Consider the following 54,967-nt stretch of genomic DNA (forward strand, 5'->3'; position numbering starts at 1 on the left):
CAACAAGAAGTAGAGATACTTCGAACAGCGTGGAAATGCCCGTCGCCTACCCAGGCGGCGGGCTTTTCTGTTACCCGGCACCCAACTGGCTGGCAGTAGATGTCGTTTTGGGCGCTCAAAACGGCATCTACTGCCATCTAGATGCGGGGGCCGCGGATGCGGGCGAAGCCTTTCCAGAGGCCATACACAGCACCGCCGAAGGTTGCCGCCTTGAGGCCCAGCGTGGCAGCGCGGCGGCCGGACCGGAAATCATAGACAGGCCAGTTCCGGTCACGGGCGTGGCGGCGGAGCTTGGCGTCCGGGTTGATGGCCACAGGGTGTCCCACCAGTGACAGCAGCGGGACGTCATTGTAGGAATCGCTGTATGCCCAGCAGCGCTTGAGGTCCAGATCCTCTTGGTCCGCGATGGCCTGGACGGCCACGGCTTTGGCCGAGCCGTGCAGGATGTCGCCAACCAGGCGCCCGGTGTACATGCCGTCCGACACTTCGCCCACCGTGCCCAGGGCTCCGGTCAAGCCCAGCCGGGTGGAGATCACCGTTGCCACTTCGATGGGCGTGGCCGTCACCAGCCATACGCGGCGGCCCACCCGGAGGTGCTGCTCCGCCAGCGCCTTGGCGCCAGGCCAGATCCGTGACGCGATCATCTCGTCATAGACTTCCTCGCCGAGGGCCTTGATGTCGTCAACGGTGATTCCGGCGGCCAGCGTCAGGGCCGAATCGCGCACCGCATGGACGTCGTCGATGTTTTCCCCGCGCGTCACGAACTTGAACTGCTTCCACGCGAACCCGGCGGCCTGGGCCAAGGTGAAAGCCCCCCGCTGGTGCATCTTCCGGGCTACGTGGAAGAGGCTGGCCCCGCGCATCAGCGTATTATCCACGTCGAAAAACGCCGCTTCACCGGGCTGCGGCGCAGCAACCGGCCGCGTGACGACGGCGACGTATTTCTCCTCGGGCATGGACTTGAGTCTAGTCAATCCACCCCCGGGCCGCCGTCGGCGTCACCCGGACGGCGCGAACGGCGATACCGTTAAGCCATGGCTACCCCCCGCGTCGTCCTGGTCACCAAAGCTGACTGCCACCTTTGCGAGGAGGCGCGCGACGCCGTCGGCCGGGTCACTGCCTCGCTGGGGCTTACCTGGAGCGAAGAGCGGGTGGACAACCAGCCGGAATTGCGGGAGCGCTACGCCGAGGAAATCCCGGTGGTCCTGGTGGACGGGGTGCAGCGCGACTTCTGGAAGATCGACGAGGCCCGGCTGGAACGCGTCCTGCAGCGCGCCATGGCCAATTAGGGGGATGTGAGTGACGTCCTTGGATTCAACGTCCCAGCCTGTCCCGGGCCTTCCGGATGCCACGGGCGCACCGGCAAAGCAGATTCCTCCTGCCGCCGTGGCCCGGCTGACGCTGTACCTCCGTGCCCTGAACACCATGCTGTCCGAAGGAGTTGAGCGCGTCTCCTCCGAATCCCTGGCGGAAGCCTCCGGCGTCAGTTCTTCCACGCTGCGCAAGGACCTGTCCCATGTGGGGTCCTACGGCACCAGGGGCGTGGGCTACGAGGTCCAGTACCTCAGCCGCCACATCGCGGCAGCCCTGGGACTGACGCATGACTGGAAAGTGGCCATTGTGGGAGCCGGAAACCTGGGCAAGGCGCTGGCACGCTACGGCGGTTTCGAATCGCGGGGCTTCGACGTGGTCGCCATCTTCGACGCTGACCAGATGGTAGTGGGCAGTGAGGTGGGATGGCTGCGGGTGAGCGACGTGGCCGACCTTGAAACAGTCCTGCACCGCACCGGGGCCAACATGGTGGTGCTGGCGCTGCCGGCCGCGGTGGCCCAGGGTGTCTGCGACCGGGTGGTGGCGGCGGGCGTGCACAGCGTGCTCAGCTTCGCCCCCGTGATGCTGCAGGTTCCGGAGGGGGTCAACCTCCGTAAGGTGGACATGGCCACGGAACTGCAAATCCTGGCCTATCACGCCCAGCGCGCGCAGACGCCGGGTCAGACAGCCTAGAGGCCAGCATTAAAAGCGGCGGCCCGGGATGCTGGACATCCCGGGCCGCCGATGCGCTGGACAGCTGGAGGTTACCGGCCGTAAGGGTTGCCGAAGCCGCCGGAATACGGGTTGGTGAAGGGCTGCTGCTTCCGGAAGTACGGGGCAGCGGCGGGGAGGTAGAGCAGGACGATGGCGGCGATCCCAAGGACGGTACCCAGCGTTCCGAACGTGGGAACTCCGAACAGGCCGAGTACGGACAGCGCTGCAAACACCGTTCCGAGGATGCGGGCCCAGTTCTTGCCCTTGCGGATGAAGAAGGCCACCAGCAGGTAGAGGGCGGCGCCGATGATGGCGAAAACCACCAACGTGCCGGCGATGACGCTCTTGATGTCGTCGTAGGTGACCCCCGCCCCGCTGGCCTGGACCTGCTGTTCAAAGGCCTGCCGGAACTGGGGGTCATCCAGCTGGGTAAGGCCGGTGAGCATGGCGATGACAAAAATTACGGCGGAGGCGATCAGCAGCCAGAAGGAGATGTTCACCAACTGGGGGATGCCGTTGCTGCCGGCCGGCTGCGGCTGCTCTGAAGGGTACTGGGCGTAAGGGGACTGGCCATAAGGCGACTGGCCGTACTGGGGTGGGTTCTGGCTGTAGCCCGGGGCCTGCGGTGCATTCTGGCCATACTGGGAACCGTACTGCGGAGCGTTCTGCCCGTACTGTGGCGCTGCGGGCGGCTGGGATCCGTACTGGGGCTGGTTCTGACCGTACTGGGGAGCGTTCTGGCCATATTGCGGCGCGTTCTGGCCGTAGCGGGGCTGCTGCGGTCCAGGCTGCTGGCTGCCGGACTGCTCACTGCCTGGCTGGCCATTGCCGGAGTGGGGGTCTTGGGGCGCGGGAGGCGGGACGGGAGGAGTACTCATTGGCGTTCCTTCTGCAGGTCGGGATCCGGGTAGGGCTGCCGGGAATCGGTCCTCAGCCTTCCCCCCAGCATGGCTTAAGACCACCGTACCCCCGGCGGACTGCCTTGCGGGTGATTCAGGCGGGATCAACGCCCGCGGCCGGGAGGTAAACCCGAGCGTTGGGAGCCCTTTGTTAAACACGGCACCCCGGTACAAGGCCGGACTGGCCTGGTACCGGGGTGTCCGTGAACGGGGAGACTTATGCTGCGGGGGCGATGAAGGCCAGTTCCAGGTTGATGGCAACCTTGTCGCTGACCAGCACGCCGCCGGCCTCGAGGACGGCGTTCCAGGTCAGGCCGAAGTCCTTGCGGCTGATGGTGGTTTCGGCGGTGAGGCCGGCGCGGGTGTTGCCGAACGGATCGACGGCCACACCGTGGAGCTCGGTCTCGAGGGCGACGGGACGGGTGACGCCCTTGATGGTGAGGTCGCCCTGGAGCTCGTAGGCGTCGCCCTTGGCGACGATCGCGTTGGAAACGAAGGAGATTTCCGGGAACTGCTCGACGTCGAAGAAGTCTTCGCCGCGGACGTGGCCGTCGCGGTTAACGTCGCCGGAGTCGAAGCTGGCGGTCTTGATGGTGGCGTTGACCTTGGAGTCGGCCACGTTTTCGGCAAGGTCCAGGGTGGCCTCGGCTTCCTTGAACTGGCCACGGACCTTGCTGATGCCCGCGTGGCGGACGGTGAAGCCGATCTCGCTGTGGGAGTTGTCCAGGGTCCAGGTGCCGGTGGTGACGTCTGCGGGAAGTGCCATGATGTTGCTCCTTGGTGTGAATGCTGCTGCTGTGATCGTGCGGTTGAACCTTCATCGGTTGAAGTCTCAACTAACTTGGTGCATCCAGTATAAACATGCGTTTGCATGTTTTGTTCCCGCTTTCGGAACATTTCTTCAGAAACTTGGGTTCTACTCTTTGTAGAAAGCGCGCACGGAAGATTTCGGATCGCACGCCATCTTTGAGAAACTGGTAAACATGCCCCAAGCCACTGTCCATCTGCTCCGCCACGGCGAGGTCCACAATCCCGACGGCGTTCTCTATGGACGGCTCCCGGAATTCCACCTCTCCGAACTCGGGCAGGAGATGGCCCGGGTGCTTGCCGAACACTTTCGCGAGCGCGCCGGGCGCGGCGCCCGGATCACCTACCTGGCCGCCTCTCCGCTGGACCGTGCGCAGGAAACTGCACGGCCGACGTCGGAAGCGCTGCACCTGCAGATCCACACCGACGGGCGCATCATCGAAGCGGAAAACTACTTCGAGGGCATGAAGGTCACCAAAGCCGAACTCCGCCGGCCAAGGCACTGGCCGCACCTGGTCAACCCGCTCCGTCCGTCATGGGGCGAACCGTACAAGCAGCAGGCAGCGCGGGTGGCGGCCGCCGTGCAGGACGCCCGCTTGCGGGCAATCGAACTGGCCGCCGGCGACTTCGGCGCCACAGGCCCGGAGGCCATTCTGGTCAGCCACCAGCTCCCAATCTGGGCGGCACGGCTGAGCGCGGAGGGCCGGCCGCTGTGGCATGACCCGCGGAAGCGCGAGTGCACCCTCACGTCCGTTACGTCCCTGGTGTTCGACGACGACGGCTCGCTTTTGCGGGTCGAGTACAGCGAGCCGGCGGCGTCCCTTCTTCCCGGTGCCGCCAGCACCCCTGGAGCCTAGCAGTGAGCAACAACAATCTTCCTTCGCGCCGCAGCATGCTCGCAGCAGGCGGCATGGCCCTGACTGCGCTGACCCTGGGCCTCTCCGGCTGCGCCCAGGAGGACGCGCTGGCCAAGCAGGCCAAGGCGGGCGACAACAAGAATTACGTTGCCGGCGATGGGTCCGTGACCGAGTTCGCCGTCGGGGACCGCAAGGAAGCCGTGCAGATCCAGGGTGCACTCTTCAACGGCGCCGCAGTAACCGCGGCCGACTTCCAGGGCAAAGTCAGCGTGCTGAACTTCTGGTTCGCCGCCTGCGCCCCGTGCCGCGTGGAAGCGCCGCTCCTTGAAGAGCTGCACCAGGAGTTCAAGGACCAGGGCGTGCAGTTCTTCGGCGTCAACCTACGGGACGAGAAGCCCACGGCCGAGGCTTTCGAGAAGACCTTCAACCTGACCTACCCCAGCTTTGACGACAAGGACGGCGGCGTCCTGCTGTCCGTGTCCGGCCTGGTGCCGCCGGGCGCCGTGCCCACCACCCTGGTGCTGGACAAGCAAGGGCGCGTGGCCTCCCGCGTTCTTGGCGAAATCGAGAAGGGCACCCTGAAGGCCCTCATCACCGCCACCGTGGCGGAATAGGGACGGCCCGGGACCGTGAACAGCCCCTTCGCCGAAGCCATCCTCAGCGGCTCGCTCCTGCTGGCCATTCCGGTGGCACTGCTTGCCGGACTGGTGTCCTTCCTTTCGCCCTGTGTCCTTCCCCTGGTGCCCGGCTACCTCGGCTACGTGACAGGCCTGAGCGGCGTGGACCTGCAGAAGCAGAAACGCGGCCGGATGCTGGCAGGCATCGGGCTGTTCGTCCTGGGGTTCTCCGTGATCTTCGTCCTGCTGGGCGGCGCGTTCGGCCAGCTGGGGACCCTGATCACGGGCAGCCAGAACGCCTGGATCACCCAGCTCCTGGGGGTCCTGGTCATTATCATGGGCGTCGTCTTCATGGGCGGCTTCAGCTGGCTGCAGCGCGATGCGAAGATCCATGCCAAGCCGCCGGCCGGGCTGTGGGGTGCTCCGCTGCTGGGCCTGACCTTCGGCCTGGGCTGGGCCCCGTGCATCGGTCCCACCTACTCGGCCGTGCAGCTGCTGAGCCTCTCCGGCGGATCCTCTGCCGCCAAGGGGGCCTTCCTTGCCTTTGTGTACAGCCTGGGACTGGGTATCCCGTTCCTGCTGATCGCGCTGGCCCTGCGCCGGGGGATGGGCGTCATGGCGTTCTTCCGCAAACACCGCGTGGCAATCCAGCGCACCGGCGGCGGGATCCTGGTGGTGCTCGGGATCCTGATGGCCACCGGGGTGTGGGGTGCCTGGGTGACCGGGCTGCAGTACTGGTTCCAAACCGACGTGAAGTTGCCGATCTGATGAGCGAGCGTGTGAACGTAAAGAAGAAGCAATCCGCCCCTGTCGCAGAGGCGAAAGCCCAGGCCGCCCTTCCGGCCCTGGGGCCCAGGGGCATGCTGCGGTGGGCCTGGACCCAGCTGACCAGCATGCGCACCGCGCTGTTCCTGCTGCTGCTCCTCGCCGTCGCCGCCGTCCCCGGATCGCTCTTCCCGCAGCGGCCCGCCAACCCGGCAGTGGTGACCCAGTACATCAAGGACCACCCGGATTACGGCAAGCTGTTGGACTCCCTGCAGCTCTACGACGTCTACTCCTCGGCGTGGTTCTCGGCCATCTACCTTTTGCTCTTCATCTCCCTGATCGGCTGCGTGGTGCCGCGCGCCATCGCCCATTACAAGGCCATGCGCTCCCAGCCGCCGCGGACCCCCCAGCGCCTGTCCCGGCTGCCGGAATACGGCACCCTGGTGATCCCCGCCGGAGCCGCCATCCCGGCGTCGGAAGCCATCAACGGTGCGGCTGGGCTGCTGCGCAAGCGCGGCTACCGGGTGGAGGTCAGGGATGCCGACGGCGCCCTTCCGTCCCTGGGTGCCGAACGCGGCTTCATGAAGGAAGTGGGCAACCTGGTCTTCCACACCTCGCTCATCGGCGTGCTGGTATCCGTGGCCGCCGGTGGCCTGTTCGGGTACAGCGGCCAGCGCATCCTGGTGGAAGGCGACACGTTCGTGAACACCCTGGTGGGCTACGACCAGTTCAACCCGGGCACCAACTTCCAGTCCACCCAGCTCCAGCCCTACTCGCTGCAGCTGGACAAGTTCAACATCACGTTCGACCGCGAATCCAGGGGCAAGTTCGGCCAGCCCATCGACTTCGCCGCCACCGTGACCACCAAGGAAAACCCGGATGCTCCGCCCAAGCAGGAGATCCTGAAGGTCAACGATCCCGTAAGCCTGGGCGGCACCAGCATCTACCTCACCGGCAACGGCTACGCGCCGGTGGTGACCATCCGCGACGGGGCGGGCAACGTGGCAATGCAGGGCCCGGTGGTGGCCAAGCTGCAGGGCGACAACTACTACTCCTCCGTGGTGATCAAGGTTCCGGACGCCCAGCCGGACCAGCTGGGCTTCGTGGGCTTCTTCCTCCCCACTGCGTTCGTGACGGACAAGAACGTCTCCTTCAGCGCCGACCCTGAGCTGTTCAACCCGCAGCTGACCTTGAACTCCTATTACGGCGACTTGGGCTTGAACAAGGGTGCACCCCAGAATGTCTTCGAACTCGACGTCAAGAACCTGACTCCGCTGAACGCCAGGAACCTGGCAGCCGGCGGCATCACGCTGGCACCCGGCTCCACCTACACGCTGCCGGACGGCAAGGGCAGCATCAGCTTTGACGGGGTGAAGCGGTACATCGGCGTGGACATCCACCACAACCCCGGGCAGCTGTACGCCCTGATCTTCGCCTTGCTGGCCGTGGCCGGCCTGATCCTCTCGCTCTATGTGAACCGTCGGCGCGTCTGGGTCCGCACGGGCACCGCGATTGACGGCCGCACCATGGTGGAGTACGGCCTCCTTGCCCGCGGCGAAGACCACCGCCTGGCCGGCGAGGCGGCGGCGCTGCGGAAACTCTTCGCCGCAGAGTGGAAGCTGCCTGACGACGCGGCGCCCGAAGACGCCGCTTCCGAAAATGCTGCCCCGTCCCAGCAAACTCCCAGCCGGACAAGCGATAATGTCGCAGGCTCCGCCGGTAAAGCCGAGGGCTCCGCCGAAAACGCCACAGGCTCCGTCACCACCCCAGCAGGCCCCACCGGGCCCGAAAAGGACCAGTAATGCCATTTGGAATCAACGAAACCATGGGCCAGTACAGCGAACTCTTCATGCTGCTGGCGGCGGGCACCTACACAGTGGCCTTCATTGCCTTCGCCTGGGACCTGGCTAAAAGCAGCAAGGCCCTTCGCGCCGTCGATCTCAAGGCCGCCCAGGCCGGGACGGCCACCAAGGTTCCCGTAGCAGCCGGCGTTGCCGCGGGCTCTGCCGGGGGCCGGCTGAGCGGACCCGCCGACCGTGCCGAGCGCCCGTCGTCGTCCGCTGGCAGGGCCGGCGGGGCAGGAACCGGCGGCGTGGCAACGGCCGACGGCGACATGAAGTACGCCAACGAGCGCCGGGTTCCGGCCCGGGTCGCCGTGGCCCTGACCACCCTTGCCGTCCTCATCCACGGCGCCGGCGTGGTCACCAGGGCTTTGGGCGCCGGGCGGGTGCCCTGGGGCAACATGTACGAATTCCTCACCACGGGTGCGTTCCTGGTGGCGGCCGTCTTCCTGCTTTCCCTGATCCGCCGCGACCTGCGCTTCCTGGGCACCTTCGTGGTGGGCCTGGTGATCATCATGCTGGTGGCTGCCTCGGTGGCCTTCTGGACCCCCGTGGGCCACCTGGTCCCGGCCCTGCAGAGCTACTGGCTGGTTATCCACGTTTCCATTGCCGTCCTTTCCTCGGCATTGTTCACCTTGACGTTCGCGATGTCCGCCCTGCAGCTGGTGCAGTCCCACCGGCAGAGGACCGTTGCTGCCGGCGGGGCCGACAAGCTCGGCTTCATGCGCCTGGTGCCGTCGGCGCTGAGCCTGGAGAACCTGTCCTACCGCATCAACGCCATTGCGTTCATCGGCTGGACCTTCACCCTGATGTTCGGCGCGATCTGGGCGGAAAAGGCCTGGGGCCGGTTCTGGGGCTGGGACACCAAAGAGGTCTGGACCTTCGTGATCTGGGTTGTCTATGCCGGATACCTCCACGCACGCGCCACCCGCGGCTGGACCGGAACACGCGCGGCGTGGCTGTCGATCGTGGGCTACCTTTGCGTGATCTTCAACTTCACCATCGTGAACCAGTTCTTCAACGGGCTCCACTCCTACTCCGGCCTCTAAAAGCGCCGTTCCCGGGCCGCGGACCCGAAATCCAACCGCATCGCGGCAACTGATCGCCAAATAACCATTCGATGTAGCAACAGGGCTGTCCCAGGGTCCCCCGGAAATGCTACGTTGGTGAGGTTCACTGTGATGAAGCTTGCATGTGGACCACCAGCCTTCCGAGGTAACCATGAGCTACGCTCTCGCCGTAGACGTCGGGACCAGCTTCACGGCAGCCGCCGTTGTTCGCTTTCACCAAGGTCCTTCCGCTGTGCCTGAGTGCCTGCCCCTGGGCGCGCGGGGAACATCCGTTCCCTCCGTGGTGTACTTCCCGGAGGAAGGCACTGTGCTGGTGGGCGAAGCTGCCGAACGCCGCGGACTGGACTCGCCGGAACGCGTGGTGCGGGAATTCAAACGCCGGATCGGTGATGACGTCCCCATCATCCTTGGCACCCTGGCGCTGCAGCCGGAGGACGTCTTCGCCACCATGGCCCGCTGGGTTGCAGACCGGGCTGCCGAACGCGAGGGGGGCCCGGCGTCGGCCGTCTTCCTGACCCACCCCGCCGCGTGGGGCAACCACCGCCTGTCCGTGATCCGCGACGCCCTCGCTGCGCACGGCCTGGAAAACGTCACCCTCCTTCCCGAACCGGAGGCCGCTGCACTGCACTACGCGTCCCAGGTGCGGGTGGAGGAAGGCAGCACCATCGCCGTATACGACCTCGGCGGCGGCACCTTTGACACCGCCGTCCTGAGGAAATCCGGGAGCAGCCGCTTCGAACTGCTGGGCCGTCCGGAGGGCATCGAAGACCTGGGCGGCGCCGACTTTGACGCCGCGGTGTTCAGCTATGTTGCCGGGCACACCGGCACTGCCCTGGCAGAGCTCGACCCCACCGATCCAGCGGTCCTTGGGTCCCTCACCCGGCTCCGGCGCGAATGCGTGGAGGCCAAGGAAGCCCTGTCGGTGGACAGCGAGGCAAGCATTCCGGTCCTCCTTCCCGGCGTCCAGCAACAGGTCCGCCTGGTCCGTTCCGAGTTCGAGGCCTTGATCGAAGAGCCCGTGCGGGAAACGGTGGACGCGCTGGAGCACTCCCTGGCCCAGCTCCACCTGGAGCCGGCAGACCTGTCCACGGTGCTGCTGATCGGAGGATCATCCCGGATTCCACTGGTGGCACAGGTGGTGTCGGAGGAGCTGGACCGGCCCATTGCAGTGGACGCGGACCCGAAGTCCTCCATTTGCCTGGGGGCAGCTATGGCGGCGCTTCTTGCCCACACCGCGGCCGCCTTGGCAGAGGCTGAAGCGGCAGAAACTGAACCGGCCGCCGGAGAGCCGCCCCCCGCCGTCGTGCCCTCCGAAGTGCCTCCCGCTCCGGCCGGGCCGGCGCTGCCCAGTTGGTCGCGTAAATATACGACGGCGGCGGCAGCATCAGCGGGACCAGGCCCCGTCCGCGGTGCAAGGCTTGGCGGACGGGGGGCGCACGCCCCGAAACCCACCGTCCGCGTCACGGCTGTCGCCGCCGCGGCAGCCCTCCTGACGGTCCTCACGGCCACTGCGGCCCAGAGTCCCGACGGCTTCGGAAGCCTGACCGCCATTTTCGTACCGCAGGCTGGAGCGAGTACCGAGGGCGGTTCCACCGCCGCCGCTGGGGCGGCCGGGGCGGAAGCGCCGGGCGGAGGGGGAGCAGCCGCCCTTGGCGCGCCCCAGCCGCTCGCGGGCGTCGAGGCCAGTTCTAAAAAGCCGATTGGGCAAGAGCCCGGACTCGATGTGTCTGCCTCACCCACCAGCAGCGAAGCCGCACCCGCACCGGGCGGGCCGGCTGCGGGCGGACCTGCCGCAGCCGGTGGCGCCCCTGCTGCGGATCCGCCCTCCGAATCGGGCGGGAGCACGCCCGGGACGGGCATTGTTCCCGACTCCGCCACCCTTGGCCCCGCGACGCCGCCGAGTGCTACGCAACCCGCCCCCGCGGACCCTGCCCCCACCGGCACCGCCTCCCCGGGTTCCAGCCCGCCGACGGCCACGGCTCCGGACACCAGCTCCCCGACAGCCACGTCGCCCAGCACGTCCTCGCCCGGCACGACTGTTTCCCCGACGCGTGATTCCGGCACCCCTCCCGCCGACCCCGGCACGTCGTCCCCCGCTACCGGGGGAGCGACCCCCACCATACTGCCCACGACCTCTGCCCCGGCCCCCACGGATGGTCAGCTCGTTTCCCCCACAGCTGACCTCATGCCCACACCGACTGTTGCACCTTCACCCTCACCGGAGGAGGCCGCCGCAACTTCGCCTGAGACTGCGGTGGCAACGGCCCTGACCACCTCTCCGGGGGCCTGACATGGACGGACACCTTCAGCGGGCGGAGCGCCCCATACCCCTGCACACCACACCGGACCATCAGGGTAATCCGCCCCACGCCGCAGAGCTGATGGCCAAGCAATTGAAGGGTGCAAACGCTGCTGTCCGGGAACTGCTGCTGGCACTCTCGGTGGGCTTCGCCCTGCCGGGACCGCTTCCGGCCGGCCTCCAGAACAAGTTCATCAGTGGAACCGTGGAGGACCTTGACTCCCTGGTGGACCGCGCGGAGGCTGCGGGACTGCTGAGGCCGGACGGCACAGTGGTAGGGACTGCCCAGCACGCGCTCCTGAGCGCCGCGCCCACGGCCAAGGTCCAGGCGCTCCAGCGTGAGCTCGTGACCGTCTTCTCGTCTGCGGGACAACCGCTGGGCAACCTCGCCCGCGAGCTGGCCCGGGGCGGCCTCGCTGATCCCCGGGTGGCCGCGGAACTGGAGCAAGCGGCGGACGCCGTACTGGAGAATGACCCCAGGCTTGCGTCGCAACTCTACGAGGAAGCCCTCCTGGCCGGTGCCGACCCGCTGGCCACGGCGGCAAGGCGTGCCCAGGCCGCAGCCGGTGACGGGGACCTCGATGCCGCGGCCAGGATCATCGATGCACTCCTGGTGAGCCAGGATCCGCCGGATGTGCGCCGCGGAGCCGATGTTGCCGCCTCTGTCTGGGCGCAGCGGGGAATGCTGGCCCGGGGAGGGGACGTCTACAGCTGGCTTGGTCCGGGACGGGTGGGCCCCTCCGCCCCGCTTGCCGCCGTCGCCATGATTGGCGCCGGTGACCGGGCTGCTGCGGAGTCGTTTTTCCAGCCCGATGCTCCTGCAGCCTCGCCCACGCTGCTTGCGGCTGCCCTGGTCCAGACCGGCCAGGGAATCCTTGCCTCGCTGGGGGATAAGCCGCAGCAGGGCATCTCCATCCTGATCCACGCATCAGACATGCTGAACGCTGCCGGCACAGCCCTGCCGCTGCCGGAGACGCCGGCCGCACTGGCAGCACTGCTGGCACTGCACAGCGGCGAGCCGCACCTGGCGGAAACCGTCTGCAGGGCGGCAGCCGCAGCCGGGCAGGGCGGCGATGCGGCCCAGCCCAGGCTCCTGCTGCTCCAAGCCTGGGCAGCGATGATGCAGGACAAACTCGAGGACGCCCGCCTGGCGGCCACGGAGGCGGCCAAAGCAAATCATTGGCCGCTGGTCCCGCGCGACGAGTTCATGTGCGCGGCCCTCGAAGTGGGGATTGCCCGCCGGAACGGCGACGTGCCGGAGCTGCTCAGGGCATGGGAACGGGCACGTGAAGCCATGCTCCACACCTCGGTGGACCTCTACAACCTGCTGCCGTGGGGGGAACTGCTGATTGCCGCGGCCCGGCTGCGGGAGACGCGCCGTGTGGCGCAGTACCTGGAAGACGCCTGGAAGCTGCTGGGCCGCCTGGGAAGTCCAGCCCTGTGGGCCGTCCCCCTGCACTGGTCCGGCGTCCAGGCTGCGTTGCTGAATGAGAGTCCCGCCGATCTTGCCCCACACGCAACGGCACTGGCACGGGCCTCTGCCCACAGCCAGCTTGCCGCAGTCCTCGCCACGGCGGGCAAAGCCTGGGTCTCGGTACTGGCTGGCCGGTTCCGAACCGCCGATGTGGAGGGTGCGGCCCGGCTGCTCGGTGCAGTGGGCATGCCCTGGGAGGGCGCACGGCTCGCCGGGCACGCTGCCGCGCGCGCTGATGAGCGGCGGGACATGATGCGGCTGCTGGCCTGTGCACGGGACCTCCATCCTCAAAGCAGTGCCGCCGGAACATCCGGGGCGGCGGAGGCACAGGCAGGAAGCGGTGCCGACGCCGGCAAAGGGAACCAGCCGGACGCCTCCGGCTTGAGCGAGCGCGAAAAGGAAGTGGCCAGGCTGGTGCTTGAGGGCAAGACCTACCGGGAGATCGGCGAGGCCATCTACATCTCGCCCAGGACCGCAGAGCACCACATTGCCAGGATCCGGCGGCGGCTGGGAGCGGAAAACCGTTCCGACCTGCTGGCCCGTCTGCGCCTGGCCCTGGGGGTGGAGCATTCCCAGCAGCTGAATCCGCAGCAGGAATAACCCCTAAATCCCCTAGGCATCGGGATGCCAGTGCCCCGGAACAGCACCTGCGGGTAGGGGGAAGGCGCCCGTTGCCCTGTACCCGGCGGCGAACCTAGGTTTGAAGCACTCGGATACGTGCACCGGATGATCCACGACTCAAACAAGATGTGAGGACCAAGCATATGCCAACACTCGCGAACGACCTTGTTCAGTTCCTCATGCAACTCTTCGGCAACCGGGAAGCGGTCCAGGAGTTCCTGGATGATCCGGAGCGGGCGCTGGAGGAACACGGCCTGGCCAACGTGTGCTCGGCTGACGTTGACGCCGCCATGCCGGTTGTCCTCGACTACGCTCCGATCACCGTCAATGCCACATCCTTCGCCCGGGAGCACACCACCGGCGGCAACAGTGTGTGGGCCGGGCAGGCCACCACGCTGGGCGGCCACGCCGGAAGCGCATCAGCCATCCATGCAGGAGGAGCGGCTGCAGGGGAGGAAAGCGGCGCCTACGACCATGACGACCACGCGCACGCGGTACAACAGCTCCACCACGTGGTGAACCGCTTCTCCTACACCACCAACACCACCCTGCTGGATGATCGCGACACCATCACGGACCAGTCCGTCAACCAGAACATCTGGGCGCACGGGGACGTGGAGCAATGGTTCGACAATGACGCCGCCGTGGCGGCCGGCGACCGTGCCGTTGCCGCCGGCCATGACGCCGCTGTCAGGGACTCCAACAACATCAGGGACTCCTACAACACCGACCACTCCACCGATAACTCCACGGACAGCTCCATCCATGCCGGCGGTGATGTCAGCATTGGCAACGAGGAAACGGCGATCTCCGACTCCTTCAACACCGACGTCGGCCTGGACGTGGACGATTCCTTCAACGACAACTCCGACCATTCCGACCACACGGATCTTTCGGACCACTCCATCAGCACCGACGTGGACCTCGACGTCCGGGACTCTTTCAACGACAATTCGGACAACTCGACCCACAACTCCATGGAGGTGGACGACTCCTTCAACCAGGACAGCTCCACCACTACCGCGGTGGATGTCCACGTGGACGACTCCTTTCAGGACAACTCAGCCACAAGCATTGTTGAGGACAACCTGGTGGTGGCGGACAACCAGCTCGATTTCACGGAGGACAACTCCACGCACACGGATGTGGACCTGGATAACCACACCACCATCGACGGTTCGGTGGTTGACGACTCCACCGTCCTGTAACACGCTGTTCCCGGGAGGGCGAACCGCCGGGCAGGAGGCAGCCACCTCCTGCCGGGCTCTTCCGGTATCGCCGGGTGCAGGACTTCCGGCAATGGAACAGGGCACGGGAAAAGATCATTCAGGCACTGGGGCAGGGGGAGATGCTGTGGCAGATGCGGGACCGGCAAGGCTGGCGGGGCCCATGACGGCGGGACAGCTGGTAAAGCTCGTCGAGCAGGGCCTGGAACTGGTGGGCGCCGGGGACCGGGCGGACCTGCGCAAAAGGCTGCACCAGGCCATGGTCCGCCTCCAGGACCCCAGCATCAGGGTCATCGTGGTGGGGGAGTTCAAGCAGGGGAAGAGCAAGCTCATCAATGCCCTGGTGAACGCGCCGGTGTGCCCGGTTGATGACGATATCGCCACATCGCTGCCCACCATCGTCCGCTACGGGGAGCCTGCCTCGGCGGCTGTATTGGTCCCCGCGACGGACAGTCCCGCCGGGAACGCCGCCGCGAACGCCGGCGGAAACGCTGCGGTCGACGGCGGGGACGGCAGCATCGAGCGCAGGCCCGTAGAGCTGTCAGACCTGCCGGCCCTTGTCTCCGAGCAGGGCAACCCGGGAAACAGCCGGAAATTCGCGGCTGCGGAAGTCTGCCTGCCCCGGCGGATCCTTAGCGGGGGACTGACCATCATCGACTCTCCTGGCGTGGGCGGGATGGGCTCCACCCACACCCTGACCACCCTGACCGCCCTCCCTACCGCGGATGCCATGCTGCTGGTCTCGGACGCCTCCCAGGAATACACGGAACCGGAACTGCGGTTCCTGCGCCAGGCCATGCGCATCACCCCCAGCGTTGCCGCGGTCCTCTCCAAGACCGACCTCTACCCGGACTGGCGGCGCGTTGAAGAGCTCGACAGGGCCCACCTGGTCACGGTGGCCCCGGACATCCCGCTGTTCCCATTGTCCGCGGACCTCCGCCTTGAGGCCGCACGGCTCCAGGACACCGAGCTCAACACCGAGTCCGGCTTCCCGGACCTGGTGGCGCACCTGCGCAACGAAGTGGTGGGCAAGGCGCAGCGCATCCAGCGGCGCTCCGTCAGCCAGGACCTGCTCTCCGTCACCGAAAACCTGCGTCTGTCCCTGCAGTCCGAGCTTGAGGCGTTGGAGAACCCGGGTGGCACGCCGCAGATGCTCGCAGCCCTGGAACAGGCCAAGACGGAGGCGGACGAGCTGCGGAAGCGGTCCGCCCGCTGGCAGCTGACGCTTAGCGACGGCATCAACGACCTCATCGCCGATATGGAATACGACCTCCGCGACCGCCTACGCCGGATCCAGAAGGAAGCCGAGACCGCCATCGACCAGGGCGATCCCGGTCCTGTCTGGACGCAGTTTTCCCAGTGGCTCGAGGAGTGCGTTGCCGCGGCGGTGTCGGACACTTTCGTCTGGACCAGCGAGCGGTCGCAATGGCTGGCAGCGCAGGTTGCCGAACACTTCGCCGCCGACGAGGTGTCGCTGCCCGTCCTGCACGTCTCCGACTCCGGTGACGCCCTGGACCCGGTGGACCAGATGCCGGAACTGGATTCCGGCCGCGTGAACCCGATCCAAAAAGTCCTCATCGGCATGCGTGGATCCTATGGCGGCGTCCTGATGTTCGGCCTCCTGACGGGAATTTTCGGGATGGCCCTGATCAATCCGCTCTCGGTTGGCGCCGGGCTGCTGCTGGGGCGCAAGGCCTACCGGGAGGACAAGGAAACGCGGCTGAAGCGCCGGCAGGGCGAGGCGAAGGCCCTGGTCAGGCGGCAGCTGGACGATGTGACGTTCCAGGTGGGAAAGCAGTTGAAGGACAGGCTGCGCCTGGTGCAGCGCACCATCCGGGACCACTTCACCGAGATCGCCGATGAATACCACCGCTCGCTGTCCGATTCCGTGGCAGCAGCCCAGAAGGCAGCCAACTCGTATGCCCAGGAGAAGGAAGGACGCATCCGGGACATCAAAGCCGAGCTCAGGAAGGTGGACGCGCTGCACCGGGCCGCGGAAGCGGTATCCGCAGAGGCTGCCGCCGCCGGGACCCGCACTGCGGCAGGGGTGTGATGACGGCATCCACCACAGCCGGAGCCGCTGCGCTGATCCGCGAAGCGCTGGAGGTCTATGCGGATGACCCGCAGGCCGTCCAGGCGCTGCAGGGTTACGCACAGCGCTTGGCTGAGCCCCTGAGGATTGCCGTGGCCGGCATGGTGAAAGCAGGGAAATCCACCCTCCTCAACGCCATCATCGGCGAGGAAATCGCGCCCACGGACACCGGTGAATGCACGCGCATTGTCACCTGGTACCGGCACGGACGCACTCCCCGCATTACCCTCCACCCCACGGAAGGCGAGCCCCGGAACCTTCCGCTGAAGCGTGTGGACGGGCGCCTGGTCTTCGTCCTGGACGGCGTGCGGGCGGACGACGTGGAACGGCTCGACGTCGAATGGCCGTCACCGGCGCTGCAGGCCATGACGCTGATCGACACCCCCGGCATCGCGTCCCTTTCGCAGGAGGTGTCCGCACGGTCCGTCCGGTTCCTGACCCCGGAGGAATCGCCGTCGGAAGCTGATGCCGTCATCTACCTCATGCGCCACCTGCACGCATCCGACGTCCGGTTCCTGGAGTCCTTCCGCGATACCGAGGCCGGACGCTCGGGAACCGTCAACGCCATCGCGGTCCTGTCCCGGGCCGATGAGGTGGGAGCCGGGCGCATCGACTCCCTGCTGTCCGCCGCCACCATCGCGGAACGGTACAGCCGGGACCCCAACCTGCGGAAGCTGGCACTGGGCGTCGTCCCGGTGGCAGGGCTCCTGGCCCAAAGCGCCCGTACCCTGCGGCAGGCGGACTTCGAAGCCCTCCAGCTGCTGGCCAGCCTGGACCGGCCCGCGCGGGAACGGATGATGCTTTCGGCCGACAGGTTCCGCCGCGCCGCGGAACCGGAGGGACTGACGGAAGAAGCACGGGCATCATTACTCGAGCGGTATGGTCTCTTCGGCATCCGGCTGGCCATGGTGCTGGTCCGCAACGGGTTCGGGGAGCCAACTCCCCTGGCCCATGAACTTGCCAGGCGCAGCGGTCTGGACCCACTGCTGGAGCTGCTGGAGTGCCAGTTCCAAGCGAGGGCAGAGGCACTGAAGGCCAGGACGGCGCTCGCAGCCGTGGACAACCTCCTGGCCAGCCGGCCGCGGCAGGGGACCGGGCTTTTGGCAGCGTCCCTGGAGCGGCTGCAGGCCAACGCGCACGAATTCCGTGAGCTCCGGCTGCTGGCGGCACTGCGGACCACGGGGGTGGAACTGGCTCCGAAACTGGCAGCGGAAGCTGAACGGCTCATCGGCGGGCAGGGCGCCGCGGCATCCCAGCGGCTGGGGGTGCCGGCCGGCTCGGGTCCGGAGGTATTGGCGGCCCAGGCCCGCCAGGTGCTGGCCCGCTGGCGTACCGTTGCTGAAAGCCCGCTGACTGCAAGGTCCGCTGTGGAAGCCTGCAGAGTGGTGATCCGCAGCTGCGAGGGCGTGCTGGCCGAATGCACCGGCAGGGCCCGGCAGCCGCAGTCGGCATAGTAAGTGTGGCGGCAGTCAGCCCCGGCGGCGCTCCCGCTTCAGCCAGGCTCCGGCGGAGGGCAGGAACAGGAGCACGAGCCCGGCGAAGGCCAGGAGAAGTTCTGCGCCCCACAACATCACGACGTAGCTGCCCGCGGCGCCGCTGGGAACCAGGAACGCGGACGCCAGGAGCATGACCGGCACGTGGGTGGCCAGCAGCGGCACCAGCGCCCACCGGGCCCAGGTCCGGCGGCCCCACACCGCGGCCAGGACAGCCGCCTCAAGCACGGTCACCAGCAGCAGGGCACCGATGCTGCCCCAGAACACCACGTTCGCTGCGGTTCCCACGGACCCGGCATCGCTGCCCGCTGCCATGTCCGCCACCACCCCGCGAAGCCGCTGCAGGTTGGAGTCGCGGGCTACGAAGGACCCCAGCAGGACTGCCAGCCCGGCGACGAAGCTGAAGAGCCAGAGTGAGCGGGCGGTGCGGACGGTCCGGGGCACCGGAGTCGTGACCGGGATGGGTGGTGGTGCGGAATAGGACAGGCCGGGCCTCGGTGGGGGAGCGGACAGGCGCCGCTCTTCTCCTCCGGATGGGGACGCCATAGGCCTATTTCAGCCCGTCGGCATCGTGTTCGTCCGTACCGCGCTGGCCCTTCCCGCCGTCTTCCTTCGCCTTGGACTCCAGTTCGTCACGGAGTTTCTTGAGGCGCTCGGCCTCGGCCTGGTTGCGGCGCCGCGACTCCAGGTTGCGGAGGAAATCCGGGTCATCATCCGGAGCGGTGGGGTGCGGGTAGGAGGGCCGCGGCTGTGCGGTCCCACGCGGCCGGCCGATCAGCAGCCACAGGACGGCGCCGAGGACCGGGAGGACGATCTGGACGATGATCCAGGCGGGTTTCGAAATGCCCCGGGTCAGGCGGCCCTCAGTGCGGATCACGTCCACCAGGCCATACACAAAGATGACGAGGACTGCCACGGCCAATGCCACACGGAAGAGCATGCCATTAAGTCTATCGTCAGGAGGCGCAGGGGCCGCTGGCCCAGGCGGCTAAACTTGAATAGTGGCCTTTTTGAAATATTCCCTGATCCGCCTGGCAATCTTCGTGCCCCTGTTTGTCCTGTTCGCACTCCTTCAGGTCGGGGTGCTGATGTCGGTGATCTGCTCCGCGCTCATTGCCTTTGCCATCAGCTACCTGTTCTTCCAGAAGCAGCGTGACGCCGCTTCCGCAGCCCTGCAGCACCGCTTCTCCGGAAAGGCCAAGCCGCTGCGCTCCGCCGGTGAGGTCCAGGACGCCAACGCCGAGGACGCTCTGCTGGACGCCAACCCGGACATCACCATCAACAACGCCAAGGGCAGCAAGAACAGCTAGAACCCGTGGCTGAGGATCAGCCCCAGTGCGAACAGCACGCTGTAGCCCAGGTTGATCAGGCCGGTCTGCTTCAGCACCGGGATCAGGCTCTTGCGCTTGCGGCCGTTGATCATCAGCCAGGCCGGCATCAGGCAGGCCGGGATGAGCAGCAGCACGATCAGGATCCACGGCCGGCCCGGCGCCAGGATCACTACCAGCAGGATGGCCACGGCCAGCATCAGGACGTAGCTTTCGCGCGCGTGCTTGTCCCCAAGGCGCACGGCCAGGGTTTTCTTGCCGGCCTGCATGTCGGTGGGAATGTCCCGGACGTTGTTGGCCATGAGCAGCGCGGTGGCGATGAGCCCGGTGCCGATGGCGCCGATGACCGCGGACAGGCTGATATGCCCTGCCTGGGTGTACGTGGTACCCAGGGTGGCAACCAGGCCGAAGAAGACGAACACGAACAGGTCGCCCAGGCCCATGTAGCCATAGGGGTTCTTGCCGCCCGTGTAGCCCCACGCGGCCAGGACGCAGCCCAGGCCCACCAGGATCAGCCACCATGCCTGGGTGAGTAACACCAGGACCAGGCCGAACACCATGGCCAGTGCGAAGGTGCCGAAGGCGGCCCACTTGACGTGTTCGGGCTTGGCGGCACCGGAGCCCACCAGCCGCAGCGGGCCCACCCGGTCATCGTCGGTCCCGCGGATGCCGTCCGAGTAGTCGTTGGCGAAGTTCACGCCTACCTGGAGCAGGAGCGCCACCAGCGCCGCGAGGATGGCGTTGGGCAGGAGGAACGAGTCCATCTCATAGGCGGCGGCGGTGCCGATCAGCACCGGCGCGATCGCTGCCGGCAGCGTCCGGAGTCGGGCGCCTTGGATCCATTGGGCGGCTGTTGCCACGGTTAGTACCTCGTGTTGTTTCGATGAGACGGCTGGATGGAACGTGCGCACCCGCCGCGGTGGTGCAGGTCCACTCTACTTTCCCCCATGCAGGGTGCTGAGTTCGGAGGTCATGGCGAGCCGGTCCGGTTTTCCGTTGGGAAGCATCCGAAGGGCCGGTGCGGTGAGGACGGTTTTGGGGGCCAGCGCCCCCAGTTGCCGCTGCCAGTGCTGTTGAAGTACGACGGCGGGGTCCCCGGCTTCCTGCCCTTGGCCGCCGTCACCGGCGGCACCTTTGCCCGCGGCACCTTCCGGTGCCAGCGCCACGTAGGCCGCCACGGCCTGGCCCCATTCCGCTGAAGGGACGCCGGCCACGAAAGCCGCTGCGACGGCGTCGGACTTTTCCAGCTGCTCCTGCACGTGGCCGGCCGAGACCTTGACGCCGCCGGTGATGATGACGTCGTCCGCCCGGCCCAGCACGGTGAGCCGGCCGTCGTCGTCAATCGTGCCGAGGTCGCTGGTGCGGTACCAGCGAACCCCGTCCTCCTCGAAGAATGTTCCGGTCTCCTCGTCCGGGGCCTCAATGTACCCGGCAGCCACGGTGTCCCCGCCCAGCAGGATCCGGCCGTCCTCCGCCACCCGCGCCGAGACGCCTTCCAGGGGGTAGCCGTCGTACACGCACCCGCCGGACGTCTCCGCGGAACCGTACGTGGTGACCACCCGTACTCCGGCGTCGCGGGCGGCGGCCAGCAGTGCCGGGGACGCAGGGGCGCCGCCCAGCAGGACGGCGTTGAAGCGGCGGAGCACGGCGAGCGTGTCCGGGGAAGGATCAACCAGGAGCCGCTGGAGCTGGGTGGGAACCAGGGAGGTGAAGCGGATCTTGTCCGTCAGTTCCAGTGCCGCAGCGGTGAAGGCCTCCGGGGTGAAGCCCCCGGACATGTCCATGACCCAGGGCCGCGTACCCGCGAACAGCGAGCGGACCAGCACCTGGATGCCGGCCACGAACTGCACGGGCAGCGCCAGCAGCCACTGGCCCTCGCCCTTGAGCCGCAGCGCGGTGGCCATCGAGGATGCTGCCAGGGACTCCACGGTCAGCAGGGTTGCCTTGGGCGTGCCGCTGGAACCGGAGGTGCGGACCACGGCGACGGCGTCGTCGCAGCCCGGGGTCTCCACGTGGCCCACCACCAGTTGGCCGTCCGTCCCAATGGACAGTTCGACGGCGGGGCCCTCGCCGTGGAGGGCGGCCGCAAGGGCTTTCAGGGCCGGTTCGATGTTGAGCGGGCCGCCGTGGGCCGTGCTGGGTGAGGCTTCGCTGTTCATGGCCGTCCTGCCTTAGAAGTAGTGCGGGAAGCGTGACCAGTCGGGGTCGCGTTTTTGCAGGAAGGCCTCCTTGCCCTCCACAGCCTCGTCCGTCATATAGGCCAGCCGGGTGGCTTCGCCCGCGAACACCTGCTGGCCGGCCAGGCCGTCGTCGGCCAGGTTGAACGCGAACTTCAGCATGCGGATGGCCTGCGGGGACTGCCGGGCGATGTCCGCGGCGTACTCGAGCGCCACCTCCTCCAGGCGTTCGTGGGCAACGGCCTCGTTCACCGCACCCATGCGGACCATGTCTTCAGCGGAATATTCGCGGGCCAGGAAGAAAATCTCGCGGGCGGTCTTCTGGCCCACCTGCCGGGCCAGGAGCGCCGAGCCGTAGCCGGCGTCGAAGCTTCCCACCGTGGCGTCCGTCTGCTTGAACTTTCCGTGCTGCCGCGAGGCGATGGTGAGGTCTGAGACCACGTGCAGGGAATGCCCGCCGCCCGCTGCCCAGCCGTTAACGACGGCGATGACCACCTTGGGCATGGTGCGCATGAGCCGCTGGACTTCCAGGATGTGCAGCCTGCCGGCCCGGGCGGGGTCGATGGTTTCCTGGGTCTCGCCGTCGGCATATCTGTAGCCGTCCCGGCCACGGATCCGCTGGTCGCCGCCGGAACAGAAGGAGTGGCCGCCGTCCTTAGGGGAGGGGCCGTTGCCGGTCAGCAGGACGGTGGCGACGTCGGGGGTCATCCGGGCGTGGTCCATGGCCCGGTAGAGCTCATCCACGGTGCCCGGCCGGAACGCATTGCGGACCTCCGGGCGGTTGAATGCAATCCGGACGGTGGGCAGGTCACGTACCCAGCCGCCGTCGGAATCCCGCTCCACCTGCCGGTGGTAGGTGATGTCCTGGAAGTCCTCGAAGCCGGAGACCACCCGCCAGCGCGTGGGATCGAAGACATCGGACACCGGGGCGGGGATCTGGTTGCTCACCGTCCAAGTCTAGTAATCGGCGTCAGCTGATGCAGAACTCGTTGCCCTCGGGGTCCGCCATGGTGTGCCAGGAATGCGGGCCCTGCCGCGCGGACCAGAGGAAGGAGGCGCCCCGGGCCTCGAGTTCGCTGCGGACCTCGTCCTTGTCCCGGCCGTCCAGCCGGACGTCCCAGTGCACCCGGTTCTTCACCGTTTTGCCTTCGGGCGCGGTCTGGAACAGGATGCGCCGCTCGGGGGCCTTGGACTCTATCTCTTCCGGTGGCCTGATGGCGGCACCGTCCTTCCACACCAGGTTGCCCCGGTGGGTCATGGTCTGGCCCTCGGTGGCGTACCCCTGCTCGATCATGGAGCGGATGAAGCCCGCGTCCTGGGGTTCCACCGCCCACTGCAGGGTTTCGGCCCACCAGTCGGCGAGTTCATGCGGGCTGGCGGAATCGACAACGATCTGGATGTTCAGTCCCATCCGTCCACGGTAAAGGCGGCAAGGGAATTGCGGAAGGTCCGGTGCGGGGACTCAGGCCTGGACGTTCTGCATCTGGCCGAAGAGCTCCGGCGGGATGGCGTAGACGAGGATGACGGCCAACAGGTTCTTCGCGGCGTGCACGAAGTAGGAGAACATGACGTTCTTCCCGGTCCACATGTAGACGAACACCAAGGTGGCGCCCATAGCCAGGTAGGGGAGCAGCGCGGTAAGGGTGACCGCTTCCTGTCCCACGATGTGCAGCGCGGCGAACAGCACCACGGACAGGGCGCAGCAGATCCAGATGTTCACGCGCCTGGACATCTTGCCGATGAGCAGGTGCCGGAAGATGTACTCCTCCACGAACGGACCCACCACCACCAGCAGCGGCACCATGAGCCAAGCGGGGACCTGCTGCATCAGCGCCTGCAGCCCGGCCTGGTTCTGCGAGGTTTCCACCTGCCCGTTCGCCGCCACCACCACCGCGGTGAGGATCATCATGGCAATGACCGCTGCCGGCACCATCAGCAGGGTGAACCAGGGCCGCGCTGCCAGGACTTTGAGGTCCCGGACCACCACTTTGCGGGCGGCCAGGAACGCCAGTATTCCCACCGAGGCATAGAACAGCAGGTTCACGGCATAGGAAGCTGCTGCCGGGGACGGGGCCACCTGCCGCAGCAGCGGGGCCAGCATATCCCCAGCCACAGCGAACAGCCCGGCAATCGCAACATAGAGGCACAGCGTGGCCAGGTCCATCGGGGAGAAACGATACAGCTGGGGCTGCGGAGCGGGCGGTAAGCGGTGGGCTGTTGCCATGCCCCCAAGCCTATCGCCGGGCGCTGGGATGTAGTGCGGGTCACGTACCACTCCGGACCGTCTTGTAAGATGGTCAGGTCGCGTGAAGCTTCGGCAGTTCGACCGATCCACCCTCACATCTGTGGTTGCCAGGCCTAAAGGCCGAATTTTGTGAGCTTGATCATACGAAGACCGGATGCGGCCAACCCCCAACCCACAAGGAACAGTTGTGCCTCAAAGTACCCCCACAGACCTAAAGAACAGCACGGCGCCATCCCCCGCCGTCGACCCCTCCCTCAGCGCCGAGGGCTACAGCAAGACCCTGGGCCGCCGCCACGTCACCATGATCGCCATGGGCGGCGCAATCGGCGTCGGCCTCTTCATGGGGGCAGGCGGCCGCCTCGCCTCCACCGGTCCGGCCCTGATCTTTTCCTACGCCATTGCCGGCGTCATTGCCTACCTCCTGATGCGGGCCCTGGGCGAGCTCATCATGTACCGCCAGACCTCCGGCTCGTTCGTCAGCTACGCCGGCGAGATGTTCGGCAAGAAGGGCGCCTTCCTGTCCGGGTGGATGTACTTCATTAACTGGGCCATGACCGGCATCGCCGAGCTCATCGCGATCGGCCTGTACTTCCAGTTCTTCTTCCCCAACGTTCCCGTGGAACTGTCCGCCATCGCAGCGCTGGTGCTGCTGGTGGCCGTGAACCTGTTCAGCGTCAAGGCGTTCGGTGAGTTCGAATTCTGGGCCTCCTGCCTGAAGGTGGCCGCGATCCTTATCTTCCTGGCCGTCGGTACCTTCATGGTGGTCACCAACGCCAGGGTGGGCGGCGGCCACGCCTCCGTCAACAACCTCTTCGCAGCAGACGGCGGTATGTTCCCCAAGGGCGCCCTGGTGATGATCCTGGTCCTGAACGCCGTGATCTTTGCCTACAACGCCATCGAACTGGTGGGCATCACGGCCGGTGAAATGCAGGACCCGGAACGCGAAGTGCCCAAGGCGATCCGCGCCGTCGTGGTCCGCATCGTGGTGTTCTACGTCGGTTCCGTGACCCTGCTCGCCATGCTGCTGCCCTCGGACCAGTACAAGGCCGGCACCTCCCCGTTCGTCACCGTCTTCGGCCAGATGGGCCTGGGCTGGATGGGCGACGTCATGAACATGATCGTGATCACCGCCGCCCTGTCCTCCTGCAATTCGGGCCTCTACTCCATTGGGCGCATCTTCCGCACCATGGCCAACAATGGACACGCTCCGCAGTGGCTCACCCGCATGTCCACGCGCCATGTGCCGTACGCAGCGATCCTGGCCATCGGCGGCGTCTACCTGGTGGGCATCCTCCTCAACATCTGGCTTGGCGGCTCGCACGCGTTCGACCTCGCCCTGAACACCGCCTCCATAGGCGTGATCTTCACCTGGGGCTCCATTTTCGCCAGCCAGATCGCGCTGCGGAAGAAGAAGGGCAACGTCTCCAGCCTGCCGATGCCGGGTTCGCCCTGGACCAGCTGGGCCGGCCTCATCGCCCTGCTCATCATCACCGTGCTGATCGGCTTCGACACCATGACCAGCAAGGACGGTGAAGTGTTCTACCTGGGCCTCTGGACGCTGGCCACCATTCCGTTCTTTGCCGTGGTCCTCTGGCTGGGCTGGCAAAGGGTCAAGAACAACCAGCCCAAGAGCGAGCTCTTCAGCTAGGTTCCTCGACGAACGTCCGACGGCGGGCCGCCCCTTGAGTGGGCGGCCCGCCGTCGGCGTTTCCGGGGATGGGTCAGTCCTTCAAGTACCTGTCAGTCCTTCAGATACCTGGCGAAGTGGTCCTCGATGCGCTGCCAGGCCTCGGGGGCGGACGCCGGGTCCGGCCCCACGCCCATGACCCGCATCAGCGGCCTGAGGAGAACCGGTCCCAGCTCTGCATCATTGAGGAAGGCGTGGCCGGCGCGGGGAAATTCCTTGACGCTGTGCTCGATGCCCAAGTGGTCGAGGGCTGATTCGAGCCGGGCCGCGGCTCCCTTCAGGGACTTGTCCGCACCGCCGAAGTTGGCCACGATAGGGCAGGCACCGCGGAGTGCGTCTTCCAGGTCCTGCTGCTGCTTCCCTGGGAGCCGGCCGTAGTTGACGGAGGCGGCATCGAATCCGTCCCGTGCCACCAGCAGCGCGAATCCGCCGCCCATGCAGAAGCCGATCACCCCGGTTTTGCCGTTGCCCAGTTCAGACTCCGCCAGCCAGGTGCGGGCCGTGGCGATGTCAACGAAGGGCCGCCCCGTGCGGGCGGCCATGGCACGCATGGTTGCCACCAGGCAACGCCGCGGGCCGCCGTCGCTGTATAGATCCAGCGCCAGGGTGAGGTACCCCGCGCGGGCCAGCCGGTCCGCGTGGCGCCGGGTCTGGTCATCCAGGCCGAAAGCCTCGTGGATCATCACGATGCCGGGAAAAGGCCCCTGCCCTTCGGGCACGGCAAGATAGCCGTGCAGGGAAGGGGATCCGCCGGCAGCGGTGCTCGCAGCGCTGAGGTCTACGTTCGTCATGGCCCAAGGCTAACCGGCAGCCTCCGGGATGTCGCGCGTTTGTGCCCCGGGGTATTCGACGGCGGGAGGCCGGGTGGTGCGCGCGGCGCTGCCGGGGCAGACTGGGCCTGTGAACGAACCGTGGGTGCTGCATGTGGACCTGGACCAGTTCATCGCCGCCGTCGAAGTGCTGCGCCGTCCCGAGCTTGCGGGCAGGCCGGTGATCGTGGGCGGCCGTGGCGACCCCACCGAGCGTGCAGTCGTGTCCACCGCGTCCTACGAGGCGCGGGCCTACGGCGTGGGCTCCGGAATGCCGCTGCGCATTGCGGCGCGGAAAGTGCCCGATGCGGTCATCCTGCCGGTGGACCACGAGGCCTACCTGGAAGCATCCGAAAAGGTGATGGCGGTCCTGCGCGCCCAGCCGGGAACCACCGTCCAGGTGCTCGGCTGGGACGAGGCATTCGTCGGCCTTGAGACGGCCGATCCCGAAGCCTTCGCCCGCCGGCTGCAGGAGGAAGTCCTGGCGGAAACCCAGCTGCACTGCAGCGTCGGCATCGGGGACACCCTGGTCCGTGCCAAGGTCGCGACAACGTTCGGCAAACCCGCCGGCGTCTTTCGGCTCACGCAAGGGAATTGGCTCGAGGTTATGGGGGAGCGGCCCACCATCGATCTCTGGGGCGTGGGACAGGCAGTGTCCCGCCGTCTCTCCACCCTCGGTATCACGACCGTTGCTGACCTGGCAGCGGCCAACCCTGGGGACCTGGTTCCCGAATTCGGTCCAAAAATGGGGCCCTGGTACGCGCAGTTGGGGCGGGGAGACGGCTCCCGGGTGGTTGACGACACCCCATGGGTGGCGCGAGGGCACAGCCGCGAGACTACCTTCCAGCGGGATCTGACGGATAGGGCACCGATTGAGGATGCCGTCCGGGAGTTGGCGGCGCACGTCATGGAGGACGTCGCTTCCGAAGGCAGGCCCGTGATCGGCCTGACGCTGAAGGTGCGGTACGCCCCGTTCACCACCAGGACCTACGCTCGGAAGATCCCCGAGACATCCGATCCCGAGGTGGTGCTGGCACAGGTGCTTGACCTGGCCTCGAAGATCGAACCTGGGCAAGCTGTCCGGCTGCTGGGTGTCCGTGCCGAGATGACCATGCCCGAAGATTCCCGGAAGGGGCACACGCCGACCCGCAGCGGCTGGTGAGATTTCCCCCATCGATTGCTCCGTACTTGTCGTTCTGACGCCTCAAAACGGCAGGTACTCAGCAGTCGATGGTGGGTGGACAGCGAAACGGCGGCGGATCCGATGGATCCGCCGCCGTTTGGGGCTGTTGCAGCACGCCGTTCGCTGCGGCTGCACCAGCAAGGACTAGTCGCGCTTGAACTCGTCCTTCACGCTTTCGCCCACCTTCTTGGCGTCTGCCTTGACCTGGTCGGCCTGGCCTTCTGCCTTCAGGCGGTCGTTGTCGGTCGCGTTGCCTGCAGCTTCCTTGGCCTTGCCGCCGAGGTCCTCTGCCGCGTTACTGATCTTGTCTCCGAGGCCCATGGTTCCGGCCTCCTCTCGTTTCCGTCGATCAACCGTGCCCTTTCACAATAAACAAAGCTTGCTTACTGTTTCAAGCCCTCCTGTGTGGTGTTCCTTGTCGGGGGCCGGCGCTAGGCTCGGGGCTATGGATAAAGCACGTGGCACGGCGCCGGCCAAGGTCGCTGCACCCCGGCTCTCCGCGGTTGAGCTGCCGGACCTTGAAGACCTGCCGGACCCGTCGTTGGGCCGCGGGGGCCGGTACGAGAACGTACGGTTCAACCGCACCACCCTGGACGGTCTTGACCTGGGGGAAGCTGTATTCGCCGAGTGCCGGTTCGATGCCGCATCTTTCAACGAGGCCCAGCTCCGCGGTGCCTCGTTTCGCGACTGCATCCTGGCGGAGGCCTACGCGCCGGTCTTCCAGGGCGCCCGCAGTACCTGGCGCGACGTGGAGCTCCGCAACCCGCGCCTGGGCTCCGCGGAATTGTATGAAAGCGGCTGGCAGTCAGTCAGGATCGACGGCGGCAAGCTGGACTTCCTCAACCTCCGCGGCGCCAAGCTCAATGACGTGCTGATCAGCGGCTGCATCATCAACGAACTGGACCTCGGGGGTGCCGGCGCAACCCGCGTGCGGCTGGAAGACTGCACTGTTGGATCGCTGGACGTGGCAGGAGCCAGGTTGAAGGACTTCGACATCCGGGGCACGCAGTTCCGCAGGATCAGCGGCCTGGGCAGCATGTCCGGACTTGTCATTGATGAGTACCAGCTAGGCCTCCTGGCGCCGCTGATCGCCGCGCACCTGGGAGTGAAGGTCCTGTAACCGGATGCGCACCAAGAGCCTTGCCGTGTACCATTTACAGAACGAACGGTCGGTAAGTGGAAGATTCCGCTGTGCCGGCCGCCGATGACAGTGCTGTTTATCGCGTGAAGGGTGTTTCCATGGCTGCAACTGCAGGTCCGCAGGCTTTCCTTGTTGGCGGCGTCCGAACGCCCGTGGGCAGGTACGGAGGTGCCTTGTCCTCCGTGCGGCCGGATGATCTCGCCGCCCTGGTGGTCCGCGAGGCCGTGGAACGTGCCGGCCTGGATCCTGAAAGCATCGACGAGGTGATCCTGGGCAACGCGAACGGCGCGGGCGAGGAAAACCGGAACGTGGCCCGGATGGCCACCCTGCTGGCCGGGCTGCCGCTGCACATTCCGGGAATTACGGTCAACCGGCTCTGCGCGTCGGGACTCAGCGCCATCATCCAGGCCAGCCACATGATCAAGGCCGGAGCCGCGGACATCGTGATCGCCGGCGGCGTGGAGTCCATGAGCCGCGCACCCTGGGTGCAGGAAAAGCCCACCGCCGCGTTCGCCAAGCCGGGCCAGATCTTCGACACCTCCATCGGCTGGCGTTTCACTAACCCGCACTTCCAGCACGGCGGCCTGTCCCGGGACGGGAAGATGACGTACTCCATGCCGGAGACGGCGGAGGAAGTGGCCCGTGTGGACGGCATCACCCGCGAAGACGCTGACGCGTTCGCCGTCCGTTCCCATCAGCTGGCCCTGGACGCGATCGAGGCGGGCCGGTTCAAGGACGAGATCGTCCCCGTCACGGTCAAGACCCGCAAGTCAGAGACCGTGGTGGACACGGACGAGGGCCCGCGGGCCGGTACCAGCATGGACGTTCTCGCCCGGCTGAAGCCGGTGGCGCACGGCGGTTCCGTGGTGACGGCCGGGAACTCCTCGTCCCTGAATGATGGCGCGTCGGCCATCATCATTGCCTCGGAAGCAGCCATTGAGCGGCTGGGCCTGACGCCCCGTGCCCGCATCATTGACGGCGCTTCTGCCGGCTGCGAGCCCGAGATCATGGGCATCGGCCCGGTCCCCGCCACGCAGAAGGTGCTCAAGCGGAGCGGCCTGAGCGTCGGTGACCTGTCCGCCGTCGAACTTAATGAAGCCTTTGCCACGCAGTCACTGGCCTGCATCCGCCGGCTTGGACTCGAGCCGGAGATCGTGAACCGCGACGGCGGCGCCATCGCTTTGGGGCACCCGCTCGGTTCCAGCGGGTCACGGCTCGCCATCACCCTGCTGGGGCGGATGGAACGCGAAGACGCAAAGATCGGCCTGGCCACCATGTGCGTGGGCGTTGGGCAGGGCACCGCGATGCTGCTGGAGAAAATCTGATGACCGCCACGGTGGACCTCACGGCAGAGAACTTCTCCGCGCTCCTCGTGGAGGAGCGTGAGGACCGGGTGGTGGTGCTGCTCAACCGGCCCCAGGTGAAGAACGCGATCGACCAGCAGATGGTGGACGAACTCCACACTGTCTGCGCGGCACTGGAACAAAACCCCAAGGTGCTGATCATCGCCGGCGTGGACGGGGTCTTCGCCTCCGGTGCCGACATTGCCCAGCTGCGCGAACGCCGCCGTGACGATGCCCTGCAGGGCATCAACTCCACCATCTTCGTCCGGATCGCCAAGCTGCCCATGCCGGTCATCGCCGCACTGGACGGCTACTGCCTGGGCGGCGGCGCCGAACTCGCCTACGCCGCGGACTTCCGCATCGGCACCCCCAACGTGCGGATCGGCAACCCGGAAACGGGGCTGGGAATCCTGGCCGCAGCCGGCGCCAGCTGGCGGCTCAGGGAACTGGTGGGCGAGCCGCTGGCCAAGCAGATCCTGCTGGCCGGGCTGGTCCTTGGCGCAGACGAAGCCAAAGCGGCCAACCTCATCACCGAAATCCACGATCCCGCCGAGCTCCTGGACGCCGCCCACAGCCTGGCCAACAGGATCGGGCGGCAGGACCCGCTGGCCGTCCGCATCACCAAATCCGTTTTCCACGCCCCCGCAGAAGCGCACCCGCTGATCGACCAGCTGGCGCAGGGCATCCTCTTCGAGTCGCAAGCCAAATTCGACCGGATGCAGGCGTTCCTGGACCGCAATGCAGCGAAGAAGGCAAACACCGCCTCCGCACACCCCGCCGACGGAAAGTAGACCATGAGCAACCCGAAAGTTCCCGCCAACCTTCCCCCTCTCGTGGGGGTGCTGGGCGGCGGCCGCATGGGCGCCGGCATCGCCCACGCCTTCCTGATCAAGGGCGCCAATGTGCTGGTGGTGGAGCGCGACGACGTCTCCGCCGAAGCTGCCCAGGAACGGGTGGAGTCGGCCGCGTTGAAGAGCATCGAACGCGGGGCGGTGGATGCCAACTTCGAGGAACTGGTGACCCGCCTGACCGTCAGCACCGACTACGACGCCTTTGCGGACCGGCAGTTGGTGGTGGAAGCGGTCCCTGAAGACTGGGACCTCAAAGTCACGGCATTGAGGGGCATCGAGGAACGGCTGGGGCAGGACGCCTACATCGCATCCAACACCTCCTCGCTGTCCGTCAGCGGACTCGCCCGTGAACTGAAGCGCCCGGAAAACTTCGTGGGCCTGCACTTCTTCAACCCCGTGCCTGCATCCACGCTCATCGAGGTGGTGCTGGGGGAGCGCACGTCTCCCGAACTTGCTGCCGCCGCCAAATCCTGGGTGGAGGCACTCGGGAAGACCGCCGTCGTCGTCAACGATGCCCCGGGGTTCGCGTCCTCACGCCTGGGCGTGGCCATCGCACTGGAGGCCATGCGGATGGTGGAGGAAGGAGTGGCGTCCGCCGAGGACATCGACAACGCCATGGTCCTGGGCTACAAACACCCCACCGGACCACTCAAAACCACTGACATCGTGGGCCTCGACGTCCGCCTGGGCATCGCCGAGTACCTCCATTCCACCCTCGGCGAGCGGTTCGCGCCGCCGCAGATCCTTAGGGACAAGGTGGCGCGGGGGGAACTCGGACGCAAAACCGGGAAGGGCTTCTTCGACTGGCCCAGCTAGGCTGTCCGCCTTCGGGAATGGGGGCTAGTCGAAAATGCCCACGATGTAGCCGATGAAGTACAGGAGGCACAGCAGGACCACGACGCCAATGATGCCGATCCACAGGAACTGGGTGCCTTTCCTGGTGCCGTGCTCTTCGTGGCCTTGCGGGCCTGCGGTGGAGGCTTCTCCCGGCGGGGTTTCACCCGGGGGAACTCCGCCGCCGGGCTCCAGGCCGGTGATCTTGTCGTCCTCGGGATCCGGGTTGGGTCCTGACACAATAACTCCCTCGCTCGACGTCGTGGTGCTTGCCCCAGCGTAACCCGCCCTGCCGGCGGGCCTAGGCTGGTGCAGTGACTTTCCTTGAACCCCTTACCCTGACCGGCCGCTATGTAATCCTGGAGCCGCTCGCGGAAGAGCACCACGACGGGCTGCTGGACGCGGCTAGGGACGGCGAGCTGTGGAAGCTCTGGTACACGTCCGTGCCCGCGCCCGACGCCATGGCGGCCGAGATCAGGCGCCGGCTCGCCCTGCAGGAGCAGGGGTCGATGCTGCCCTTCACCACCCGGCTGATTGATCCCGGCACGGGCCGCCCGGGCCGCATCATCGGTATGACCACGTACATGAACATCGATGCCGCCACGCCCCGCGTGGAAATCGGCTCCACGTGGAACGCGGCCTCCGTGCAGGGGACAGGGACCAACCCCGACTCCAAGCTCCTGCTGCTCCGGCATGCCTTCGAGGTGCTGGGCTGCCCAGCCGTGGAGTTCCGCACGCACTGGCTGAACCACCAGTCGCGGGAGGCCATCGCACGGCTGGGAGCCAAGCAGGACGGGGTGCTCCGCAGCCATTCACGGACCAGCGACGGGAACCTGCGGGACACCGCGGTGTTCTCCATCCTGGAGCACGAGTGGCTGGCAGTCCGCGCCGGGCTTGAGTACCGGCTGGACCGGCGGGGTTACGGAACGGAGTAAACGCCCGATCCGCTGAGTGCCTTGAAGTAGGCCTGGTAGCCCGCAGCGTTTGGGTGGAAGCCATCAGGCGCGGTGCCAAGGTTGATCCACGGCTGTGGCGACAAGGCGCCGTGGCCGAGGAAGACGGTCCGCACATCGACGTATTGCACTTTGGGGTCCCCGGCAGCGGCGGCATCGGCCTCCTTCGCCGCGGCGTCGATCGTGTCGTCCAGCCGGTCCGCCAAGTTGGTGGCCGTGTAGATGAACTGCGCAGCCGGGTCGGTCATCCCTGCCGGGATTGGGTCCAGGAGGTAGGGATAGCCGGTCACCACAATCTTGGCGTTTGGCGCTGCGGCCCGCACGCTCTGGATCATCGTAACCAGATCGCTTTTCAGCTGGCCGCTCTGAAGCTGTATTCCGATTGCTCGAGGGCGCCGCCACATTTCGGAGCCGGTGGGAGCTGCGCCAGGACGACTCCGCAATAGTTGATGATGTCCCCGAAGCCGATGTTGTTGCCGCCTGCCGTGATGGTCACCAGTTCCGTACTCTTATTCAGCTGGCGCAGTTGGGTGTTCACGACGTCCCATGTGGTCTTGCCGCTGCAGGCAGCATTGACTACCAGTTTGACGGCCTTGTCCTCGGCGGCGAGTTCGGAATAGCTGTTGTCGCTGCGGTAGCAAGCATCCTGATACGCCCCTGCCCCTTGGCCGGCGGCATAGGAATCTCCGAGGGCTATGTATTTGATCTTGTCCGCGGCCTGCGCAGGGCGGCCGTTAAACCAGCGGTGATTGCCAAGGCGGCGAGCCCTGCTGCGAGACCCGACTGCCGCCGTCGTACTGAATTCTTCATCTTTTTGTCCCCTGAAATGACGTGCTGCCCCCGGATTGAGGGCAGCAGAGAGTAAGGCTACGCGGCAACCCGGCGGAGGACTTGGGCCGGGCAGCCCTTCCTTCGGCAACGTTTCTCCGTTATGTGACCCGGGCTCGCAGGTGTGTGGTTAGCTGTGCGGATGAGCAAGCAGGGCAAGTCCGTGGAGTGGGATGGCGCTGTCAACGCATGGCACGTCTCCGGCGGAATCTACCGGATGGGGCGGCGCGAGTGGCTGACCGAAGCAGGGTGGAAGCAGGCGTTCGACGACGGCGTCCGCACCGTCGTTGATCTCCGCAACCCAGGCGAGGGCCGGCGCCGCGACAGCGATCCTGATGTGCCTGCCGCAGCCCGGGCGGACATCGATGTGGTGCAGGCACCCACGGAGGAACCGGGGGATGCGCGGTTTACCGCCGTCACAGGTCCCTACCTGAACGATCCTGCACACTATGCCGATAATGCGCGGCTTTTCCCGGAGAGACTGGTGGGCGTCTTCCGGGCCATTGCCCTTGCCGCGGCCAAGGGGGATGTGGTGCTGCACTGCGCCGCCGGGCGGGACCGCAGCGGACTGGTGGCTGCCATGGTCCAGGACCTGGCGGGTGACTCCGATGAGGCCATCGCCGAGGGCTACCGGCGGGCAGCCCGCGGGATCAACGAGCGCTACCGCACCCATGGGCCGCCGCACAGCCGGGAACGCTACCTGACCGAGCCGGAGCTCGAGCCCCTGCTGGAGCAGCGAGGCCTCGCGGTAGTCGCATTTGTCCGGGCCCTCGACACGCGTGGCTATCTCCTGGCCAACGGGCTGCAAACAGCCGAACTGGATGCTGTGCTGGCCCTCTCCGGAACGCATGCGCCTACACTGGGACCAGTGTGACGTATGTGACGTGAGGGACTACTGCCTCCGTTGCGTGGACCGGCAGAGAGACGGCTATGAGCGGAACGGCAGCACCAGGGAACCAATTACTTGCCGCGGGAGTGATGGCTGGCATCGTTCTTGCGTTGGGCGTTGGTGCTGTGCCCACCGCGGCCTTCGCCGGGGGCCCCGAGCCAGGCAGCAGGTTGGCAGATCCTTATCCTTCGCCGGCTCCTTCCGTCGAAGGGCTCGCCGAAGCCGTGCTCCGTGACCTGGGCATGACGCTGGCGGAATTCAACGCGGCGGGCGAACTGGGGCGGCAGGCCATGCAGGCCCTGGACTCCCTCCAGGTGCTCCCGGGCTACGAAGGACTCAGCATTGGAAACGGAAAGATCCAGGTGCGGGGCACAGGTTCTGCCCTGCAGGCCCGGGTGGACGAACTGAACAAGACCGGCGGCGGCACATTCGTGCTCGTTGCACCCCCGGCACTCGAGGCCTCAGTCCCAGCGCCGGCACCCGATGCGCCGTCCGCCCCACCCCAATCCAAGGTCGCTCCAACAGCTGAGCCAGCCCCGGGCCGGCAAGTCGCAGTGAGCGCCGCCCAACTCTTCCAGGCGTACTTGCGGGACGTCGGAACAGCAGACCTGCAGGCTGTGGTCTCCGAGGCTGGACAATTCGTGATCCGCACAGGCGGAGTCGCCGCGGCACAGTCAGCATCTGAAGGAGCTGCAGCGGCAGGCACCGCACACCAAAGCGGCGCCGCAAGTCCCGGCAAGATTTCGCCATCGGAATTCGTCGCGAAGTACGCGAACGTCGTGCTCGACGGCGCTGCCCCCCTTAAGCCGGAAGCAGACGTGCCGGGCGGGGTTGGCTACAGGTCGGACCAGGGGTATACCTGTTCGACCGGCTTTTCCGCCTTTGACCCGGCGGGGCTGCCCGCTGTCCTGACTGCCGGACACTGCGCGGAAGACGGTACTGCCACAACCGTTGACCTGCTGCTCGGGGGAGTGCCTTCCGGGCGGCTGGGAACCTTCCAGTTCAGCCAGTTCGGCGGTCCAGGTAACTCTCCGGTGCTCGATCCAACAACCCCCACCGGTCCCGACTACACAGCAGTCACCGATCCCGGGAATGTGGGCACCGACATAGCCGTCATCGGGGCGATCGGGCAGGACCTGGACCCTCTACCGGCCACCAGTACCCACGGGAACCCGTTACAGCCCGGCCCGGACGTCAAGATCATCGGAACGGCTGCCCCGGTGCCCGGGATGCCCGTCTGCCGCTCGGGGTGGAGGACGGGGTGGTCTTGCGGCCACGTCAGTGCCGTGGGGATCTTCCTGGTGGGCGGCCCCACGTACGTCGATGACCCTGCCGATCCCGGGCACAATGACATCCGCGCGTTCAACGGGTTCCTCTCCTACGATGTCCAGTCCGCGGGCGGTGACTCAGGTGGCCCGTGGATCAGTGGCAACTTCGCGGTGGGCATCCATTCCGCCGGCGAATCGGGCGGGGCGGTAAACATTGCCGTGGCTGCTACGCTCCAGGACTCCCTGAAGGTACTTCACGGCTATCAGCTGGAACTTTTCCTGAACAAGCCTGCCATCACGGCACCCGCGTCCGGAGCCGCCTACCAGCCGGGCCAGGTCATCAGCGGCCAGGTTCCCGCGGCTCCCGCATCTGCCGTTGCCGCCGGATCCACGGTCCGGGTCACGCTCCAGGGAAAGGACCCGTTCGAGGTGCCCGTGGACTCGGCCGGCAAATGGAGCTTTACGGCTCCGCAGGGCACGGAAACGCTCCGCTTCACCGCAGAAACGGTAAACGGGTTCAGCCGGTCCGGTGCCAACAGCTTTGAGTATGCGTCGGCAGCGGCACCGCCCGCCCCGCCGGCAAGCCCGGCACCCACTGAGCCGCCGGCAAGCCCGGCACCATTGACGCCCGCGCCGAGCGGGCCTGCCCTGACTGATCCTGCCCTGACTGACCCAGCCCCCGCGGATCCGCCGCCTGCCCAGCCTGCGGAAACTCCCGCCGTCGTACCTCCGCCGGCAACCAGCCCGGCTACCGCCGCTCCTCCTGCGGACCTTGCCAACACGGGTGGAAGCGGTGATCCCGCCAGTGGCGGCCTGGCGTACACCGGGTCAGCCGGGTTGCTTCCCGCGGCTGCTGCCGCCGCGGGCGCCCTTGCTGTCGGGATTGTGCTGACGGTGCTTGTCCGCAGGCGGAAGCGGCGGGCTTCACGGTAGCCGCCACGCGCCGGGTCGCCGTTAGGGGACCCGGCCCGTGGCGACGCCGCGAGGATGATGCGCAGCACCTGCCTCAGCGGCGGCCCCCGCACCTCTCCTTGCCGTCAACCACCTGGACCGCCACGTCCAGCGTGCCGTCGGCCAGGCTTCCCCAGGCATAGACGATGGTGTTCTTGCCACCTTCGACGGTGATATCAGCCGGGCCAATCACGGGGTCGGTGGTCCCTGCCGCTGCCACCGAAGCTGAAACCGTGCCGGCCTTCAGCTTCAGGGTTGCCTCGTCCGGGTTGCTGAGGCCTTCAATTACGGCGGTTCCGCCGGCCAGTACGTCCACCGCGGGCGCTGCGGCGACGTGCCGGACCGTGAGCTTGCCCTTCGTGTCATTTCCGGGAGCCTTGGTGTCGTTCGTGAAAAGGGACGCGGTAGGGGCTCCGTCCGCGTCAAGGTGCGCCACTGCCGTGTAGTTGCGTCCCTCGTCGAGCTGCACGTCGACCGGGCCGATCACCGGGTTTTCGGCGCTGGTGGCGTCCGATGCGGTGATGGCGATCTGGTAATCGCCGGCGGCCAGTTCCAGTGGTCCGGCCAGGGTCCCGGGCGTGAAGTCATCAAGGGTGAGCTCGCCATTCACCCATACATCCACGGTCAGGCCGGGAACGCCGTGCAGGACGGACAGCAGGGCGGGGTCGTCATCGTGGTGCCAGTTGCCGGCCTGGGCGGGAGCGGCGAAGGCCAGTGAAGCAGCAAGGGAAAGTGCTCCAGCGGCGTAGGCTATTTTGCGCATGTCGAACTCCTTGGGGGATGCCCGGTATCCGGGCTGGTGATGCTGACATGCTTATTACCTCTGCAGTGCCGCCCATGGATGCACCGCCCGGGAATTTTTTTCGTTAGTTCTTCCGCTTCATCAGCAGGTTGGTGATGCGCAGGGTGCACAGCCGCTGGCCTGCCTCGTTGGTGATCAGCACCTCGTGCGTGGCCAGCGTGCCGCCCAGGTGGATGGGGGTGGCCGTGATGGTCACCTGGCCCTCGCGCGCGGAGCGGTGGTGCGTGGCGGAAACGTCAACGCCCACCGCCGTCTTGCCCATGGTGCTCGCGTGGATGACGGCCGCCCAGGACCCCACCGCCTCACCCACAGCCAGTGAGGCGCCGCCGTGCAGCAGCCCGAACGACTGCCGGTTGCCCTCCACGGGCATGGTGGCCACCACGCGCTCCACGGACTCCTCCAAGATTTTCACGCCCATCTTCTCGTCCAGCTCCCCGAGGGTGATTTTCCAGAGCTCGTGCTGGCTGGCGGAAGCGTCCTGGGGTGACGGGGCGTTCATGCGTTCTCCTTTGGGTGGCCAATTCGGTCCTGGCCTTCTAGTGTGCAGCACGGCACTTCATGTATGGTGAATATATTACCGAACGGACGGTCAGTAATGGCCGCCTTGTTTGCCTGCCCCCTTGTTGGAAGGACCGTCAACGATGACCACCACAGCCACAGCTCCCCAGGCCACGGTCGACACCGTGGAGACAGTGCCCAGCTTCGTCATGGACGCATGGTGGACGCCCGACGCCGGCTCCTCGGCTTCCGCGGTCCCCGTCCGGGATGCGAGCACGGGGGAGATCCTGGCCAAGGTGAGCACGGAAGGCCTGGATCTTGCCGCCGTCGTGGAGTACGGCCGCACCACCGGCCAGGCTGAGCTGGGCCGGCTGACGTTCCACCAGCGCGCCCTCAAGCTCAAGGAGCTGGCGCAGTACCTGAACGCGCGCCGCGAGCACTTCTACAACTTCTCATTCCAGACCGGCGCCACCAAGATCGATTCCATGGTGGACATCGACGGCGGCATCGGCGTCCTGTTCACCTTCGGCTCCAAGGGCCGGCGTGAGCTGCCCAACTCCCAGGTGGTGGTGGACGGCCCCATGGAGGTGCTGTCCAAGGACGGCTCCTTCGCGGGCGAACACATCTACACCCGCATCCCCGGCGTTGCCGTGCAGATCAACGCCTTCAACTTCCCCGTCTGGGGCATGCTCGAGAAGTTCGCCCCCGCCTTCTTGGCCGGCGTCCCCACCATCGTCAAGCCGGCCACCCCCACTGGCTATGTTGCCGCCGCCGTGGTCAAGGCCATCGTTGAGTCCAACATCCTGCCCAAGGGTTCGCTGCAGCTCATCTCCGGTTCCGTCCGCGGGCTCCTGGATGTACTCGATTACCGCGACCTGGTGGCGTTCACCGGGTCCGCCTCCACGGCCAAGTCCTTGAAGTCCCACCCGAACGTGGTGGAGGGCGGCGTCCGGTTCACGTCTGAGACCGACTCCCTGAACGCTGCCATCCTTGGCCCCGACGCCGTGGAGGGGACCCCGGAATTCGACGCCTTCGTCAAGTCCGTGGTCACCGAGATGACTGTCAAGGCAGGCCAGAAATGCACCGCCATCCGGCGCGCCATCGTGCCGCAGGAACTGGTGCCTGCCGTGTCGGCAGCCATCGGCAAGCGCATCGCCGAGCGCGTGGTCCTGGGCGACCCCCGCGGCGAAGGCGTCACCATGGGCGCCCTTGCGTCGGTGGAACAGCTGGAGGACGTCCGCGCAGCCGTCCAGTCAATGCTCGACGCCGGCGGTGAGCTAGCGTACGGAACGCTCGAATCGCCGTCGGTCACCTCCGCCGACGGAACCACCGGGGTAGTGGACGGTGGGGCCTTCATGGCTCCCGTCGTCCTGAACTGGGACAACCCGGAAGCGGAAGCCATCCACTCGCTGGAGGCGTTCGGGCCGGTATCCTCCGTTATCGGCTACAAGGACCTGGCCGACGCCGTCCGCCTGGCCGCCCGCGGCGGAGGTTCGCTGGTGGCCTCAGTGTGCACCAACGATCCCGAGGCGGCCCGCGAACTGGTCACCGGCATCGCGGCCCACCACGGCCGCGTCTTGATGCTGAACCGCGAGGACGCCCGGTCCTCCACCGGCCACGGCTCACCCGTTCCCCACCTGGTCCACGGCGGCCCCGGACGCGCGGGCGGCGGCGAGGAACTGGGCGGGATCCGGTCCGTGCTGCACCACATGCAGCGGACCGCCATCCAGGGCTCCCCGAACATGCTGACCGCGGTCACCGGTGTGTGGCACACCGGGGCTGACCGCAACTTCACCGTGGAGACCGAGGGCGCGCATCCGTTCCGGAAGCACCTGTCCACCCTGCGGATCGGCGACGCCGTCCGTTCCGACCTGCGGCAGGTCACCCTGGAGGACATCAGCGCGTTCGCCCACTCCACCGGGGACACGTTCTACGCCCACACCAACCAGGAAGCAGCCGAAGCCAACCCGTTCTTCCCGGGCATCGTGGCGCACGGCTACCTGCTGCTGAGCTGGGCTGCCGGACTCTTCGTGGAGCCTGCGCCGGGCCCAGTCCTGGCCAACTACGGCCTGGAGAACGCACGCTTCCTCACCCCGGTTGCCGCCGGCGATTCCATCCGGGTGACCCTCACCGCCAAGAAGATCACCCCGCGTGAAACCGACGAATACGGTGAGGTGGCCTGGGACGCCGTGCTCACCAACCAGAACGACGAAATCGTGGCAACGTACGACGTCCTCACCCTGGTCGAAAAGTAACCACCAACGCCCCATCACTTACCGCCGGTTCTTCCCAAACGCCCCATCACTTCTTTGAGGAAAGTGATCGGGTGTTTGGGTTTGGTGGGCGGGAAGTGATGGGGCGTTTGGGTTTGGGAGGCGGGAAGTGATGGGGCGTTTGGACCGGTTCTTTTTACTGCTGCCGGGCGTAAGATTCTGCCCGTAGGAGGTGGCCCCAATGACCCTGAAAATGAACACAGCCACAACCATCCTTCCGGTCGACGATGCGGCCCGCGCCCGCAGCTTCTACACCGAAAAACTCGGACTGCCGCACCGCGGAATGACCGATGACGGAAGCGAATTGCTGGGCGCCGACGGCGGTCCCATGCTGCAGCTGATGCCGGTCTCGGACGGCAGGCACTCGGACCATACCGCGCTGAGTTTTGAGGTCGCGGATATAGAGGCGGCAGTCCGTGACATGGAGGCAAGGGGCGTCATGTTCCAGGACTACGACCTGCCCACCCTGAAGACAGAGAACCATATCTGCACCACGGAATCGGAAAAGTGCGCATGGTTCATGGACACCGAGCACAACATCCTGTGCATCCACCAAAACCTGGGCGGCGCGCTCGAGTACCAGGTCTAGGCGCGGTGGGTGCAAACCACGTGAGCACAAACTAAAGCAGCAGGGGTACCCCGGTCGGATCGGGGTATCCCTGCTGCCTCAGTTCAAGGAGAGTCAGCTTTCGGCGCCGCCGTGCAGGGCGTCGTCGCTGCTGTCATCCTCGGGGCCGGTTCCGCGGCCGTCTTCGCTGCGGTCGGAGAGGTCCATGTTGCCGCGGGCCTCATCCATGGTGGGCCCGCCTCGCGGGACGCTGTAGGTGTCGGGGCGGATGCCGTGCGACTGTTCCTCGATCAGGGCCTGCTCCTCGCTGAAGCGGATCACGTTGGCCTCGTCGCCGGCGTCGCCGGGAATGTCCTCACGGAGCTTTGACGGATCCGGAACGATGAATCCTGCGTCCGGTTCTTCCTTGGGGTGACTCATGTTTCTTCCTTCCTATCGGGTGGTTGTGGCGGCGGGGCGGTCGGTGAGGTCCACCTTGATATCCAGGGTCTGGTCGCCCCGCTTGACCTTGAAGCCTACGGTGTCGCCGGGGTTGCGCTTGCGCAGTTCCGCCAGGAGCTTCTCCGGCGTGGTGAGCTCCACCCCCTCCATGGACGCCAGGACGTCGCCGGGGCGGATTCCTGCCTTCCCCGCCGGACCGTCAGCGTCTGCGGCGAGGACCACGACTCCGGATCCTGCCTCGATGCCCAGTTGGGCGGCGATCTGGGCCGTCAGTTCGCCCGGGGTAAGGCCCAGGTAGGCGTGCTTGGCGGTGCCGTTGGCCAACAGTTCCTCCGCCACGTCCACGGCGGTGGCGGCGGGGATGGCGAAGCCAAGGGAGACCGCGCCGGCTGACGGCGGGATGTACGCCTCGCTGATCCCGATTACCTCGCCGCGCATGTTGATCACGGCGCCGCCGGAGTTGCCGGGGCTGATGGGGGCGTCCGTCTGGATAAGGTCCACCAGCGAGAGGCTGTTAGAAGCGGAGCCCGGGATGGAGCGGTGCAGCCCGGAAATGATGCCCGCGGTGGCCGTGTTCTCGAATCCGAGCGGGGAGCCCAGGACCAGCGCGCCCTCGCCTACCTTGGGCAGGGTGCTTTGGTAGGTGGGCTTGGGCAGGCCCGTGCGCTTGGCCTGGACCAGCGCGAGGTCGGTCACGGGATCGCTTGCCTTGACAGTCCCTTCGACGCGCTGCCCGTCCGCGAACCCCACCTCCACGGTAGTGGCGCCGCGGATCACATGCTCATTGGTGAGGATCAGGCCGTCCGCGGAGTACACCACGCCGCTGCCCAGGCCGCCCTCGGTGAAGATGGTGACCACGGAAGGTGAAAGGTTCTCCACGAGTTGCGGCAGGTTGCCGGCTGCGGTTCCGGAATCGGAGCCACCGCCGGCGCTTGGCGCTGCTGAGCCGGGAGCTCCGGAGGCAGCAGCCGACGGCGATGCCTCGCCAGGGGAGGCGCTGCTGGAGGCTGGGGGACTTGGCGTACCCGTGCAGCCGCTGAGTGCCAGGGCTGCGGCAACGAGGCCGCCCGTCAGAACTGTCCGGAGGCGGCATGAACACCGTGGACCGATGGCCTGGCTCATTCAGGACCTCCCTGCGGACGATGGCTTTCTACCACCGTAGCCGGGGAGCCCGCAAAATACCAAGCACCCTTATTAGTTGGCTGCGGACCGGTGCATCCGGGCCTACACGTCCGCGTGGAGGCCGTCGAACGCCATGGTGATGACGTCGTCGGCCAGCCGTTTCGGGGACAGGGAACCGCCAGGCTTGTACCATTCCACGATCGAGTTGATCATGCCGAACAGGAGCCTCGTGACGGTGCGGGGATCGATGTCCTGGCGGAGCGAGCCTTCATCGCGGGCGGCGGAAATCAGCGCGGCTACCTTATGGTCGAAGGTCCGGCGGCGTTCCAGCGCGTCCCGCTCAATCTCCGTATTGCCCCGCAGCCGCAGCAGCAGGGTGACGAAAGGCAAGCGGTCCACCAGCACCGCCACCGTTTGCCGGAGGACGAACTCCAGCCGGGCATCGGCGGCCCCGGAGGTGGCCTCCGGCTGCTCCAGGATGGCCTCAAGGCCGCCCAGCGCGTGATCAAGGGCAAGCTTGAGCAGGTCGCCTTTGGACGGCACGTGGTGGTAGATGGCGGACTTGGAGATGCCCAGGTTGTCCGCCAGGATCCCCATGGATGTGGCGTCGTAGCCGTGGCGGTTGAAGACGTCGACGGCGATGCGCAGCACGGACTGCTGGTCGTAGCCGGGGCGGCCGCGCTTAGCTGTTCCGTTGGCTGCTGCGCCGGCGGGGCTGGATGTTTCAGTGGTGCTGGGCATAGTGGCTAGTTTCTCACGAACGGTCGGTCGGTCCGGGAGCTCCGGGCCGGCCGGGCGGCAACCCGGCCGGCGTCGGCTATGCCCGGCAACATCTTTCGCTACGCCTTCGGCCGCATGTCGTAGATGCGGCGCAGCTTGCCGTTGGAGCGCTCCAGCGAGCCCGGGTCCACCACGTTCACGGTGCACGAAGAACCCACGTGGATCTTGATCTGCTCCTTCAAGGTGCGTGCCGCCGTCGTGCTCTGCTCAACGGTGACCGTGTCCCGGCGCTCGATGCGCACGGTCAGCTGGTCCATCCGCTGGCCTTCCGGGCGGGTCAGTTCGAGCTGGAAATGCGGGCTGAGTTCGGGGATCCGGAGGGCGATTTCCTCGATCTGGGACGGGAACAGGTTCACGCCCCGCAGGATGATCATGTCGTCGCTGCGGCCGGTGATGCGGCCCATCCGGCGGTGTGCCGGACGTGCCGAGCCGGGCAGCAGGCGGGTGAGGTCCTTGGTGCGGTAGCGGATGATCGGCAGCGCTTCCTTGGTGAGCGAGGTGAAGACCAGTTCGCCGTGCTCGCCGTCCCGCAGGACGTTTTCCTTGCCGGGGGCCGGGTTGAAGGGGTCGATGATTTCGGGGCGGAAGTGGTCCTCCCAGATGTGGCTGCCGTCCTGGGTTTCCACGGCCTCACCGGCGACGCCCGGGCCCATGACCTCGGACAGGCCGTAGATGTCGCATGCCTTGATGTTCATCATCACTTCGAGTTCGTGGCGCATCTCCTGGGTCCACGGCTCGGCGCCGAGGACGGCGAACTTCAGCGAGGTGGAGGCGGGGTCGATGCCCATGTGCGCCATGGCGTCGGCGATGGTGAGCAGGTAGGTGGGGGTGGCCAGGATGGCGTCTGGCTTGAAGTCCTGGATCAGCTGGATCTGGCGTTCGGTCTGGCCGCCGGACATGGGGATGACGGTGCAGCCCAAGGCTTCTGCGCCGGCGTGCGCGCCGAGGCCGCCGGTGAACAGGCCGTAGCCGTAGGCGTTGTGGACCTTCATGCCGGGGCGGATGCCGGAGGCGCGGAAGCTGCGGGCCACGAGCTTGGCCCAGTCGGCGAGGTCCTGCTTGGTGTAGCCGACGACGGTGGGCCGGCCCGTGGTGCCCGAGCTGGCGTGGATCCGGGCTACTTCGCTCTGCGGCACCGCGAACATGCCGAACGGGTATTCCTCGCGCAGGTCGTCCTTGGTGGTGAAGGGGAAGTTGCCCAGGTCCTCGAGTTCACGCAGGTCGTTGGGATGGATGCCGGCCTCGTCGAACTTGCGCTTGTACAGGGGGACCCGGTCGTAGGCGTACTGGACCGTGTGCTGCAGGCGGCTGAGCTGGAGGGCTTCGAGCTCGTCGCGCGAGATGGTTTCCTCGCGGTCCAGGACGGCGTCGGTGCCGGCGCCTGCGGACTCCTGGGTGGAAACGGCAGCGGCGGGGGTTTCGGGGGCATGCAGGGTCATGGTTTTCCTACTTCTTGGGGATGGTGCGGCTGCGTCCGCGGAACTCGGCGATGAGCTCGCCCGGGGAATTGGGCTGTTTTTCGGAAGCCGGGGTACCGGCATCCGCGGCGAAAATCTGGATGTCGTACAGGCCGCTGCGGCCGGCACTGGAGCGGCGGTCCGCCACTGCCGTGAGTACCTGGCCCCGGAAGGCGGGCTTGAGGAAGTTGATGTCGACGCCGGAGGCGACGGTGATGGTGCTTTCCTCGCCGGGTGCAGGGTGGATGGGGTTGCACGCCAGGGCGAAAGCAGTGTCGCCGAAGGCGAAGATCATTCCGCCGTGGGCCATGCCGAAGCCGTTGAGCATTTCCTGCCGGAGCGTCATCCGGATGGTGGCGTGGCCGTCGCTGAGGGCCAGGACCTCGATTCCCATCCATTCGGAGGCGTAGTCGTTTTCCAGGATGGGGTGGGTGGCCCCGGAAACTGTCGTTTCAGCCATGCGTCATTGCCTCCAGCTTTATTTACCGAATGTTCATTAGGTAATCCCATGAGGGGGTCCGGTGTCAAGAGGAGGCGGCTCCGCGCGTGCCTTCCCGCGCCCCTCCGCGAGATGGCACTTGGCGGCAGTCCCCGTCCCCGACATTGCCCTGAAGTGCCATCTCGCGGGACAGAAGTGCAAGGATGGGGGGACCGGCACCAGCAAGAACAGCAAAGGGCGGACCATGGCCAAAGGCATCTACGTCAGCGCAACCACCCCCGGCTCGGGCAAGTCCCTGGTGGCGCTCGGCCTGGCGGATACCCTGCACCGGCATGCGGACAGGATTGGCTTCTTCAAGCCGGTGGTCCACGGGCCCTCGGCCGCCAATGACCCGATGGTGGCCCTGATGAAGGCCCGGTTCGCCCTGGATGACGATCGTTGCCGCGGCGGCCTGACCTACGACGAGGTCCGCACCCTGCTCGCGGAAGGAAACCGGGCGGAAATCGATGCCCGGTGCGTGGAGATCTTCGCTGACATCGCGCGCCACTGCGACGTGGTGATCGTGGAAGGCACCGACCTGGTGGGCCAGGACTCCGCCGTCGAGTTCGACCTCAACGCCCGGCTGGCCAACAACCTCGCCACACCTGTGGTGGCGGTGGTGGGGGCCAAGGGGCGGACCGTCGCTGAGACCGCCGCCGCCGTCGAGGTTGCCCGCAAGGAGCTCGCCGCCGAACGGTGCGCCCTGCTGGCCATCATGGTGAACAGGGCCAGCGCCGGGGAGCTGGACGCCATCGCGGCTGCCCTGAAGCCCGGGGCGTCCGGCCGACCGGTGTATATCCTGCCTGAGCTGGAAGAGATCGCCCGTCCCACCACCGGTGAGGTGGCAGCGGCGCTGGGCGTTCGCCAGATCGCGGGAACGCCGGACATGGAACGCGACGTCAGGGACATCAAGGTGGCCGCCATGAACGTGGGCAACTTCCTGAACGTGCTGGACGAGGGCGCCCTGGTGATCGTGCCGGGGGACCGGGCCGACGTGATGGTGGCCTGCCTGGCCTCCTCCTTCTCGCCCGAATTTCCCGTGGCTTCGGCGCTCATCCTCACCGGTGGCCTGGCCCCGGACGCCAACATCTACCCGCTCCTGGCGCAGGCGCCGTTCCCTGTGTTTGCCGCGGACGAGGACACGTACCAGACCGCCCGCCGGGTGTCCGAGGTGCGCAGCGAGATCTGGTCGGGCCACCGGCGCAAGGTGGCCTCCGCCCTGGGCCTCTGGTCCCGGCGGGTGGATGAGGCCGAACTGGTGGAGCGGCTGCACCTGCCGCGGGCCGAGCGGATGACGCCGCTGCGGTTCCTGCACGACCTCATCGAGCGGGCCCGGGCGCAGCGCCGCCACGTGGTGCTCCCGGAGGGGACTGACGTCCGGATCCTGCGGGCCGCCGAAATCCTGCACCGCCGCGATGTGTGCGACCTGACGCTCCTGGGCCCGGAATCCGACGTCCGTGAGCTGGCTGCGGCCAACGGCATCGACCTGTCCGGCATCAATGTCATCGACCCCGCCACTTCCGACCTGCGGCTCAAATTCGCCGAGAAGTATGCCGAACTGCGGGCGCACAAGGGCGTGGACCTGCCCAAGGCGCTGGAGATCATGCAGGACGGAAGCTACTTCGGCACCATGATGGTCCAGCTGGGCGTGGTGGACGGCATGGTGTCCGGCGCCGCCCACACCACCGCCCACACCATCCGGCCGGCCCTGGAGTTCGTGAAAACCCGTGAGGGCGTGAAGATCGTGTCCTCGGTGTTCCTGATGCTGATGCCGGACCGGGTGCTGGTCTACGGCGACTGCGCCGTGAACCCGGATCCCAACGTGGAGCAGCTGGCGGACATCGCCCTGGCCTCGGCCGAGACCGCGGCGCAGTTTGGGGTGGAGCCGCGGGTGGCGATGCTCTCCTACTCCACCGGCGGCTCAGGCTTTGGCGAAGCGGTGGACGAGGTGCGGCAGGCCACCGAACTGGTGCGCCAGCGCCGCCCGGACCTCGCCGTGGAGGGCCCCATCCAGTACGACGCCGCCGTGGATGCCTCGATCGCCGCATCCAAGATGCCCGGTTCCACCGTCGCGGGGCAGGCCACCGTGTTCATCTTCCCGGACCTGAACACCGGCAACAACACCTACAAGGCTGTGCAGCAGAGCTCCGGTGCCGTGGCCGTGGGGCCGGTCCTGCAGGGGCTGCGGAAGCCCGTGAATGATCTCTCCCGCGGCTGCACGGTGGAGGACATCGTGAACACGGTGGCCATCACGGCCATCCAGGCGCAAGCGCAGAATCCAGCGCAGGCCCAGGTCGCCGCACACGCCCCCGCGGAGGCACCCGCCTCCTAGGAGACCACCTACAAAGTACGACGCCGGCACTTTGGTGAGTGCCGGCGTCGTCCTTTTGCGTGTGGATCCGTCAGCTGTTGTCCGGCTTGGCCAGGCTCTCCGGGTCTTCCTGTTTGGCCGGCTCGTCCGAAAGGCCCTGCGGCGTGAGGTCCAGGCCTTCCCGGTCTTGAGGAGCCTCAGGCGCCTCCCCGGTCTCGGCCGCCTTGAGGTTGCCGGTGTCGTCCAGGGCCGGGTTGGCGCCCTCCACCCCCGTGGGGTCATCCTTGCTGCCCGAGTCGGGTTGCGCGTTCAGCGGGGCGGTGCTGCTGGATCCCGTGTTGGTGGGGTCGTTCTCGTCGATCGAATTGGGCTCGTTCGTCATGGAATTGTCCTCTCGGCGTGGTCCAGCCTTGTCCGCCGACTCTATGCACAGGCTTCGCTGATCCGCAAGGAACGGCACGGGGAGGGCTGCCACATATAGCGGGCAACCTATAGTGGGGGTTGAACTGCAGACGCCAGGCTGAGGAGGCCCCGCATGCTCGTGCTCGTCATCAACTCCGGTTCGTCGTCGCTGAAGTACCAGGTCCGGGACGTGGCCGCCGGCACGGTGCTCACCGAGGGACTGATCGAGAAGATCGGCATGGGCAACGGCGGGGGCGGCGACGGTGAGGTCGAAGGCCCGCGGGACCATGCCGAGGCCCTGGAGCAGGTTGACGCAGCGATTCACGAGGAACTGGGGGACCGGGAACTGGGCGCCGTGGGGCACCGGGTGGTCCACGGCGGCGAGCGGTTCGCTGAGCCCGTGCTGGTGGACAACGAGATCACGCGTGCCATCGAACGCCTCAACCCGCTGGCGCCGCTGCACAACCCCGCCAACGTCCTGGGCATCCGGGCCATCACTAAGAAGTGGCCCAAGATGCCGCAGGTGGCCGTCTTTGACACCGCCTTCCACCGCACCCTGCCCGAGCACGCCTGGCGGTACGCCGTCCCGGACGAGCTCTACACCAACCACGGCATCCGCCGTTACGGCTTCCACGGCACGTCGCACGAGTATGTCGCGCGCCGGTCGGCGGCGCTGCTGGACCTTCCCGTCGAAGAGTTCGACGGCGTCATCGCCCACCTGGGCAACGGCGCCTCGGTGACGGCTATCCGCGGCGGACACTCGGTGGACACCTCCATGGGTTTCACCCCGCTCGAGGGCCTGGTGATGGGCACCCGCTCCGGCGACCTGGACCCCTCCATCCTGGTGTTCCTTGGCCGCGCGGGCTGGACGCCGGAGGACATCGACACCATGCTCAACCGGGAATCCGGGCTGAAGGGCCTGGCCGGCAACAACGACATGCGCTCCGTGGTGGAGGCCTCCGAGTCCGGCGATGAACGCGCCTCGATGGCGCTCGCCGTGGCGTCCTACCGGCTGGCCAAGTACATCGGCGGCTACCACGTGGCGGTGGGCGGGGCCAAAGCGTTGGTGTTCACCGCCGGCATCGGCGAGAACTCACAGCAGTTCCGGGCGCAGGTGGCGGACCGGCTGGGCGCGCTGGGCATAGAGCTCGACGCCGGCCTGAACGCCCAGCGGTCAAAGGAACCGCGCGTCATTTCCACTCAGTCCTCCGCGATCCCCGTCCTGGTGGTTCCCACGGACGAGGAGCGCGCCATCGCGGAGGCGACCGCCGCCGTCGTCGCCTCATCGGCTGCTCCGTAATTGTCCTTTTGAGCCTCCGAAACGACAACTAGTCAGCAATGGATGGGGTGGAGGGGCTCTACGCCCGGCCCTTGAGGATCAGGTTCCAGTAGACCTTGGGGAACAGGTCCCGGTCCACCACCCAGGACAGCCTGCTTTCGTTCCAAGTGGGAACGCGCGGAATGCTGGGCATGGGCCGGTACCTGTCATCGAACTCGGCGAAGACCACGGTGTTCCGCGACACGGTGAACGGGCATACCGAGTAGCCGTCATACTTGGCGCGCAGCGGCTTTCCTTTCCGGGCTGCCACAATGTTCTTCGCCACCACCTTGGTCTGCTTGCGCAGGGATCCGCCCGACTTGGAATTGGTGGTACCCGCGGCGTCTCCCAGGGACCACACATTGGGGTACCGGAGATGCCGCAGCGTCTGCCGGTCCACCTCCACGAAGCCGCCGGCGTCACCGTTAGCCGGCAGGTCCGTGGCCTTCAGCCAGTCCGGGGCCGACTGCGGGGGGACGGCATTGAGGACGTCGTACGTCAGGTCCTCCGTGGTGTGCGCGGCGTGGTCGCGGATGGTGGCGCGGCGGCCGGCAGGGCTCACCGCCACCAGCTCGCTGTTGGTCCGCAGTTCGATGCCGTACTCGGCGATCTTGCGGTCCAGTTCCCGGTCCACTTCCGGCACCCCGAACACGGTGGGGTAGGGCTGGACCATGACCACCCGGATCTTGTCCAAGACCCCCTGTTCCCGCCAGTAGTCGCAGGCCAGGTACATCGGTTTCTGGGCTGCGCCGCCGCACTTGATGGGCCCTGCCGGCATGCTGAAAATTGCGGTCCCCGACGTCATGGCGCTGAGCAGCGCCCAGGCTTTGGGGGCCAGCTCGAACTCGTAATGCGATGCGCCGTACGGTGAATGCACGGCCTCGGCGAGTCCCGGTACCGCGTTCCAGTCATACTGCAGCCCCGGGCACACCACCAGCTGGCCGTAAGCCACCTGCGCTCCGGATCCCAGGGTGACGGTGTTGGCCATCGCGTCCACGCCCACCGCGGCATCCCGGATCCAGGTGACGCCCTGGGGCATCACGGATTCCTGGCTCCGCACAGCCTCCTGGGCCGGCGCCCGGCCGCCGGCAATATGCGAGAACAGCGGCTGGTAGAGGTGGTGGTCCCTGGGCTCGATCACGGCCACGTCCTTGACGCCGTAGCGCTGCAGCCGGGCCGCCAGGGAGATCCCGGCATTGCCGCCACCGATGATTACAACCTCATGCTGGGCAGCCACGGCGCTACTTCTTCTCGGTCAGCGCGGACGCCTTGTGCGCTGCCCGGGCGCCGGTCTTGTCCGATTCCACCACGTACTGCGGCTCATCCCCGCTGGCGCGGTGCGTGTTGCCGTCGAGCTCGAAGTCGCTGGTTTTCTTTTCGACAATCCTGCCGTGCGTCTTGCCCTGTGAAGTGTTCCACTCCACGTGCGTTCCCTTGCCCAATGACATGCCTGCTCCTCTGGTGTCCCTGCGGAAAACAAGTGCCCCCCAATGGTAAGCATGGTTAGCTTTTTCCGGATATGGCGATGCGCATCGATTGCTCCGTACCTGTCGTTTAGCGAGCCCAAAACGACATTTACGGAGCAATCGATGGGTTACTTCACGCCCGCGCCGGGAAGGAGTTCGGTGGCGCCCAGGGCGTCGGCGATGAACGCGTAGTCCCAGGCCCGTTCGCGCCACTGCACGTACCGGCCGGACGCCCCGCCGTGGCCGCCGTCCATCTCGATCTTCATGACAATGGGCTGGGATCCCGTGGTCTTGTTCCGCAGCTCCTGCACCCACTTGGCAGGCTCCACGTAGAGGACGCGGGTGTCGTTGAAGGATGTGACGGCGGCGATCCTGGGGTAGGCCACCTCCCGCACGTTCTCGTAGGGCGAGTAGGACTTCATGTAGGCGTAGGCCTGCGGATCGGTAATGGGGTTGCCCCATTCCTCCCACTCCAGCGCAGACAGCGGCAGGTCAGGGTCCAGGATGCTGGTGAGCGGATCCACGAACGGCACCTGCGCCACGATGGCCGCGTACTTCTCCGGTGCCATGTTCGCCACGGCACCCATCAGCAGCCCGCCCGCCGAACCGCCCAGGGCCGCGATCCGTGCCGGGTCCACCCAGCCGGAGTTCGCCAGCCAGTCGGTGGCATCCACAAAGTCGGTGAAGGTGTTTTTCTTGGTGAGCTTCTTGCCGTCCTCGTACCAGTGCCGGCCCAGCTCCCCGCCGCCGCGGATATGCGCGATCACGAACACCACGCCGCGGTCCAGCAGCGACAGCCGCGCGATGCCGAAGCCGGGATCCATGCTCATCTCGTAGGAGCCGTACCCGTACACCAGGCCCGCCGCCGTCGAATCCTGCTTGACGCTCTTGTGCCGCAGGACGGACAGCGGGATGCGGGTGCCGTCCGCCGCCGTCGCCCATTCACGCGTGGCAACGTAGTCGCTGCCGTCGTAGCCGCCAAGGACGGGGCTTTCCTTGCGCAGCAGCAGCTCGCCCGCGGGCTGCTCCGGGGTTGGCAGGACGAAGTCATAAATACGCGACGGCGTGAAGTAGGACGTGTAACCCAGCCGGATCACGGGTGCCTCATAGTCCGAGCCGCCCACGCCTGCGGTGTAGAGCTCCTCATCGAACGCCGGTTCCACGGGCTCCTGCTGGGCAGGCGTGCCCAGCCCGGCCAGCCCCATCACCTGGACGCGTTCGATGGTGTCCTTGCGGATGGACACGATCAGGTGAGTGGCGGTGACGCCGGCACCGTTGACGCGGACATCGCCGGAATGTTCGACGACGGTCTGCCAGGTCTGTTCGGCCAGCGGCCTATCCAGCTCGGCCGGGTCAGCCAGGGAGACCATGGAGTTGATGGCGCCCCGGTTGTGCGTGAGCAGGATGCGCTCCTGCCCGTCGAGCAGGAAGGGTTCTGCCTCGTAGAGGATGCGTTCGTTTCTGGAGATCACGGTGGTGACGGCCTGTTCGGGGTCGTCGAAACGCAGCAGCCTGGTTTCGCTGTACTCCGAGCATCCGATCCCCAGCACCAGGTAGCGCCGGTCCGCGGAGAGCTCGAAGCCCAGCCACATGGCGGCGTCGTCCTCCTGGTACACCACCACGTCGTCGGCCACAGGCCTTCCCAGGACGTGCGCCTTCACCTGGTAGGGGCGCCAGGACTCGTCCACCACGGTGTAGAACAGGCGGGTACCGTCCGGGGAGAAAGCAACCCCGTAAAAGATGTTCTCGATGACATCCGGCAGGAGCTCACCGGTGCGCAGGTCCTTGATCCGCAGCGTGAACCGTTCGTCGCCGGAGTTGTCCACGGCATAGGCGTACAGATTGCCGTCCACGGTGACAGCGGTGCCGCCCACTGAAAAGAACGGCTTGCCTTCCGCCTCCACGTTGCCGTCCAGGAGGACCTCTTCACCGGGAATCCCCACCCCTGCCTCCACGGCCGGCGGAGTCCAGTCGGCCACCTTGTCCCCGGTGTCCTGCGCCTTCACCCGGCAGTGGATGCCGTATTCCTTGCCCTCCGCCGAGCGGCTGAAATACCACCAGCCGTCCTTGCGGTGCGGCACGGAAAGGTCGGTTTCCTGGGTGCGGCCCTTGATCTCCTGGAAGATGGCCTCGCGGAGCGGTTCCTGGTTGACGGTGACGGCTTCCTGGTAGGCGTTTTCGGCCCGCAGGTGCTCCACCACCTCCGGCGACTCCTTGTCCCGCAGCCATTCGTAGTTGTCCACGAACGTCTCCCCGTGGTGGGTGCGCTCGGTGGGAATCTTCTTGGCAACCGGAGGCGCCGGGACCGCGGTGCCGGTGGAGTCCTGCAGGGAAATGGAGGTCATGGATTCAATATATAGACCACCACCGTGAGTCAGCAGGCCGTTCGCTGACGGGGGAGAGGCGGCGGCCGGAAAGGAGGGCGAAAGACTCTGGGATCCTGCGCGCGGCCCCCGCAGGCTGGAATACGCTGCAAGGAAAGGAGAAGCCATGACCCCCGAATCCGGACCGGCTCCCCGGGCCAAAGCATGGCTGGCGGTGGCCAGGGGCGTGGGAACGTCCTGCCTCATGCTGGCCCGTAGGCAGGTACACCTGCCCAGGGAAAACGTGGGCCGGATGCTGCACTTCGCCGACGGAAGCACCTCACGGGTCTACCGGGAGACCGCCGTCGACCGCAGCCCCAGCGAGCCCTGCATCCTGGTGGTGGCCTTCACCCTCAGGTGGACCCGGGGCAAGGCGCACCGCTTTTTTGAAGCAGAAAGCCTGCTGAACACCCCGCTGTTCGTGGGGTTCCCGGGGTTCGTCTCCAAGCTCTGGTGCGCCCACGACACCTTCGGCGCCTACCGCGGGCTGTATGAATGGGACGGCGCGGAGCGGGCCCGCAAGTATGCCGCGGCCCTCTGGCGGGTCCTGGAACTGGTGAGCGTTCCCGGTTCCATCAGCTACAAAGTGCTTCCCGGGCTGCGCCGCGACGAGGTGCTGGCCGACCCCGGCCGGATGAAGGCCACGGACCAAGCGGACCACGCCTGGTGGCGGGTGCTTCCCAAGGCGTGAGGTCAGCGCTGGCATGGCAGTCGGGGAAAGTCCGACGGCGGACACGGACGTTTTAGTGGTGGGCGCAGGTCCCGCCGGGCTCGCCACCGCCCTCCAGGCCCACGCGCATGACGCCACCGTCCGGGTGGTGGACCGGCGCGAACACCGGGTCCGCCCGTCCCGGGCCATGATGCTGCATGCCCGGGCCCTGGAGGGCCTGCGCCCGCTGGGGGTGACCGACGAGCTGCTGGACCGGGCCGACACCACGCCGGAAGCACGCATCCACCTGGGCCGCCGCATCGTGGAGGCACGGCTGGGGCACGCGGATCTTCCTGACACCGCTTTTCCGCACCTGACCCTGGTCCGGCAGGCCGACGTCGAGGATGTGCTCTGGCATGCGCTGCAGGCCAGGGGTGTGCCCGTGGACTGGGGCGTCGAGTTCCGCGGCCTCGGAACGGAAGGTGGCGGGGCGCAGGAGCTTCCGGACGGGCCGGTTTACGCTGAGCTCCAGGCCGTTTACGGTGGCCATCAAGCGCACCGCAGCCGGTTCCTTGTCGGCTGTGACGGACAGTCGAGTACGGTCAGGAACCTCATCGGTGCACCGTGGCGCGGTGGCCCGTATGGGGTGGAAGCGGTGATGGCCGACCTGGAACTGGACGGGCCCCTGGACCCCGGTCTGCTGCACGTTGCGGTGGGGCAGGCGGGGCTGGTCTTCCTCTTCGCGCTGGGCGAAGGCGCTACATGGAGAATGCTGGCCACCCGGCCGGCAGTCCCGCCACCGGACGCCCGCTTCGGCCAGTTGGGGCCGCCCGTTCCGGAGGATGAGGTGGCGCGCCTGGTGGGGGAATCAGGGCTCGGCGCCGCCGTCCGGGAGGTGCGCTGGTCGGCGCAGGTTCCGCTGCAGCACCGGATTGCCGGGACGTTCGGCAACGATCCCATTTTCCTGGCCGGCGACGCCGCCCATGCCCATTCTCCGGCCGGCGGCCAGGGCATGAACAACGGGATACTTGACGCCCTCAACCTGGGCTGGAAGCTCGGGTTCGCCTCGACGGCAGGCAGGCCGCTGCCGGAACTGCTGGAGACCTACGGACAGGAGCGGCGGCTTGCCGCCCGGCGGGTGCTGGCACTGACGCACGTCATCTTCTTCGGGGAAGCTTCGCCGCATCCCGCCGCCCGCCTGGCCCGCGGCATCCTGCCCGTATTGGCCCCGGCCATGCCACTGCTGCTCCGGCAGCGGTGGCTCACATCCAAGGGCATCAGGCTGCTTGCCCAGCCCTTCGTGCATTACCGGAACAGCGCCATTTCCCGTGACGGCACGCCCCGGTCCGGCCGGTGGCCCAGGCCCGGGGAGCGGCTGCCGGACGCGCCCGCTTCGGTCGACGGGCGGCCGGTCCGCCTTCACGAACTGACCGCCGCCCCGGGGGTACACCTCCTGCTGGAGCGCG

The 54,967-nt window shown here is 66.9% G+C and carries 55 protein-coding genes (2 of these 55 running past the window's edge); 29 read left to right on the top strand and 26 right to left on the bottom strand.

What is annotated here, in order from left to right; all coding sequences use genetic code 11:
- Window positions 1-13: the 3' portion of a 30S ribosomal protein bS22 gene (locus ACR65J_RS11090; RefSeq protein ID WP_003792170.1), read on the top strand. It extends 86 nt beyond the left edge of the window; the window shows 13 of its 99 coding nt (coding positions 87-99); the start codon falls outside the window, past its left edge; the stop codon is at window positions 11-13.
- 124 nt (window positions 14-137) lie between these two features.
- Here the strand turns inward: ACR65J_RS11090 and ACR65J_RS11095 are convergent, their stop codons facing one another.
- Window positions 138-956, bottom strand: coding sequence for an HAD family hydrolase (locus tag ACR65J_RS11095; protein WP_440168653.1), 819 nt, complete (start codon window positions 954-956; stop codon window positions 138-140).
- A 78-nt stretch (window positions 957-1,034) separates the two neighbouring features.
- Between ACR65J_RS11095 and ACR65J_RS11100 the strand changes: the two genes are divergently transcribed.
- Together ACR65J_RS11100 and ACR65J_RS11105 are read left to right on the top strand one after the other, a co-directional pair.
- Window positions 1,035-1,289 (top strand): glutaredoxin family protein, encoded by a 255-nt coding sequence (locus ACR65J_RS11100; RefSeq protein WP_440168655.1) that lies wholly within the window; start codon window positions 1,035-1,037, stop codon window positions 1,287-1,289.
- Between the two features lie 10 nt (window positions 1,290-1,299).
- Window positions 1,300-2,004 carry a redox-sensing transcriptional repressor Rex gene (locus ACR65J_RS11105; RefSeq protein WP_440168657.1) on the top strand — a complete coding sequence of 235 codons (705 nt, stop codon included), beginning with the start codon at window positions 1,300-1,302 and terminating at the stop codon, window positions 2,002-2,004.
- A 71-nt stretch (window positions 2,005-2,075) separates the two neighbouring features.
- On the opposite strand, the gene ACR65J_RS11110 is transcribed toward ACR65J_RS11105, so the two are convergent.
- Together ACR65J_RS11110 and ACR65J_RS11115 are read right to left on the bottom strand one after the other, a co-directional pair.
- The gene (locus ACR65J_RS11110; protein ID WP_440168659.1) at window positions 2,076-2,903 is read right to left on the bottom strand and encodes an ABC transporter permease family protein; all 828 of its coding nucleotides are present in this window, start codon (window positions 2,901-2,903) and stop codon (window positions 2,076-2,078) included.
- 238 nt (window positions 2,904-3,141) lie between these two features.
- Window positions 3,142-3,690, bottom strand: coding sequence for a YceI family protein (locus ACR65J_RS11115; protein WP_440168661.1), 549 nt, complete (start codon window positions 3,688-3,690; stop codon window positions 3,142-3,144).
- Between the two features lie 217 nt (window positions 3,691-3,907).
- Between ACR65J_RS11115 and ACR65J_RS11120 the strand changes: the two genes are divergently transcribed.
- The 10 genes from ACR65J_RS11120 to ACR65J_RS11165 all read left to right on the top strand — a co-directional run bounded on the left by ACR65J_RS11120 (window position 3,908) and on the right by ACR65J_RS11165 (window position 18,047).
- Complete coding sequence (locus tag ACR65J_RS11120; RefSeq protein WP_440168663.1) at window positions 3,908-4,588, top strand: histidine phosphatase family protein; 681 nt, start codon at window positions 3,908-3,910, stop codon at window positions 4,586-4,588.
- A gap of 35 nt (window positions 4,589-4,623) precedes the next feature.
- Window positions 4,624-5,202 (top strand): TlpA family protein disulfide reductase, encoded by a 579-nt coding sequence (locus tag ACR65J_RS11125; protein WP_440169090.1) that lies wholly within the window; start codon window positions 4,624-4,626, stop codon window positions 5,200-5,202.
- 15 nt (window positions 5,203-5,217) lie between these two features.
- The gene (locus tag ACR65J_RS11130; protein WP_440168665.1) at window positions 5,218-5,973 is read left to right on the top strand and encodes a cytochrome c biogenesis CcdA family protein; all 756 of its coding nucleotides are present in this window, start codon (window positions 5,218-5,220) and stop codon (window positions 5,971-5,973) included.
- A complete protein-coding gene (gene resB / locus ACR65J_RS11135) occupies window positions 5,973-7,772 on the top strand; it encodes a cytochrome c biogenesis protein ResB (RefSeq protein WP_440168666.1) in 1,800 nt (599 codons plus the stop codon). The genes ACR65J_RS11130 and resB overlap by 1 nt, the downstream gene beginning before the upstream one ends.
- Entirely contained in the window at window positions 7,772-8,860 is a 1,089-nt protein-coding gene (ccsB, locus tag ACR65J_RS11140) for a c-type cytochrome biogenesis protein CcsB (RefSeq protein WP_440168668.1), read from the top strand. Before resB ends, ccsB begins: the two co-directional genes overlap by 1 nt.
- Before the next feature lie 172 nt (window positions 8,861-9,032).
- A complete protein-coding gene (locus ACR65J_RS11145; protein WP_440169093.1) occupies window positions 9,033-11,171 on the top strand; it encodes an Hsp70 family protein in 2,139 nt (712 codons plus the stop codon).
- A 1-nt stretch (window position 11,172) separates the two neighbouring features.
- Complete coding sequence (locus tag ACR65J_RS11150) at window positions 11,173-13,254, top strand: LuxR C-terminal-related transcriptional regulator (protein ID WP_440168670.1); 2,082 nt, start codon at window positions 11,173-11,175, stop codon at window positions 13,252-13,254.
- 164 nt (window positions 13,255-13,418) lie between these two features.
- Window positions 13,419-14,483 (top strand): IniB N-terminal domain-containing protein, encoded by a 1,065-nt coding sequence (locus ACR65J_RS11155; RefSeq protein ID WP_440168672.1) that lies wholly within the window; start codon window positions 13,419-13,421, stop codon window positions 14,481-14,483.
- 181 nt (window positions 14,484-14,664) lie between these two features.
- Window positions 14,665-16,554 carry a dynamin family protein gene (locus ACR65J_RS11160; RefSeq protein ID WP_440168674.1) on the top strand — a complete coding sequence of 630 codons (1,890 nt, stop codon included), beginning with the start codon at window positions 14,665-14,667 and terminating at the stop codon, window positions 16,552-16,554.
- A complete protein-coding gene (locus ACR65J_RS11165) occupies window positions 16,554-18,047 on the top strand; it encodes a dynamin family protein (protein WP_440168676.1) in 1,494 nt (497 codons plus the stop codon). Before ACR65J_RS11160 ends, ACR65J_RS11165 begins: the two co-directional genes overlap by 1 nt.
- A 15-nt stretch (window positions 18,048-18,062) precedes the next feature.
- On the opposite strand, the gene ACR65J_RS11170 is transcribed toward ACR65J_RS11165, so the two are convergent.
- Both ACR65J_RS11170 and ACR65J_RS11175 read right to left on the bottom strand, forming a co-directional pair.
- Window positions 18,063-18,632, bottom strand: coding sequence for a hypothetical protein (locus ACR65J_RS11170; RefSeq protein WP_440168678.1), 570 nt, complete (start codon window positions 18,630-18,632; stop codon window positions 18,063-18,065).
- A 4-nt stretch (window positions 18,633-18,636) separates the two neighbouring features.
- On the bottom strand, window positions 18,637-19,026 hold the full coding sequence (locus ACR65J_RS11175) for a PLD nuclease N-terminal domain-containing protein (protein WP_440168680.1): 390 nt from the start codon (window positions 19,024-19,026) through the stop codon (window positions 18,637-18,639).
- Between the two features lie 61 nt (window positions 19,027-19,087).
- Between ACR65J_RS11175 and ACR65J_RS11180 the strand changes: the two genes are divergently transcribed.
- Window positions 19,088-19,396, top strand: coding sequence for a DUF4229 domain-containing protein (locus tag ACR65J_RS11180; RefSeq protein ID WP_440168682.1), 309 nt, complete (start codon window positions 19,088-19,090; stop codon window positions 19,394-19,396).
- On the opposite strand, the gene ACR65J_RS11185 is transcribed toward ACR65J_RS11180, so the two are convergent.
- From ACR65J_RS11185 to ACR65J_RS11205, 5 genes are all read right to left on the bottom strand, one after another.
- Entirely contained in the window at window positions 19,393-20,274 is an 882-nt protein-coding gene (locus ACR65J_RS11185) for a 1,4-dihydroxy-2-naphthoate polyprenyltransferase (protein ID WP_440168684.1), read from the bottom strand. The genes ACR65J_RS11180 and ACR65J_RS11185 overlap by 4 nt on opposite strands.
- Before the next feature lie 75 nt (window positions 20,275-20,349).
- On the bottom strand, window positions 20,350-21,573 hold the full coding sequence (locus ACR65J_RS11190) for an AMP-binding protein (RefSeq protein WP_440168686.1): 1,224 nt from the start codon (window positions 21,571-21,573) through the stop codon (window positions 20,350-20,352).
- Between the two features lie 12 nt (window positions 21,574-21,585).
- Window positions 21,586-22,539 carry a 1,4-dihydroxy-2-naphthoyl-CoA synthase gene (locus ACR65J_RS11195; protein ID WP_440168688.1) on the bottom strand — a complete coding sequence of 318 codons (954 nt, stop codon included), beginning with the start codon at window positions 22,537-22,539 and terminating at the stop codon, window positions 21,586-21,588.
- A 22-nt stretch (window positions 22,540-22,561) separates the two neighbouring features.
- Window positions 22,562-23,002, bottom strand: coding sequence for a VOC family protein (locus tag ACR65J_RS11200; RefSeq protein ID WP_440168690.1), 441 nt, complete (start codon window positions 23,000-23,002; stop codon window positions 22,562-22,564).
- A 51-nt stretch (window positions 23,003-23,053) separates the two neighbouring features.
- Window positions 23,054-23,815: a CPBP family intramembrane glutamic endopeptidase gene (locus ACR65J_RS11205; RefSeq protein ID WP_440168692.1), complete on the bottom strand. Its 762-nt coding sequence runs from the start codon at window positions 23,813-23,815 to the stop codon at window positions 23,054-23,056.
- 208 nt (window positions 23,816-24,023) lie between these two features.
- Between ACR65J_RS11205 and ACR65J_RS11210 the strand changes: the two genes are divergently transcribed.
- Window positions 24,024-25,484, top strand: coding sequence for an amino acid permease (locus ACR65J_RS11210; protein WP_440168694.1), 1,461 nt, complete (start codon window positions 24,024-24,026; stop codon window positions 25,482-25,484).
- Window positions 25,485-25,576: 92 nt separating this feature from the next.
- On the opposite strand, the gene ACR65J_RS11215 is transcribed toward ACR65J_RS11210, so the two are convergent.
- A complete protein-coding gene (locus ACR65J_RS11215) occupies window positions 25,577-26,314 on the bottom strand; it encodes a dienelactone hydrolase family protein (protein ID WP_440168697.1) in 738 nt (245 codons plus the stop codon).
- 109 nt (window positions 26,315-26,423) lie between these two features.
- Between ACR65J_RS11215 and ACR65J_RS11220 the strand changes: the two genes are divergently transcribed.
- A complete protein-coding gene (locus tag ACR65J_RS11220; RefSeq protein ID WP_440168700.1) occupies window positions 26,424-27,494 on the top strand; it encodes a DNA polymerase IV in 1,071 nt (356 codons plus the stop codon).
- Between the two features lie 165 nt (window positions 27,495-27,659).
- Here the strand turns inward: ACR65J_RS11220 and ACR65J_RS11225 are convergent, their stop codons facing one another.
- Entirely contained in the window at window positions 27,660-27,836 is a 177-nt protein-coding gene (locus ACR65J_RS11225; RefSeq protein ID WP_043452369.1) for a CsbD family protein, read from the bottom strand.
- Window positions 27,837-27,960: 124 nt separating this feature from the next.
- Here ACR65J_RS11225 and ACR65J_RS11230 point away from each other — a divergent pair, with 124 nt between their 5' ends.
- The 4 genes from ACR65J_RS11230 (at window position 27,961) to ACR65J_RS11245 (ending at window position 31,666) form a co-directional block, all read left to right on the top strand.
- Window positions 27,961-28,635: a pentapeptide repeat-containing protein gene (locus tag ACR65J_RS11230; protein ID WP_440168703.1), complete on the top strand. Its 675-nt coding sequence runs from the start codon at window positions 27,961-27,963 to the stop codon at window positions 28,633-28,635.
- Between the two features lie 119 nt (window positions 28,636-28,754).
- Window positions 28,755-29,981 carry a thiolase family protein gene (locus ACR65J_RS11235; protein WP_440168705.1) on the top strand — a complete coding sequence of 409 codons (1,227 nt, stop codon included), beginning with the start codon at window positions 28,755-28,757 and terminating at the stop codon, window positions 29,979-29,981.
- Window positions 29,981-30,790, top strand: a complete 810-nt coding sequence (locus ACR65J_RS11240) for an enoyl-CoA hydratase/isomerase family protein (RefSeq protein WP_440168707.1) — start codon at window positions 29,981-29,983, stop codon at window positions 30,788-30,790. The genes ACR65J_RS11235 and ACR65J_RS11240 overlap by 1 nt, the downstream gene beginning before the upstream one ends.
- Window positions 30,791-30,793: 3 nt before the next feature.
- The gene (locus ACR65J_RS11245; RefSeq protein ID WP_440168710.1) at window positions 30,794-31,666 is read left to right on the top strand and encodes a 3-hydroxyacyl-CoA dehydrogenase family protein; all 873 of its coding nucleotides are present in this window, start codon (window positions 30,794-30,796) and stop codon (window positions 31,664-31,666) included.
- Window positions 31,667-31,690: 24 nt separating this feature from the next.
- Here the strand turns inward: ACR65J_RS11245 and ACR65J_RS11250 are convergent, their stop codons facing one another.
- A complete protein-coding gene (locus tag ACR65J_RS11250) occupies window positions 31,691-31,924 on the bottom strand; it encodes a DUF6480 family protein (protein ID WP_440168712.1) in 234 nt (77 codons plus the stop codon).
- Between the two features lie 74 nt (window positions 31,925-31,998).
- On the opposite strand from ACR65J_RS11250, the gene ACR65J_RS11255 reads away from it, so the two are divergent.
- Window positions 31,999-32,619 (top strand): GNAT family N-acetyltransferase, encoded by a 621-nt coding sequence (locus ACR65J_RS11255; protein WP_440168715.1) that lies wholly within the window; start codon window positions 31,999-32,001, stop codon window positions 32,617-32,619.
- Here the strand turns inward: ACR65J_RS11255 and ACR65J_RS11260 are convergent.
- Both ACR65J_RS11260 and ACR65J_RS11265 read right to left on the bottom strand, forming a co-directional pair.
- Window positions 32,604-33,041 carry a GDSL-type esterase/lipase family protein gene (locus tag ACR65J_RS11260; protein WP_440168718.1) on the bottom strand — a complete coding sequence of 146 codons (438 nt, stop codon included), beginning with the start codon at window positions 33,039-33,041 and terminating at the stop codon, window positions 32,604-32,606. The two genes, ACR65J_RS11255 and ACR65J_RS11260, sit on opposite strands and share 16 nt — an antisense overlap.
- Window positions 32,990-33,556 carry a GDSL-type esterase/lipase family protein gene (locus tag ACR65J_RS11265; RefSeq protein WP_440168720.1) on the bottom strand — a complete coding sequence of 189 codons (567 nt, stop codon included), beginning with the start codon at window positions 33,554-33,556 and terminating at the stop codon, window positions 32,990-32,992. The genes ACR65J_RS11260 and ACR65J_RS11265 overlap by 52 nt, the downstream gene beginning before the upstream one ends.
- 51 nt (window positions 33,557-33,607) lie before the next feature.
- Here ACR65J_RS11265 and ACR65J_RS11270 point away from each other — a divergent pair, with 51 nt between their 5' ends.
- Window positions 33,608-34,339: a tyrosine-protein phosphatase gene (locus ACR65J_RS11270; RefSeq protein ID WP_440168723.1), complete on the top strand. Its 732-nt coding sequence runs from the start codon at window positions 33,608-33,610 to the stop codon at window positions 34,337-34,339.
- 104 nt (window positions 34,340-34,443) lie between these two features.
- Window positions 34,444-36,555 (top strand): S1 family peptidase, encoded by a 2,112-nt coding sequence (locus ACR65J_RS11275; protein ID WP_440168726.1) that lies wholly within the window; start codon window positions 34,444-34,446, stop codon window positions 36,553-36,555.
- 73 nt (window positions 36,556-36,628) lie between these two features.
- Here ACR65J_RS11275 and ACR65J_RS11280 read toward each other — a convergent pair whose 3' ends face one another.
- Together ACR65J_RS11280 and ACR65J_RS11285 are read right to left on the bottom strand one after the other, a co-directional pair.
- Window positions 36,629-37,336, bottom strand: a complete 708-nt coding sequence (locus ACR65J_RS11280) for a DUF4397 domain-containing protein (protein WP_440168728.1) — start codon at window positions 37,334-37,336, stop codon at window positions 36,629-36,631.
- Between the two features lie 103 nt (window positions 37,337-37,439).
- Entirely contained in the window at window positions 37,440-37,874 is a 435-nt protein-coding gene (locus tag ACR65J_RS11285) for a PaaI family thioesterase (RefSeq protein ID WP_440168730.1), read from the bottom strand.
- 142 nt (window positions 37,875-38,016) lie between these two features.
- On the opposite strand from ACR65J_RS11285, the gene paaZ reads away from it, so the two are divergent.
- Both paaZ and ACR65J_RS11295 read left to right on the top strand, forming a co-directional pair.
- Complete coding sequence (gene paaZ / locus ACR65J_RS11290) at window positions 38,017-40,128, top strand: phenylacetic acid degradation bifunctional protein PaaZ (RefSeq protein WP_440168732.1); 2,112 nt, start codon at window positions 38,017-38,019, stop codon at window positions 40,126-40,128.
- 211 nt (window positions 40,129-40,339) lie between these two features.
- The gene (locus ACR65J_RS11295; protein WP_440168734.1) at window positions 40,340-40,735 is read left to right on the top strand and encodes a VOC family protein; all 396 of its coding nucleotides are present in this window, start codon (window positions 40,340-40,342) and stop codon (window positions 40,733-40,735) included.
- A 93-nt stretch (window positions 40,736-40,828) separates the two neighbouring features.
- Here the strand turns inward: ACR65J_RS11295 and ACR65J_RS11300 are convergent, their stop codons facing one another.
- From ACR65J_RS11300 to ACR65J_RS11320, 5 genes are all read right to left on the bottom strand, one after another.
- Entirely contained in the window at window positions 40,829-41,134 is a 306-nt protein-coding gene (locus ACR65J_RS11300) for a hypothetical protein (RefSeq protein WP_440168737.1), read from the bottom strand.
- Window positions 41,135-41,146: 12 nt separating this feature from the next.
- Window positions 41,147-42,277, bottom strand: a complete 1,131-nt coding sequence (locus ACR65J_RS11305) for a S1C family serine protease (protein WP_440168740.1) — start codon at window positions 42,275-42,277, stop codon at window positions 41,147-41,149.
- Between the two features lie 102 nt (window positions 42,278-42,379).
- The gene (locus ACR65J_RS11310) at window positions 42,380-43,018 is read right to left on the bottom strand and encodes a TetR/AcrR family transcriptional regulator (RefSeq protein WP_440168743.1); all 639 of its coding nucleotides are present in this window, start codon (window positions 43,016-43,018) and stop codon (window positions 42,380-42,382) included.
- Window positions 43,019-43,116: 98 nt separating this feature from the next.
- Complete coding sequence (paaK, locus tag ACR65J_RS11315; RefSeq protein ID WP_440168745.1) at window positions 43,117-44,496, bottom strand: phenylacetate--CoA ligase PaaK; 1,380 nt, start codon at window positions 44,494-44,496, stop codon at window positions 43,117-43,119.
- Between the two features lie 7 nt (window positions 44,497-44,503).
- Window positions 44,504-44,974: a hotdog fold thioesterase gene (locus ACR65J_RS11320; protein ID WP_440168748.1), complete on the bottom strand. Its 471-nt coding sequence runs from the start codon at window positions 44,972-44,974 to the stop codon at window positions 44,504-44,506.
- A gap of 223 nt (window positions 44,975-45,197) precedes the next feature.
- Between ACR65J_RS11320 and pta the strand changes: the two genes are divergently transcribed.
- Entirely contained in the window at window positions 45,198-47,324 is a 2,127-nt protein-coding gene (gene pta / locus ACR65J_RS11325; RefSeq protein WP_440168750.1) for a phosphate acetyltransferase, read from the top strand.
- A gap of 70 nt (window positions 47,325-47,394) precedes the next feature.
- On the opposite strand, the gene ACR65J_RS11330 is transcribed toward pta, so the two are convergent.
- Entirely contained in the window at window positions 47,395-47,685 is a 291-nt protein-coding gene (locus ACR65J_RS11330) for a hypothetical protein (protein ID WP_440168752.1), read from the bottom strand.
- A gap of 153 nt (window positions 47,686-47,838) precedes the next feature.
- Here ACR65J_RS11330 and ACR65J_RS11335 point away from each other — a divergent pair, with 153 nt between their 5' ends.
- Window positions 47,839-49,005 carry an acetate kinase gene (locus ACR65J_RS11335; protein ID WP_440168755.1) on the top strand — a complete coding sequence of 389 codons (1,167 nt, stop codon included), beginning with the start codon at window positions 47,839-47,841 and terminating at the stop codon, window positions 49,003-49,005.
- Between the two features lie 58 nt (window positions 49,006-49,063).
- Here ACR65J_RS11335 and ACR65J_RS11340 read toward each other — a convergent pair whose 3' ends face one another.
- The 3 genes from ACR65J_RS11340 to ACR65J_RS11350 all read right to left on the bottom strand — a co-directional run bounded on the left by ACR65J_RS11340 (window position 49,064) and on the right by ACR65J_RS11350 (window position 52,834).
- The gene (locus ACR65J_RS11340) at window positions 49,064-50,260 is read right to left on the bottom strand and encodes an NAD(P)/FAD-dependent oxidoreductase (protein ID WP_440168758.1); all 1,197 of its coding nucleotides are present in this window, start codon (window positions 50,258-50,260) and stop codon (window positions 49,064-49,066) included.
- A gap of 4 nt (window positions 50,261-50,264) precedes the next feature.
- Window positions 50,265-50,471, bottom strand: coding sequence for a hypervirulence associated TUDOR domain-containing protein (locus ACR65J_RS11345; protein WP_440168760.1), 207 nt, complete (start codon window positions 50,469-50,471; stop codon window positions 50,265-50,267).
- A 146-nt stretch (window positions 50,472-50,617) separates the two neighbouring features.
- Entirely contained in the window at window positions 50,618-52,834 is a 2,217-nt protein-coding gene (locus ACR65J_RS11350; RefSeq protein WP_440168762.1) for a S9 family peptidase, read from the bottom strand.
- A gap of 145 nt (window positions 52,835-52,979) precedes the next feature.
- On the opposite strand from ACR65J_RS11350, the gene ACR65J_RS11355 reads away from it, so the two are divergent.
- Complete coding sequence (locus ACR65J_RS11355) at window positions 52,980-53,543, top strand: hypothetical protein (RefSeq protein ID WP_440168764.1); 564 nt, start codon at window positions 52,980-52,982, stop codon at window positions 53,541-53,543.
- Between the two features lie 13 nt (window positions 53,544-53,556).
- Window positions 53,557-54,967, top strand: partial view of an FAD-dependent monooxygenase gene (locus ACR65J_RS11360; protein ID WP_440168767.1) — the 5' portion only. It continues 206 nt past the right edge of the window; 1,411 of the gene's 1,617 nt are visible here — the first part of the coding sequence; it begins with the start codon at window positions 53,557-53,559; its stop codon lies beyond the right edge, outside the window.

The sequence above is a fragment of the Arthrobacter sp. SAFR-044 genome (genome assembly GCF_059414985.1).

What these genes read in the sequence shown, in the direction of transcription:
- ACR65J_RS11095 (WP_440168653.1), bottom strand. Translation starts at nt 956, where the DNA reads ATGCCCGAGGAGAAATACGTCGCCGTCGTCACGCGGCCGGTTGCTGCG.
- ACR65J_RS11100 (WP_440168655.1), top strand. Translation starts at nt 1,035, where the DNA reads ATGGCTACCCCCCGCGTCGTCCTGGTCACCAAAGCTGACTGCCACCTT.
- ACR65J_RS11110 (WP_440168659.1), bottom strand. Translation starts at nt 2,903, where the DNA reads ATGAGTACTCCTCCCGTCCCGCCTCCCGCGCCCCAAGACCCCCACTCC.
- ACR65J_RS11115 (WP_440168661.1), bottom strand. Translation starts at nt 3,690, where the DNA reads ATGGCACTTCCCGCAGACGTCACCACCGGCACCTGGACCCTGGACAAC.
- ACR65J_RS11120 (WP_440168663.1), top strand. Translation starts at nt 3,908, where the DNA reads ATGCCCCAAGCCACTGTCCATCTGCTCCGCCACGGCGAGGTCCACAAT.
- ACR65J_RS11125 (WP_440169090.1), top strand. Translation starts at nt 4,624, where the DNA reads ATGCTCGCAGCAGGCGGCATGGCCCTGACTGCGCTGACCCTGGGCCTC.
- resB (WP_440168666.1), top strand. Translation starts at nt 5,973, where the DNA reads ATGAGCGAGCGTGTGAACGTAAAGAAGAAGCAATCCGCCCCTGTCGCA.
- ccsB (WP_440168668.1), top strand. Translation starts at nt 7,772, where the DNA reads ATGCCATTTGGAATCAACGAAACCATGGGCCAGTACAGCGAACTCTTC.
- ACR65J_RS11145 (WP_440169093.1), top strand. Translation starts at nt 9,033, where the DNA reads ATGAGCTACGCTCTCGCCGTAGACGTCGGGACCAGCTTCACGGCAGCC.
- ACR65J_RS11150 (WP_440168670.1), top strand. Translation starts at nt 11,173, where the DNA reads ATGGACGGACACCTTCAGCGGGCGGAGCGCCCCATACCCCTGCACACC.
- ACR65J_RS11155 (WP_440168672.1), top strand. Translation starts at nt 13,419, where the DNA reads ATGCCAACACTCGCGAACGACCTTGTTCAGTTCCTCATGCAACTCTTC.
- ACR65J_RS11160 (WP_440168674.1), top strand. Translation starts at nt 14,665, where the DNA reads ATGACGGCGGGACAGCTGGTAAAGCTCGTCGAGCAGGGCCTGGAACTG.
- ACR65J_RS11165 (WP_440168676.1), top strand. Translation starts at nt 16,554, where the DNA reads ATGACGGCATCCACCACAGCCGGAGCCGCTGCGCTGATCCGCGAAGCG.
- ACR65J_RS11170 (WP_440168678.1), bottom strand. Translation starts at nt 18,632, where the DNA reads ATGGCGTCCCCATCCGGAGGAGAAGAGCGGCGCCTGTCCGCTCCCCCA.
- ACR65J_RS11175 (WP_440168680.1), bottom strand. Translation starts at nt 19,026, where the DNA reads ATGCTCTTCCGTGTGGCATTGGCCGTGGCAGTCCTCGTCATCTTTGTG.
- ACR65J_RS11190 (WP_440168686.1), bottom strand. Translation starts at nt 21,573, where the DNA reads ATGAACAGCGAAGCCTCACCCAGCACGGCCCACGGCGGCCCGCTCAAC.
- ACR65J_RS11200 (WP_440168690.1), bottom strand. Translation starts at nt 23,002, where the DNA reads ATGGGACTGAACATCCAGATCGTTGTCGATTCCGCCAGCCCGCATGAA.
- ACR65J_RS11205 (WP_440168692.1), bottom strand. Translation starts at nt 23,815, where the DNA reads ATGGCAACAGCCCACCGCTTACCGCCCGCTCCGCAGCCCCAGCTGTAT.
- ACR65J_RS11215 (WP_440168697.1), bottom strand. Translation starts at nt 26,314, where the DNA reads ATGACGAACGTAGACCTCAGCGCTGCGAGCACCGCTGCCGGCGGATCC.
- ACR65J_RS11225 (WP_043452369.1), bottom strand. Translation starts at nt 27,836, where the DNA reads ATGGGCCTCGGAGACAAGATCAGTAACGCGGCAGAGGACCTCGGCGGC.
- ACR65J_RS11230 (WP_440168703.1), top strand. Translation starts at nt 27,961, where the DNA reads ATGGATAAAGCACGTGGCACGGCGCCGGCCAAGGTCGCTGCACCCCGG.
- ACR65J_RS11235 (WP_440168705.1), top strand. Translation starts at nt 28,755, where the DNA reads ATGGCTGCAACTGCAGGTCCGCAGGCTTTCCTTGTTGGCGGCGTCCGA.
- ACR65J_RS11240 (WP_440168707.1), top strand. Translation starts at nt 29,981, where the DNA reads ATGACCGCCACGGTGGACCTCACGGCAGAGAACTTCTCCGCGCTCCTC.
- ACR65J_RS11245 (WP_440168710.1), top strand. Translation starts at nt 30,794, where the DNA reads ATGAGCAACCCGAAAGTTCCCGCCAACCTTCCCCCTCTCGTGGGGGTG.
- ACR65J_RS11260 (WP_440168718.1), bottom strand. Translation starts at nt 33,041, where the DNA reads ATGTGGCGGCGCCCTCGAGCAATCGGAATACAGCTTCAGAGCGGCCAG.
- ACR65J_RS11270 (WP_440168723.1), top strand. Translation starts at nt 33,608, where the DNA reads ATGAGCAAGCAGGGCAAGTCCGTGGAGTGGGATGGCGCTGTCAACGCA.
- ACR65J_RS11275 (WP_440168726.1), top strand. Translation starts at nt 34,444, where the DNA reads ATGGCTGGCATCGTTCTTGCGTTGGGCGTTGGTGCTGTGCCCACCGCG.
- ACR65J_RS11280 (WP_440168728.1), bottom strand. Translation starts at nt 37,336, where the DNA reads ATGCGCAAAATAGCCTACGCCGCTGGAGCACTTTCCCTTGCTGCTTCA.
- ACR65J_RS11285 (WP_440168730.1), bottom strand. Translation starts at nt 37,874, where the DNA reads ATGAACGCCCCGTCACCCCAGGACGCTTCCGCCAGCCAGCACGAGCTC.
- paaZ (WP_440168732.1), top strand. Translation starts at nt 38,017, where the DNA reads ATGACCACCACAGCCACAGCTCCCCAGGCCACGGTCGACACCGTGGAG.
- ACR65J_RS11295 (WP_440168734.1), top strand. Translation starts at nt 40,340, where the DNA reads ATGAACACAGCCACAACCATCCTTCCGGTCGACGATGCGGCCCGCGCC.
- ACR65J_RS11300 (WP_440168737.1), bottom strand. Translation starts at nt 41,134, where the DNA reads ATGAGTCACCCCAAGGAAGAACCGGACGCAGGATTCATCGTTCCGGAT.
- ACR65J_RS11305 (WP_440168740.1), bottom strand. Translation starts at nt 42,277, where the DNA reads ATGAGCCAGGCCATCGGTCCACGGTGTTCATGCCGCCTCCGGACAGTT.
- ACR65J_RS11310 (WP_440168743.1), bottom strand. Translation starts at nt 43,018, where the DNA reads ATGCCCAGCACCACTGAAACATCCAGCCCCGCCGGCGCAGCAGCCAAC.
- paaK (WP_440168745.1), bottom strand. Translation starts at nt 44,496, where the DNA reads ATGACCCTGCATGCCCCCGAAACCCCCGCCGCTGCCGTTTCCACCCAG.
- ACR65J_RS11320 (WP_440168748.1), bottom strand. Translation starts at nt 44,974, where the DNA reads ATGGCTGAAACGACAGTTTCCGGGGCCACCCACCCCATCCTGGAAAAC.
- pta (WP_440168750.1), top strand. Translation starts at nt 45,198, where the DNA reads ATGGCCAAAGGCATCTACGTCAGCGCAACCACCCCCGGCTCGGGCAAG.
- ACR65J_RS11330 (WP_440168752.1), bottom strand. Translation starts at nt 47,685, where the DNA reads ATGACGAACGAGCCCAATTCGATCGACGAGAACGACCCCACCAACACG.
- ACR65J_RS11335 (WP_440168755.1), top strand. Translation starts at nt 47,839, where the DNA reads ATGCTCGTGCTCGTCATCAACTCCGGTTCGTCGTCGCTGAAGTACCAG.
- ACR65J_RS11345 (WP_440168760.1), bottom strand. Translation starts at nt 50,471, where the DNA reads ATGTCATTGGGCAAGGGAACGCACGTGGAGTGGAACACTTCACAGGGC.
- ACR65J_RS11350 (WP_440168762.1), bottom strand. Translation starts at nt 52,834, where the DNA reads ATGACCTCCATTTCCCTGCAGGACTCCACCGGCACCGCGGTCCCGGCG.
- ACR65J_RS11355 (WP_440168764.1), top strand. Translation starts at nt 52,980, where the DNA reads ATGACCCCCGAATCCGGACCGGCTCCCCGGGCCAAAGCATGGCTGGCG.